This is a genomic window from Enterobacter cloacae complex sp. 2024EL-00214 (assembly GCF_043945575.1).
GTDB lineage: Bacteria > Pseudomonadota > Gammaproteobacteria > Enterobacterales > Enterobacteriaceae > Enterobacter > Enterobacter cloacae_P.
Genome location: NZ_JBIMRC010000001.1, coordinates 171502 through 229172, shown reverse-complemented (window position 1 = coordinate 229172; position 57671 = coordinate 171502). Strand labels below are relative to the sequence as shown.

Here is a 57671-nt window from a genome sequence, read left to right as displayed (position 1 = left end):
CAAAGAGACGGAAGCGGAGCTCTTTTTTATCCGGCATTTTGGCCTTACAAAAATAAGCGGGGTGAAGCGGGGCGCTGATACGGAAATATTCACGGCGCTGAACAAACCAGAGGTTAGTGGGAAGCGGCGTGACGAATGCAGGCAGACCCTGGTATTCGTTCAGTTCCAGTCGCGGCATCACAAACTCTACCTTTGCACCCTGGGTTTCAGCCATCACGGAAATGTTTTCTGCCCGCATCACCGCGCGGTTTTCATACTCCTGGCTCCCCAGGTCGATGACCATACGCTCCGACGAGACATCAAGGATCTTGCTGATAAACTGATTGGTCGACCAGGTGATGCGCAGCGGCACCTCGCCTTTTTGCAGATCGCGTAATACCCCTAATACAGCCAGCGGATTTTGCTTCAGGAACTGCTCACTGTAATTTCTCACGCCAGATGGCTCCTCAGATATATGACAGACTGTCTTTGCGTTATCGGCAGTCTGAAATGGAACTTAATACAAACCGGTGAGTTTTTTTTCATAATGGCGGTAATTTAAGTCGGTGAGATGAAACCGGTTTTCCGGTGGTGACCTATAATTAAGTTACCTGCGCGGAAGGTTTTCTGTGCATGGGTTAAACCTGCAAGAGGGCATTGCTATGGGTATCATCGCCTGGATTATCTTTGGTCTAATTGCTGGCGCTATCGCTAAACTTATCATGCCAGGGCGTGATGGCGGCGGCTTTATTTTGACCTGTGTCCTCGGGGTCGTTGGTGCGGTTGTTGGTGGCTGGCTGGCGACGATGTTTGGCATCGGAGGCAATATAAGTGGTTTTGATCTGCACAGTTTTCTGGTCGCCGTGGCAGGAGCCATTGTTGTACTGGGTGTGTTCAGACTGCTCAGACGGGCATAAGATTACTGAAAACGGCTCTCTCCTGAGGGCCGTTTTTTTGTGCGCATTACCCTCTCTGCTGTTTTTCGCCAGGGCTACTGTGCCACACTTTTCTCCGGTACCGCCCCGTGACTCGCTGCGGGCTGATTTTCAGACACCGTGTCACACGGCTTCTCTTTTGGACACACCAGATCCAGCATCTTCAGCGTCACGCCGTTACTCCAGCCAAAACCATCCTGCAGCGGGTACTCGCCACCACCACCCCCCGTACCAGTGGTAGACACATCATACTTCTCCACCAGTTTTTGCTCGCGGTCATAGGTGTGCTGAACATTTTTCAGGAAGCGCCACGTGACGTCCATCGCAACCTTGTTTTGTCCGTAGTTCTGTAACCCTTCCGTTGCAACCCATTGCAGCGGTGCCCAGCCATTTGGCGCATCCCATTGCTGGCCACTGGTGACGGTGGTCGTTGAAATCCCACCCGGTTTAAGCAGGTGTGAAGCGGCAGCCGATGCCACTTTATCAGCACGATCCTGCGCTGCTGCCTTCACGTAAAGCGGGAACAGGGCCGCGGCAGTGAGCTGATTGCGCACCTGTTTACGCCTGAGATCGTAATCGGCGTACCAGCCCTCTTTTTCATTCCACAGGTGGTTTTCAATTGCTTTCTGGCGCGCGGAGGCCAGCGCCTCATATTTGCCTGCACCAGCGGTATCGCCACTCTCCTTGCTTGCCCGCGCCAGCAGTTTTTCCATCTTAAACATCAGGGAGTTCAGATCTACCGGGACAATGCTGGTGGTGTGAATTGTACCAAGCTTGTGCGGATCGTCCATCCAGCGGGAGCTAAAGTCCCAGCCTGAAGCGGCGGCAGAACGCAGATCGCGGTAGATTTCCGTTGCCGGGCGGTCAGGATTGCTTTTAGCGGTCGTCACATCATCCAGCCAGGACTCCGGGCGTGGCGTATCGCGGTCATCCCAGTAACGGTTGAGGACTTCGCCGTCAGTCAGTTTTACCACCCGTTTGTTGGCCTGCCCCGGCTGTAGCGCATCAGCCCCCGCCATCCACCAGGCGTACTCTTTCTCCATCTGCGGACGGTATTTTTTCAGCGCATCGCTGTCGTGCGTGGCCAGCAACTCCACCATCAGGGAGAAAAACGGCGGCTGAGAGCGGCTCAGGTAGTAGCTACGGTTACCGTTGGGGATATGCCCCCAGGTATCAATTTCCCAGGCGAAATTGTCCACCATATCGCTGATTTTATCCCAGTGGCCACTTTCGGCCAGACCCAGCATGGTGAAATAACTGTCCCAGTAGTAAACCTCACGAAAACGGCCGCCGGGCACGACATACGGTTTCGGCAGCGGCAGGAGTGAATCCCATCTGGAGGCTTTCTCAGTGGTTCGGGTCAGAACGGGCCAGAGATCGTCAATGTGCGCACGTAAACTTTGTCCTGCCGGGGGAACGTATTTTTCCCCCTCTGCTGGCAGGGTAAAGTTCATTTCGACAAAGTGACGTAAGTCAAAGCCGGACTGGGTGTGTTGCATCCGGTAATCCGCCAGAATCATCATTGGATCGCTTTTCGGGATCGCATCGGCAAAGGTCTTTTGATCGGGAAAGAGTCTGGCGCTCTGCACATCATTAAAGAGAGGGCCGAGCAAAATATCGGGCGGGCTTTTCTGGGGCGCTGGCAGAGAGTCTGCATAACCCAATGTGGTAACACCGAGCAGCGCACCTCCCAATGCAAGGCGCAAAAGGGATGGGCGTAATGTACGAGGTCGTATCATTGGTTCGTCTCCTGTATTCGCTGAGCAGCGTGACCGCTGTTGTCAATCACCTGAAAACCTTAGACGAATATGTGTGGCTGCGCGTGTTTCATGTCCCATTTTGCGCACATCCGGACGATTTACCGTTTAAACCTCTTCTGACGCCGGGATCGATTCCCTGAGCGAGCCTGGGGCATGTCCGATGATCCGCTTAAACGCCCGGCTAAAGGCCGCCAGCGATCCGTACCCCAGACGCAATGCCACCGTTTCGATGGGCTGATTTTCGTGCCGAATGTACTGAATAGCCAGACGCATTCTCAGCTCGCTGAGATATTTTGCCGGGGTTGTCCCCGTAGCGGAAAGAAAACGCTCGGCGAATACGGAACGGGAGGTACCCGCTTCTTTTGCCAGGTCTGCCACGCTCCAGTTCAGCCCCGGCTGCTGGTGCATGGCGTAAATCGCCCGGCTCAGGCGCGGATCGCGCAGAACCTGTACCCAGCCGGTGGCTTTACCACACCCTGCCTCTACCCAGCCACGGACGATCAACGCGGCCACCACATCGGCCAGCCGGGCCAGGATCCCCGCGAACCCCACCTGACGCGTCATTGACTCTCGTTCCATCGCCGCCAGCAGGGGATGGATCTCCGGCCAGGTGGACATCAACCGGCTTACCATCATCACTTCCGGCATCGCTTTGATCAGCGGTTGCATGCCGCCCAGTTCGAAATCCATACATCCGCTGAAGATGATGGTGTGCTCGCTCTCCGGGCACGGCTCACAGGTAATCGCACAGACCGAGCTGCAGATAGGCTCGCTGGGAAATGCGCTGACCGGGGTGATTGTTGCCTGTTCGTCTGAGAGCAGGGCATGGGCGTTACCGTTGGGGATAAAGAGCGCGTCACCGCCGTTCAGGGCGAAGGTTGCGCCGCTTTCCATCCGCAGCAGGGCATTGCCGCGGCTGACAAAATGAAATTGTGCCTTACCGGCCGCCTGATGAAACGCCACGCCAAACGGCGCGCTGGCTTCAATCCGGCGGTATTTCACGCCCGACAGACGCATGCCGCGTAAAAGTTCGCTGATCAAATCGGGTGACTGAACGGTCATGAGCGCAACTCCGGACGAATAATCAATAAGTGGAGATTATATGTCATAGATCGTCCACGGGGAACACTCTATGCTTTTGCGACAGTTGTCACATTTTTATAACGGGAGAACAACAGATGAATTCATGTATCGCGGCGAGAGAGGCTATAGCGCCCGCAAAACCCGCCTGGCGAGCCGTCTATTCACTGGGGCTGGGGGTATTTGGTCTGATAACGGCAGAGTTCTTGCCCGCCAGTTTGCTGACGCCAATGGCGGCCAGCCTGGGCGTCACCGAAGGGATGGCCGGGCAGGCGGTGACCGCAACCGCACTGGTGGCGCTGGTCACCGGTTTGCTGATTACTTCTGCCACCAAAAGCATCGATCGCCGCTGGGTATTGATGTTTTTCTCGGTGCTGCAAATCATCTCCAGCCTGCTGGTGGCCTTTGCGCCAACGCTGCATGTTCTGCTGATGGGGCGTTTGCTGTTGGGTATCGCCATTGGGGGATTCTGGGCGATGTCGACCGCCACGGCGATGCGGCTGGTACCTGCCGATAAAGTGCCGAAAGCGCTGGCGGTGATCTTCTCCAGCGTGTCGATTGCGACAGTAGTGGCTGCCCCGCTGGGGAGCTATCTTGGCAGCCTGATCGGCTGGCGTAACGTCTTTATCCTCTGCATTCTGCCGAGCATGCTGGCGCTGCTGTGGCAGCTCTGGGTACTGCCATCCATGAAACCGGAGAGCAGCGGCAGCCTGGGAACGCTATTCCGCGTGCTGAGACGTCCGGGGATGATCGGCGGGATGCTGGCGACCATCCTGATCTTCAGCGGCCATTTTGCCTTCTTTACCTATCTGCGCCCGTTTCTGGAAACGGTCGGCCAGGCGAGCGTAGAGAGCATTTCGCTGATCCTGCTGGGCTTTGGTATTGCCAACTTTGTCGGGACATCCATTGCCGGGCATCTTCTGGCGCGCAACCTGCGCCTGACGCTGGCGCTGGTACCTTTCGCTATGGGTGTACTGGCGCTCATCATGGTGGCATTTGGTCATCTGGCGATGCTGGACGGGTTGCTCGTTGCGCTGTGGGGTTTTGCCTTTGGTCTGGTGCCGGTGGGCTGGTCAACCTGGCTTGCAACGACCGTTCCTGATGAAGCCGAAAGCGCGGGGGGATTGCTGGTGGCCTCTATCCAGCTGGCGATAAGTGCGGGTGCGGCAGGCGGCGGAGCCGTGTTTGACCTCAACGGTGCCAGCGGCGTGTTTGCCGGAAGCGGTTTACTGCTGGTTACCGCCATGGTGATTGTGCTGATGGGCGTCAGGGTTAAAGCGGAATAACACTGCATGTGTAAGCCCGGTAACCGTAGCGTCACCGGGCATAACGTGCCTTACACGCCTTTTTTATCCATCAGCACGGCGAGATCCACCAGACGGTTTGAGAACCCCCATTCGTTGTCATACCACGCCAGGATTTTGACCATATTGCCGCCGATCACCAGTGTGGAAAGCCCGTCGATAATGGAAGAACGCGGGTCACCCTGATAATCGCTGGAGACCAGTGGTTCATCGCTGTAGCCCAGAATGTCTTTCAGCGGCCCGCTTGCTGCTGCTTTACGGAACGCATCGTTGACCTCTTCGACGGTCACATTCCGGCTCAGTGTCACCGTCAGATCGACGATGGACACTACCGGAACCGGCACGCGCAGCGAGTATCCGGTCAGACGGCCATCCAGAGCCGGGATCACTTTCCCCAGCGCTTTTGCTGCCCCGCTGGAGTAAGGCACAATCGACAGCGCGGCCGCGCGGGCACCGCGCAGATCTTTCTCCGGCTGATCGTGCAGCGCCTGGCTGTTGGTGTAAGCATGCGTGGTGTTCATCAGCCCGTGTTCAATACCAAACTGCTGATGCAGTACCTGTGCCGCCGGAGCCAGCCCGTTGGTGGTACAACTCCCGTTACTCACCACCTGGTGCAGGGCCGGGTCGTACAGCTCATGGTTCACACCCATCACCACCGTCAGGTCGTCGTTTTTACCGGGGGCGGAGATAATGACCCGTTTCGCGCCACCGCGATGAATATGCACCGCTGCTTTATCACGTTCGGTGAAGAAACCCGTGGCTTCAATCACCACGTCTACCCCAACATCGCGCCACGGAATGTTGGCCGGATCGCGTTCGCTGAACACGACGATCCGCTGGCCGTCGACCTGCAACGCACCGTCTGCCGCTTCAACGGAAACCGGTAATGTACCGAGCAGGGAATCGTACTTGAGCAGATGGGCGAGGGTTTTGCTGTCCGTCAGATCGTTAATCGCCGCAATCTGAATGTCGGGGTTACCCAACGCGGCACGCAGAAAATTACGCCCGATCCTGCCGAAACCGTTAATACCGACCTTAACCATGATCAACTCCTTAGTATCTGTGATGTCTGGAGTGACTGTAGGCTTCAGGCGAAATGGCGTAAATGACAAAAAAGGATCAGATTACGCCATCTTGCGGCAGTGGAAGCGCTGGCGGTACTCTCCCGGCGTGAGGTGAAGCTGTTTCTCAAAGACGCGACGCAGGTTGATGCTGGTGCCAAATCCGCTTCTCCCGGCGATAAGCTCCAGCGAGTCATTTGTCTGTTCAAGAAGCTGTCTGGCAGCGGCAAGACGTGCTTCGGCTACGTAGCGCGCCGGAGAGGCTCCTGCGTCGCGGGTAAACACGCGGGTGAAATTTCGTGGGCTCATGGCGACTCTTTCCGCCAGATTTTCAACGCACAGGTCGGCGGTGAGGTTTTGCAGGATCCAGGCCTGTAATTCGCTAATGGGGCCGGAAGTCCCCGATTGCTGCAGGTTATAACGGCTGAACTGCAGCTGCCCGCCCGGGCGACGCAGATACATCACCATGTCCTGCGCCACGTCACGAGCGAGGGTAAAACCGTAGTCATCTTCAACCAGTGCCAGCGTCAGGTCAAACCCGGAACTGACACCGCCGGACGTCCAGATGGGGCCGTCCTGAATATAGAGTGGGCCACCTTCCACACGGATAGCCGGATACGTTTCCTGCATTGTCTCCAGAAGCCGCCAGTGCGTCGTGGCGCGACGTCCGTCGAGTAATCCGGTCTGTGCCAGCAGCATCGCGCCACCGCAGATGGAGGCAATACGCCGGGCGTGAGGGGCTGCAAGGTGTAGCCAGTCCACCACCGCGGTGCTCTCCAGCTCGTTCATGCCGCGTCCGGTAATGATAATGGTGTCGAGCGGCTCGCGTGGGTCCAGCTCCGGCAGGCGATAGTCCGCCAGCAAATTTAAGCCAGACTGCCCGTGGATCACCTGATGGGGCTGAGTGGTGGCAATGAGGATACGGTAGCAGGGATTGCTCAGGCCTTCCGGGTGCAGTCGGTTGGCCTGCATCAGAATGTCGGCGATACCGGCGGCTTCAAACAACATGCCGCCGTCAGGAACGATAATCAGGATTTTCTTCATGTCCTGAAAAGTACCTTTATCGCAAAATAAGTCAAGCTGCAGACTCTGTATTAACCAATGCCCTGGTAAAAGTACGTGTAAAAGGAAACTATGTAGTGAACGTTAAACAGAAGTAGGGCATTTGCGAACCGCTTTGCGGCGCGTAATGGAACCTTCTGTGGGTAAGAACACAGCAATGATATGGCTGAGAGAAAGAGGGGGGAGCTATAATGGCGGACCGAATCTGATTTAGTCACGCTTAATAGTTCATGCGCTGCGAGACACCTGATGAAAGCGCTTTTGCTATAATGTTGCCGTTATTTCGTGGTGCAAAATTAATATGCTTCAGCACTATCGGAAATTTCTTCACCATTAAAAGAAGATTCGAATGAAACCTATCTCGTGAATGCAACAAATATGATGTGCATAATATATTCATATTGTCATAAATAATTTAAATTCTACTAATTATGGTAGTGGTAATGCTATGTTTATTACGTTAATGCGATCCATTCTCTTTTTTGGATAATCTGTTTTAATTCATATAGTTGCTGTGTGTTTTGGTGGGCTAAATTGAACTTGGCACGCTATGTGTGGGTTTTTGGTAGGATTATTCCTATATTTTCATGAGTGACTCATAAAACACCAGGAAATTAGAAGGCAATATTGAAATGATGACGAGCTTATGTAAACTTGTGGGCTGATTGTTAAAATATGTCAGGATGAAGCAGGGCCTTATTCTGTAAGGCTTGTGCGGTAGCTATACCCTAAGAATAGTCACGCTGTGAAAATACCTGTCATATTCTAAACGATACTATTTAAGTCAAATATCATCTCCCCCCAATCTACTATCATCTAAATATCGCTACGGAAAAGCATATGAAAATGCGCGTATTGTTTTCACTCCTGTTTGTAATGGCGGTGGCGGGCTGTAAAGCGCCGCAGAAACCTGTGATAACCGACGATACGATCGTTACCAGCCAGGTCAATGGCGTCACGTTAACCCACCGTCATGTTGTTACCCCTCCGGCAGAATTTACCCAGGTTAATGAACCTTATCGTGCAATGTATCCGGCGTCATTGATGAGCCGTCCTGATTACGGCGGAAAGGCGATCAGCACGCTTGAGACCGGAAAAACCTACGTGGTTCTGGGTCAGGTTGAACACTACTGGATGGCGCTTGCGGATGAGGGTAGCGAACAACTGATTGGTTACGTCCCCATGCGTGCCGTGATCAAGGCCGATCAGTATGACGCGGCCGTGCGTAAACAAGCGCTTCGTCCAAAAGCGCGTAAGAAAACGACCTGCGTTGATGTGGATGGCAACAGTAAAGCCTGCAAAGACAACGCGAACGGGACCTGGATCCTGAACTAAACGGATTTCATGAGCGTATTTTTATGAATAATAAAAATTTTCACAGGATGTGGTTAGCATTTTACGCGGTGATTTTTGTTCTGGTCAGTGGTTGTACGTCCTCTTCACACAACGACCCCTCCCGCTACAATCTGCAGTTTCAGGCTCATCCGCAAATCAATGATTCCGCGCCGCTTAAAGTCAGAGTGTTGCTGCTGAAATCTGATGCGGATTTCATGTCCAGCGACTTCTATTCCCTGCAGAACAACGCGTCAACCACGCTTGGCGCGAATCTGCTTAACAGCGATGTCTTCTTCCTGATGCCGGGCCAGCTTTCGAAAACCCTGAGTGGGCAAAGCTCTCCCGACGCCCGCTATATCGGTGTGATGGCGGAATACCAGGCGCTGGATGGGAAAAAATGGCGCGTTTCACTCCCGCTGCCTGTTCCCGGCGAAAACCCTGTCTATCAGTTCTGGAAGTGGTCCGCAGATGAACTCCAGGCCAACGTCTTTCTGGACGTGAATGGCATCCGGGTCATCAGCCAGTAACGCGCTTCATAACAGGAAACACATCATCATGACGAAAGCAGAAAAGGTCGTCTGGACCGAAGGGATGTTTCTGCGTCCACACCATTTTCAGCGGACAGAGAGTTACCTGCTCAACCACGTTCGTGAGTGGGGGGCGCTGCAGCGCTCGTATCTGTGGGGCTTTCTCGACGTTGAACTCGACGAGGCGATGCTTCGTCAGGGTTGCATTGCGCTGAGCTACTGCAGCGGTTTGCTGCCTGACGGAACCTTTTTCCAGGTACGTAACGGGCGCAACGGCCCGGTACCGCTAAAAATCCCTGATAACCTCACCAATGAGAAAGTGGTGCTCGCGCTGCCGGTTCGCCGGGGTGAACGCGAAGAGGTTATCTTCAGCGAAGAGCAGGCCTCGCTCGCGCGTTTTATCGCCTTTGAACAAGAGGTGGAAGACGATAATGCCATGTCGGTGGGGGATGCTACGGTACAGTTTGGCCGTTTGCGCCTGACCCTGATGCTGGAAAAAGATCTGACAGCAGAGTGGACTGCTATCGGCGTGGCGTTTGTCACCGAGAAGCGCAACGACAATCATGTGCGGCTGGACAGCAGCTACATCCCTCCGATGCTGAATGCCAACAACAACCCGCTGCTCTATAGCATGATTAACGATCTGCACGGTTTACTGGTGCAGCGTAGTCAGCAGATTGGCGGTCGTCTGCGTCAGCCTGGCCGTTTTAACACCTCTGAGCTGATTGAATTTACACTGCTCTCGCTGGTGAATCGCCATCTGGGCGAAGTATCACATTTAAAAACTCTCCCGCTGCTCCACCCGGAAGCGCTCTGGCATCGCTGGCTACCGTTTGCCACCGAACTTGCTACCTGGACCTCTCAGCGTAGCGCAGAAAACGTGCTGCCAATTTATGACCATGATGATCTCGCGGGCTGCTTCAGCAAGTTGATGCTGATGCTGCGCCAGGGGCTGTCGCTGGTGATGGAAGACCATGCTATCCAGTTACCGCTTAACGAACGTTCTCATGGCCTGAACATCGCCACCGTCCCTGAGACCAGCATGGTACGTGAGTTTGGCTTTGTACTGGCGGTAAAAGCCAATGTGCCGGGCGATCACCTGCAAACCCATTTCCCTGCCCAGATGAAGGTGGCTCCGGTCTCCAGGATCCGCGATCTGGTTCAGCTGCAACTGCCGGGCATTATGCTGCGGGCTATGCCGGTCGCGCCACCGCAAATCCCCTGGCATGCGGGTTACAGCTATTTTGAGCTGGAGAAGGGCTGTGAACTGTGGCACGAGATGGACAAGTCCGGTGCTTTCGCTCTGCATCTTGCAGGGGAGTTCCCGGGTCTTGATATGGAGTTTTGGGCCATCCGTAGCCCGACAGAATAATAAAGCGAGCGCTAAATATGCAGGAACGACAGGATACCGGCAGTGATGCCGTGTTTACCGGGGCCAGTAGCAACAATCAGCTGGTGGCGGCCGCCAATCCGCTGCTCAACGCGATTCCGCAAATCCGTCACTCAGTATCACATGACGATCAGGTGGCGTTGCGCCAGCGCTTGATCGACGAAATTCGCCGTTTCGAAGTCCGTTGCCAACAGGCGGGACTGCCTTATGAAGTGATCGTCGGTGCCCGTTATTGTCTGTGTACGGCACTGGATGAAGCCGCTGCGCTTACCCCGTGGGGGAGCAGCGGCGTCTGGTCCAGTAGCGGGTTGCTGGTGACGTTTCACAACGAAACCTGGGGGGGAGAGAAGTTCTTCCAGCTGCTGGCGCGTCTGTCGCAGAACCCGCGTGAACATATTCTGTTGCTGGAGATGATCAACTACTGCCTGCTACTTGGATTCGAAGGGCGCTACCGGGTGCTGGATAACGGCCGCACCCAGCTTGAAACCATCAAGCAGCGGCTGTGGCAGATGATCCGTGGCGTGCGCGGCAGCTATCCGCCGCCGCTCTCACCACACCCGGAAGACCGGCCTGTGCTACGTAAACTGTGGCGTCCGATGGTGCCGCTGTGGGCCTGTGCCACGCTGGTCGGTTTCATTGCCTGCCTGTTCTATATCGTTCTTAACTGGCGTCTCGGTGACAACACCAATCCGGTGCTGGCGAAGATTTACCAGTCCCAGCTCCCGGAAACCTCAGTTCAGCAACCGACACGGCAATTGCCCGCTGTGCTGAATCTGCGCGGCTTCCTGAAACCTGAAATTGATGCTGGCCTGGTGGCGGTGAAGGACGAAGCAGATCGCAGCGTAGTGATCCTGAAAGGCGACGGCCTGTTCGCTTCCGCCTCTACGGTGGTGCGCGATCGCTATGAGCCGGTGATCAACCGCATTGCCCAGGCGATGAATAACGTCAGCGGCAAAATTCTGGTGGTTGGCTACAGCGACAACGTGCCCATTCGCAGCGCGCGTTTTGCCTCTAACTATGAGCTCTCTCTGGAACGTGCCCGGTCTGTGCAAAAACAGCTGCAGGGAAGCCTCTCCCAACCTGAGCGCGTGAAAGCGGAGGGGCGAGGCGAGATTAATCCTGTGGTACCGAACAATACGCCTGAAAACCGCGCCCGTAACCGCCGTGTGGAAATTACTCTGCTGGTGTCGCCTGAGAATACGCAGGCTGAGCTGAACGGATTGCCGCAAGGAAACTAAGGAATGCTGACTACTCTTCTTTCCATTCTGACCAATCGCATTCTGTGGAGCTTCCTGGGCGTAACGGCGCTTGCGGCGGTGATCTGGATGATTGGTCCATTGCTGTCCATCGTAGACACCCGACCGCTCGAATCTGAACAGAACCGGGTTATCAGTATCGCGGTGGTCTATTTGATCTGGGCACAGAGCCATATTCTGCCGCGGCTGTATAACGCCTGGCTGAACCGTAAGCTGATGGACCGGCTGAATGAGAATACGGCCCACCAGGAAGCTGCAGATCCACAGAAGCGACTGAACAGCGAGGAGCAGATCCTCGCCGGACGTTTTGATGAAGCCGCTCAGATGCTGAAAAAAGCGCACTTCAGCAAAGCAGGGCATGGCGCACAGTGGACGCAGCGCTTCAGCACGCAGTATCTGTACCAGCTGCCCTGGTATGTGATCATTGGCGCGCCAGGCTCCGGTAAAACGACCGCACTGGCCAATTCCGGGCTGCAATTCCCGCTGGCAGACCGTTTTGGTAAAACCGCATTGCGGGGCATTGGCGGCACGCGTAACTGCGACTGGTGGTTTACTAACGAAGCTGTGCTGCTGGATACCGCAGGCCGCTACACCACACAGGAAAGCGAGCAGGTTCAGGACGCCGGTGAATGGCTTGAGTTCATTGGCTTGCTGCGTAAGTATCGCCGCCGCCAGCCGATCAACGGTGTCATTATCACCATCAGTATTTCCGATCTGTTGACCCAATCCGCAGAAGCTTCCCGCCAGCAGGCGGTGAATCTGCGTCAGCGTCTTTCTGAGCTGCACGAACAACTGGGGATCCGCTTCCCGGTGTACGTCATGGTGACCAAAGCTGACCTGCTTAAAGGCTTCCGCGCCTGGTTTGCTGATTACGACAAAGCGCAACGCGACCAGATCTGGGGCTTTACGCTGCCGTGGGAGCAGACCAAACACGCTGATTATGATCTGATGGGCAACTTCCAGCAGGAGTTTTCGCTGTTACAGCAACGTCTGGATGCAGGTCTGCCGGAAACCATGCTGAAAGAGCATGATGCCAAAACCCGTGCGGAAGCGTATCTCTTCCCCCAAGAGTTCGCCGCACTGCGTCCGCTGCTGGCGGACTACCTGAGCACGGTCTTCGCCCGTTCTAACTTTGAAACGGAGTTTTCGCCGCGCGGGATCTACTTCGCCAGCGGTACCCAGGAGGGCATGCCCTTCGACCGTGTGATGGGCGAACTGAATCGCGCCTTGTCGCTGCCTGAAGGTGGAGATAACGAGAACTGGGATTCAGTCAGTAAGGAGGCACCGATCCCGGGGGCGAAAGGTCAGAGCTTCTTTATCAAGGATCTGCTGCAAAACGTTATTTTCCAGGAAGCCGGGATCGCCGGCGAAAACCGCTGGTGGGAACTGCGGAACCGCGCCGTGATGTGGTCTGGCTATGCGGCGCTACTGGCACTGCTGGTGATCCTCGGCGGGCTGTGGCTGACCAGCTACACCAAAAATAAAGCCTATCTGGAAGAGGTTGATGCAAAAGTACCGCAGCTGGAGCAGCAGGGCAAAGCGTTACAAAATCAGCCTCAGCGCGATCTGTTTACCCTCCTGCCGTTGCTCAACAGTCTGGTGGATTTACCGAAAAGCACCGCCTTTGATGTTAACAACCCGTCCGTCTCTCGTCGTATGGGGCTGTACCGTGGGGATGACGTCAGCGATGCCTCGCAGTCGCTGTACCAGAAAGCGCTGGATCAAATGCTGTTGCCCGCCGTCGCGATGCACGTCACGACCTGGCTGCGTAACGATAACGGCAGCGATGTGGAATACAGCTACGAAGCGCTGAAAGCCTATCAGATGCTCTATCAGCCAAAGCACTACGACGGCAAATTCCTGCACTCGTGGGTGATGCTCAACCTGCAGCGAAACCTGCCGCAAAACGTCACCCAGTCGCAGCTTCAACAGCTGGCATGGCACCTGACGCAGTTGCTGGAACCGCAAATTCAGTCTTCACCTTATGCCCAGGACGACACACTGGTCACTCGTGAAAGAGCGCTCATCAACCAGCAACCGCTTTCCACCCGCGTGTATGGTCGCCTGAAGCGCCTGCTTGAGCATGATGAAAATCTGAAACCGGTATCGCTTTCTGACCTCGGCGGCCCGCAGAGTGAGCTGGTATTTTCACGCAAAAGCGGCAAACCGCTGAGCGAAGGCGTACCCGGGCTCTATACCCCGGACGGTTACTGGAAAAGCTTCAACGGCCAGATCGACAGTGTGACCTCCGCACTGCACGAAGATGATGTCTGGGTTCTGGGGAGTACCTCATCCCGGGAAGATAAACAGCAGATTGATAACGCCGTGCGTCAGCTCTACATGCGCGACTTTATCGCTAACTGGGATCGCTTCCTCGCTGACATTCAGCTCAACAACAGTGCCGATCTCTCGCAGCGCATCAATACCGCGCGCCTGCTCTCCGGCGCAAACTCGCCGCTGCGCCGCCTGGTGCAGAACCTGAGCCAGGTGCTGACGCTATCGCGTAATACGCCAGCACCAGCTGACGCCGGAAAAGCGGAAGAGCAGAGCAACCGTGCAACCCGCACGTTGCAGGCGCTGTTCAGCAACAATGACGCAGCACCAACGCAGGGGGCTGTGGTAACCCAGGTTCCTGAGCAACTGGTGACCGATCACTATGCGCCAATGATTGAGCTGGCACAGCCGCTGGAGAAGGGTGGCAAGACCATCGTATTTGATGATTTTCTCAAGCAGGTTGATGAGCTTTACCGCTATCTGACCGCCGTACAGGACGCCGCCAACAGCGGTATGCCTGCCCCGGGTGGTGAAGCAATTAGCCGCCTGCAGGCCAGCGCCGGCCGTCTGCCCGGTGGGCTACAAACCATGTTCAGCAACATGGCCGTCGGGGCCAGCAGTGATACCCAGCGCCGCGACCTGGAAAACGTTCGCAAGCGGATTAACGTTGAAGTGGGTGGTTTCTGCCGTCAGGCGATTGCTGGTCGTTATCCACTGGTGCGCAGCGCCAGTACCGAAGTCACACCTGACGATCTCGCACGGATGTTTGCGCCGGGCACCGGGCTGATGGATACCTTTTTCCGCGACAACCTGACCAACAAAGTCGATACCACTCAGGCGAACTGGCGCTTTATGCCTGGCATCGACGGTAAAACGCTGCCGGGAAGTGAAGGGCTGCTACGGCCGTTTCAGCAGGCGCAGTCTGTCCGGGATGCCTTTTTTGCCAACGGAGCCACCACGCCATCTTTCAAAGTGACGGTGCGCACCGTGCGGATGGATAACGCCATTCTGAACCTGACGCTGGACGTGGACGGGCAGTTGCTGCGCTATAGCCACGGCCCGCAGGCAGTACAGATTATGAACTGGCCGGGACCAGGCGGTACTAACCAGGTGCGTATGCAACTGGGACTGGCCAACGGCAGCACGGCAACACTGGTGACGAATGGATCCTGGGCGCTGAACCGCTTTTTCGATAAAGCGAGCACCAGCCCGGGCGCGGGGAGTCTGAGCCGTCAGGCCACCTTCAGCGTTGACGGACATCAGGTCACGCTGGAGTTTGCGCCAAACAGTATCCGCAACCCGTTCCAGCTTCCCCGTTTCTCATGCCCATAACCGCAAGGACAGCCGTATGACGAATACCCCTGCGATGAACCGTTATAGCTGGTATGGCAAATTACCCAGCGCCGGTGACTTTTTGCAGCGTCGCTTTCCTGACACCTTACAGCGTCAGTGGTCACACTGGTTTCAGGTTGGCCTGCTGGCCTGGCAACAGGAAGAGCAGCGCAGCGGCGAACGCCAGTTTAATAAAGCCCCGGTCTGGAATTTTGTCGTCCCGCCGATGCTGGGCAGCCAGATGATCCAGATGGGTTGTCTGTTACCCGGACGTGACAGCGTTGGCCGACAATACCCGGTGTGCATTCAACTGAGCTTCACCCCGGCCGAATGGTCGTCACGCCTGCTCGGCCAGGCCGAAAGCTGGTACCAGCAGATTGGCCGCGTGGGATTGCACGCGGTGCGCAACAGTTTCTCCGCCCCACAGCTTGATGACGTATTGATGACCATTCCGGCACCGCAGCCTGTAGAGCCGCAGATGCGCTCCGATATTCTGGACGTGATTGGTTATGAAGAGGACGGCCAGACCACGCTGGGATGGCCGCAGGCGGCAGAGTGCTTTGATCCGCTTCGCCAGACCAGCTTCTGGTGGACAAACCGCTGCGACGGATACCCCCTTTACACCCACGTTCACAGCGGAAACTTTACCGGACAGCTTTTTACGCTGCTGTTCGATCCGGCAGGCGGTGCCCGCCCGGGCCGTCACGGTCTTTATCCGCCGATGTTTGAATAAGCAGGGACTCCATGAATATTGATGAATTTCTCGCGCCGATCAGTGCCGAAAACCCCTGCGGCGAAAACCTGGAATACGACGCCGATTTTCAGGCGATGGGGCAAGCCAGCCTGGGCAAAGCTGAGCAACAGTTCGGTGACACCATTATTCCTGCGGAACCTGCTGACTGGAATACGGTAGAAAAACATGCCACCAGCCTGCTGGGCCGCACCAAAGATCTCCGCGTGATGCTGGCACTCACCCATGCCTGGACACGGCGTCGCGGGCTACCGGGTTACGCGGATGGGCTGTTGCTGGTACAGGAAGCGCTGTCGCGTTATTGGGAGCGACTTTATCCGCTACTGGAAGAGTATGGCGAAACCGATCCGTTCTACCGCATTAACGCGCTTGCGGGGCTGAGCGATAAATCTGACCTGACCCTTGCCGTGCGCAATGCCTCGTTGTTGCGTTCGAACGGCGATGAGATCTCGCTACGTGATGCGCAGGCACTGCTTGACGGCAGTAAAACCGAATGCCCGGATTATCCCGGTGGTCGCCCAAGGCTGATTGATGAGCTGGCTCGCGGCGACCAGCCCGGTACCGCAGCGGTCATTGTGATGAATGAACGGTTGCGGGCCATACGCGAGCTGCTCACCGGATATCTCGGTGAAAGTGGCGTACCGGAGATGGAACAGCTACTGAAAACAGTCGGGCTGGTTGCCAGCGCCTGTCAGGTGACGGATATCAGCAAGCTATTGCCGACCCGAGAGGCGCAGGCCGAACAAACTACAGCGTCTGTCACCGCCGTACCAGCCGTACAGCAAGCGACAGACTGGCGCAGCGTGCAGGTGACCAGCCGCGCCGATGCGCAGCTGATGCTGGAGAAAGCGAAGCAATATTTTGCGCAGTACGAACCAAGCCACCCCGCACCGCTGATGATTGAACGGGTGCAGCGGCTGTCTGAACTCAACTTTATGGACATTATTCGCGACCTCGCGCCAGACGGCGTTAACCAACTGGAAAACATCTTTGGACGCCGCGAATGACGCGTCCAGGCATTATGACGACAGGCATGGCGTCTGCCGTTTTACCTTCACCGCGCATCTTTGATGGAGAACATCATGGCAATGAGTAACAGTGGGCAGAAATTCATCGCACGTAACCGTGCTCCCCGCGTGCAAATCGAGTACGACGTAGAGATCTACGGTGCAGAACGTAAAATTCAGCTGCCGTTTGTGATGGGCGTTATGGCCGATCTGGTCGGTAAACCGGTGGAAAATCTGCCGGCCGTCGATGAGCGCAAATTCCTTGAAATCGACATTGATAACTTCGACGAACGCATGAAAGCGCTGAAACCGCGCGTGGCATTCCAGGTGGATAACACGCTGACCGGCGAAGGCAAACTCAACGTCGATCTGACCTTTGACAGCATGGACGACTTCCTGCCGGATGCGGTGGCTCGCAAGGTTGAGCCGTTGAACAAGCTGCTGGAAGCGCGCACTCAGCTTTCCAACCTGCTGACCTACATGGACGGTAAAAATGGGGCGGAAGAGCTGATTGCGAAAATTCTGCAGGATCCCACGCTGCTCAAATCCCTGAGCCAGTTGCCAAAAAATGACGAAAGCGCGAAAGGTAGCGAGGAATAATCGATGAGCAACCAGACTCAACAACATGAGCAGCAGGCGGACCTGGCGTTCAGCCAGGACGAATTCAGTGCGCTGCTGAATAAAGAGTTCCGCCCGAAAACCGATCAGGCGCGTTCCGCCGTGGAAAGCGCGGTAAAAACGCTGGCGCAACAGGCGCTGGAAAATACCGTCACTTTCTCCAACGATACCTACCGCACTATTCAAAATCTGATTGCCGGTATCGATGAGCAGCTGTCACAGCAGGTGAATCAGATTATTCATCACGATGAGTTTCAGACGCTGGAAAGTGCGTGGCGTGGCCTGAGCTATCTGGTGAATAACACGGAAACCGACGAGATGCTGAAGATCCGCTTTATGAGCATCTCTAAACAAGAGCTGGGCCGCACCCTGAAACGCTACAAGGGTGTGGGCTGGGACCAGAGCCCGATCTTCAAGAAAATCTACGAGCAGGAGTACGGTCAGTTCGGTGGTGAACCGTTTGGCTGCATCGTCGGCGACTACTACTTCGACCACAGCCCGCAGGACGTTGAGCTGCTGGGTGAAATGGCACGCATCGGCTCTGCGGCGCACTGTCCGTTCATTACCGGTACCGCGCCGGGCGTGATGCAGATGGAATCCTGGCAGGAGCTGGCGAACCCGCGCGACCTGACCAAAATCTTCCAGAACACCGAATATGCTGCCTGGCGTTCACTGCGTGAATCCGAAGATGCGCGCTATCTGGGTCTGGTGATGCCGCGCTTCCTCTCGCGTTTGCCGTACGGCATTCGTACCAACCCGGTCGACAGCTTTGACTTTGAAGAGCAGACCGACGGCGCGAACCACAACAGCTATTCCTGGGCGAACGCCGCTTATGCGATGGCGGCCAACATCAACCGCTCCTTCAAAGAGTACGGCTGGTGTACCTCCATTCGCGGTGTGGAGTCCGGCGGGGCGGTTGAAAACCTGCCGTGCCACACCTTCCCGAGCGATGACGGTGGCGTGGACATGAAATGTCCGACCGAAATTGCCATCAGCGACCGCCGCGAAGCCGAGCTGGCGAAAAACGGCTTTATGCCGCTGGTTCACCGTAAAAACTCTGACTTTGCCGCTTTCATCGGCGCGCAGTCTTTGCAAAAACCGGCCGAGTACCACGATCCGGATGCGACCGCCAATGCCCGTCTGGCATCACGCCTTCCGTATCTGTTCGCCTGCTGCCGTTTTGCCCACTACCTCAAGTGCATCGTGCGCGACAAAATCGGCTCCTTCCGCGAGCGTGAAGAGATGGAGCGCTGGCTGAACGACTGGGTAATGAACTACGTGGACGGTGACCCGGCCAACTCCTCCCAGGAGACCAAGTCCCGTAAACCGCTGGCGGCTGCGGAAGTGCAGGTGCAGGAAATTGAAGACAACCCGGGCTACTACGCCGCGAAGTTCTTCCTGCGTCCGCACTACCAGCTGGAAGGTCTGACCGTCTCCCTGCGCCTGGTTTCTAAACTGCCATCGCTGAAGACGAAAGACGCATGATGATTACTGCCGGCCCGTAGGGCCGGCAAAGTAGTGTGTATGTCGCAAATTCATTAAAAGTATCCATCGACATTCATTAACCTCAGGGAGATCCTAAATTGGGAGCGAGTTCGCCAAAAGAAATTGCCGATGGTATGTTGAAAATGTTCAACACGCGCAAACAAAGTGGTCCTGAAATATTCGCCCGGAGCGCGGTCGGTGGTTTTATGTCAATCCCGGAAGACCTGTGGATGCTGACGAAAGACTTCCTGGATTCAGATCACCGGTGGCGAAATGAAACCGATAAAATTAGGCTATTGTCACTTATCAAAAAAGGGCTTACGTCAGAAGATGTTCGGCGGTTAATAAATACAGTCATTAAACGTTATCTGTCTGGATTATCTGAAGAGCAATCTAAGTCGCTCCTCCTGAAAATAGGTGGGGCGCAAGTAGGTGGTATAGCTTTTAAAATGGTTTTCGTAAACGAGTTAATTACGTTATTCGTTTCAAAAATTGTACCGCGTTTTCTTGTTTCTGCTGGGTTTACAGGGGTATTAAGTGTGGGGGCTTCAATTTCGCGCTCAGTCTATACTTCATATGATCTGTTAGAGTTAAACAAAGATATTTACAACGAGTTGCGTGGCGCGGGTGATTTAGATTTATTATATTTCCTTGTAGAAGATAGTGTTAAACCATTTATTGAGGCTGTAAATTTCCAGCAGAGCCATGGCGCTATAGACGAAGATATTTTTAATCGATTTTTAACAGGAGTTACTCGTGTCTGAAAAGATCGTCAGGTATTTCTTTGTCTATCTCATGCTTATAGTATCGTTTATGCTTTTCTTTGCGACGCTTGGCTATTATGTTTTTGTGTTTGATTGGGATGTAAGTTTTTTTGAGATAACGATAAATGCAGCTTTGTTGGTGTTGATTATAGCTGCATCTATCGCTATTTATTATTTTGCTGAGAAAGTTAAATCAAGGATTTAACTTTCTCCAGAATTTTAGCGAGAGATAAAATGCCAGAAGAACGACAATTAGAAAAAGTGTTTTTCCAAAAAGGAAACCAGCGGACGCGGTAGTAATTGTCTCTAGTGACAACACATGCCATGCCGACTGGAAAAGATCTACGGTAGTGAAAAATGCGATAATCAGAAATACGATTGCAAGTATTAGTAATAGTATTTTCTTCATTTTATTGCCTTAGATGAATGAAAGATGATTGAAATTATTCTAGATGATGCAATCAATGATTGTCTAGCGCTTAGTTACAGTGATGAGTAACTAACCATAATTTAGGACGGTTGTAATTACAGCCATTCTGAACAGTCTGTACGAGTATGATTTCGTCAGACTAGAGGCAGAGGTAAAATATGGACGGTTTTATTCAGCCCCATGCTTTCCTGTTTGCCATATAAGGGCTTTTTCGAAAGCAATATTGTTCATTCACGAAGAGTAGATATTATGGCTATTGATATGTTTCTGAAGGTCGAGGGTGTTACGGGCGAATCTAAAGATTCTAACCACACCGGCTGGACTGATATTACCTCCTTCTCCTGGGGCGCGTCCCAGCCAGGTAATATGAGTGTCGGTGGTGGTGGCGGTGCCGGTAAAGTTAACTTTAACGACCTGCACATTAACGCACTGATCGACAAATCTACCACAGCAATTCTGAAGCACTGCGCGAGCGGTAAACACCTGACCAAAGTTGAACTGTCAGTTTGTAAAGCAGGCGGCCAGCAGGTTGAATATACCCGCATCACGCTGGAAGATGTTCTGGTGACCTCCGTCCAGTATACCGGTGCAGACAACGGCGATACCGTTGGTGTGACCTATGCATTCCAGGCTGCGAAAGTGAAACAGCAGTACTGGGAGCAGACGACTGCCGGTGGTAAAGGTGCTGAAAGCAGCGCTGGCTGGAATATCAAAGAGAACAAAGAAGCATAATAGTAGTGGGCCCGAAAGGGCTCACTTTATTGAGTCTCTTATCAAGGAGAAACAAGATGTCTCATATGCGTCCTGCTTTTGGTGCCGCCTGGAACCGATTCAGAGAAGTGAACGTTAACGTAGAACAGGTTGGCAAGTTACTGGGTGGAAAAGTTCAGCATAATATTGATGCCGGTATTTTTAAAAATGCCTGCCCCATTCGTATGAGCTACGTTTTAAATTATTGCGGCATTCCTGTTCCTTCTAATAGTAAATATGCGACAGTGACCGGAAACGACAAAAAGCGATATATGTTCCGTGTCAAAGATATGATTGCATTTCTACCCACGGTACTGGGCAATGCAGATATGTCAGTTTCTTCTCCTTCTCCAGCACAATTTACGGGAAAGCAAGGCATTATCATCTTTACCGGACATGGCTGGAGTGATGCAACCGGGCATGTAACACTCTGGAATGGAAATATTTGCTCTGATGATTGCCATTTCCTTGGTTCTCCGGGTAATGGTTCGTTTATTCCTACCAACGCAACATTCTGGAGCCTGAAATGAAACGTTTATTACTGCTCGTATTAGCTTTAAATGCCTCTGTTGTTTATGCCCAAACACTGCCTGATGTCAGTGCATTTTCTCAGCAACAAATTTTTGAAAACTGGGTGCAAAATCGATGCGTCGGTAAGATTGCGGACAGTAAAAGCCTGAAAGATGATGCAGAGGCCAGCGCCGCCGCATGGCTCGAAGCAAGTAATCTGCCAGCAGAGAATTTTGAAAAAGCTGACAAGGTGATTGTTTCCTTACTTAAAGAGAAGGTAGGCGGAACCGAACCGGGTAATTATCAGGTATTAAAGTGCAGCTTAATCGCTAATAGCGATGCAATTCGTTCGCTCAAAAACCCAAAATAGAAAAAATGGTAGCGTCCCCAAACGCCGCCGTTCTCGCCCCGAGAGCGGCAGCGTTTGAGCGCTAATCATACCAGCAGGAATACGCCATGCGATTCACGATTATTTCTACGAAACCCGGTCATCAGCCGCCACAGAGTAGCTGCGATTTCTATGCCCCGGGGGGCACTATTGGTCGCGGTACGGATAACAATCTGGTGCTGCCGGACAACGACCGTACCATCTCGCGTCTGCAGGCCATTATCCACGTTGACGCACAGGGCGAATGCCGCGTCACCAACCGTGGCAGCGTCACCCGCGTGGTATTGAACGATATTCCGCTGGAGCGAGGGCGTCAGGTTGAGCTGCAGGATGGGGATATTCTCGGTATTGATGACTACCGCCTCGAAGTGACCGACCTTATCCACGACACTCAGCCAGTCAGCCGCATGGCGGCCAGTATGCAACAGCAGGCCCGTCCGACAGTGGCACCTGCGTCCGCTGTAGAACCGAGGACGGTGAACGCGCCACCTCGCGCGAAAAGTGAACCTACCGCGGTGCCGACGGAAATCTGGGACAGCCTGATGCAGGAGTTTTCCATCTCCGACAGCATCTCCAGCAACCGGACGAAGCCGCAGCCTGCGACATCACACGATCCGTTCTCTCAGCCTGCCGCGCCGGAACGTAATGCCGAAGATCCGCTGGCGCTCTTTAACGATAGCGACCTGAAGCTTGAACGTAAGAATGTCGATCCTGATGCGTTGTTTAACGACGAAGCCTTGTTCAGGAATGAAAGCATTTTTGACGACGTTACCCCCTCAACGCTGGTGCCGCCAGATGAGGATACGCCCTCCCTGCCAAAAGAAGAGGCGACGGATGAACTCGATCCGCTGGCCCTGTTTGGTGGTTCGGCCAGCGCACCAGCGGCACGCAGTGATGACCCGCTTGGTCTGATGGGCGGTGCGCCATTAACTCATCCGGATGAAATTATTGCCGATCAACCGGTAGCAGAGCAGGAAGAACAGGTGCCTGCAGAATCTGCCCTGTTTGCACCTGAACCTCAGGAAACTCCGCATGCTGTAGATGAAGAACCCGTGCGTCCGGATTACGCCGGGTTCACCCTGCCAACGCCGCAGGCCGTTGTACGCAGCAATGCGCAAACCCCGAAAGGCCGTCTGCGTATCGACCCGGTAAAAAATGCAGCGTCCCCATCGGCGACCGCACATAGTGGAGATAAGGGGGAGGTGCTTCAGGGTGAACTGCTGGAAGCATTGCTTGAAGGTATGGGGCTGAGCGAAATGCAGCCTGTGCCGCAGTTTAACCGTGAAAATATGCGCCAGCTCGGCCAGATTCTGGGCATGTTCTCTCAGGGCACCGTGGCGCTGCTCTCTTCGCGTTCCATTCTCAAACGCGGTGTAAAAGCCGATATGACGATGGTGCTCGATGATGCGAACAACCCGTTCAAGTTGTTGCCAACCGGTAAAACGGTATTGATTCAGATGTTCGGTACCCCGATGCCGGGCTTTATGCCACCCACAAAATCCGTACGTGATGCGCTTATCGATCTGCAGGCGCACCAGCTGGGGATGATCTCCGGCATTCGCGCCATTATTGCCGCAATGCTGCAATCCTTTAACCCGGAACAACTCGAAGAGCAGGCGAAGCAAAATGGCATGACATCGCGTCTGGCGCTGCCGGGCAGCCGAAAGGCCGCGCTGTGGGACTATTTTGTGCGCAGCTACGGTGAGACGGCAGGTGAGATTGAGGACGACTTCCATACCCTGTTTGGTGAAGCTTTCCTTCATGCCTATGACATGGAGGTTAATCAGTACAAAGACTCACAGAGCGGATCGGAAGAAAAATGAATATCGCAACGGCTTCTCTCTCCCGCCAGGGGACGCGCGCCAGCAACCAGGATCAGACGGGAGAAACCATAGGGGAACGTTCGGCCTGCTTTGTCGTCTGTGACGGCATCGCTGGCCTGCCGGGTGGCGAGGTGGCTGCTGAGCTGGCCCGCAACAGCATTATTTCCCGATTCGATGGTGACAAACACCTCAATGCGCAGCATATCCGCGATTATGTGCAAACGGCGAATCGCACGATCCTTAATGAACAACAGGTCGTCCAGGAACATCACCGGATGGGCACCACGCTGGTCAGCCTGTTCATCGACAGGGATTACGGTCTGGCCTATTGGGCGCATGCCGGGGATAGCCGCCTGTACCTGTTTCGCCGAGGCTGGCTGTGGCACGTGACCACCGACCACAGTCTGGTTCAACAGATGAAAGATGCCGGGCACCAGACTGAAAACCTGAACAGTAACCTGCTGTATCTGGCGCTGGGTATTGAGAACGGGGGGCCGGAAGCGAGCTACAGTGACGTGGTTCAGGTCGAAGACGGCGATGCTTTTTTACTCTGCACCGACGGATTCTGGCATGGCGTCAGCGAAGAGCAGATGAAGCAGTCACTGCACATGGTCAATACGCCGCAAGAGTGGCTGACGTTAATGAACCAAATCATTCAAAAGAATGGCGAACAGGAGGGGAATGCTCAGGATAACTATACCGCCGTGGCGGTGTGGATGGGCAGCCCTCAGGACACCACTTTGCTGCATACGCTCTCTGACGCGGCACAATTTCTTCCCTGCGGAACTGATTAGACACACAAGGACTGATATGAAACTTTGGCTATCGGGTTTGGCACTTCTGGCGGTGGCGTCCACCGCTCAGGCTGAAAATTTCCGCATTGTGCAGTCACCTGCGCAGAAGCTGGATATCTGGATCGACGGTATTAAAGACAACACGCCACAGAGCTGGTGTAAGTCTGAGGTTACGCTGCGTATCGTGGCGAACGGCAACAAAAACGTGTCTGTGCTCGAAAATTTTGTGCCACGTCTTGGCTCACTGCTGGAACACCAGTGCAGCAAGCTGAATAAACTCAGCTGGACGCTCAACGATCCCACTGGCGTGACGCTTGCACAGGGTACCGCCGGTAAAGCGCAGGACTGGGCGCTGGTGGTGAAACAGCAGCAGGCTACGGCAGCCAACACCGCCACCAGCACTGCACTATTACCGCCTGAGCAAAACCCTGAATCACACACGGTGGCAGCAGACCGTACACCGTGGCAGGAGTTTACCCTTCTGGATGGTTGCCATCTGCGCACCTTCTGGGAGGGCGGTTCTTCTGAACCTGCGATATTTATTCCGGACTCTGACACCACCCGCTGTGGAAATGGCAGTTGGCTGAGCGGTCACACGGTTATCTCGCAATCCCGCAGTGGGGCGCAGAAAGAGATGGCGGTGACGTACATTCACGGTTTCCCGGTGATGGGATTAAATAAAAGTGCCGATCCGGAAAATGCGCTGATCACCACTGTCAATAAAGAACGCATGGTGTTCAGCACCAGGAATAGCGATCAGAGCTGGATGATCCTGCCTTACGACAGCACCCTGAATGGCTGGAAAAGTAACGGTACGGTGGCGGTAGAAATCTCTCGTGAGACGGCCAGCGACGACGCAAAACTGCAGGCGCGCATTGCCGCGGTGAAACAGGTCTGGAGTGCCTGGGTTGCTCCCGGTACCCCTCTTAATATTGTCCTGATTGACACGCTTCGCCCTCAACTGCGCGAGCCGGCAGTGGGCACCTGGCGCGCGGCAAATTAAGGAATGGCTATGAACACGCTCTATCAACACCTGGCCGGTGAGTCGCTCAGTGACGCACTGCAGCGCATTGAAGCCGGGATCAAAGCCCGACCGGCGGACGCCGATCTCCGCGCCGCGTTTGTGCAGTTTTTAACACTCAGCGGTAACTGGACGCGGGCTCTGACCCAGCTGAAAAGCTGGCTGGCACTTAAACCCCAGGCAAAACCGACCGTGACGCTGCTGGAACAGTCCATTGAGGGCGAGCTGCAGCGTGCCCGGGTTTTCGCAGGGCAGGCTCGTCCGTCCATGCCGGAGGCGCAGTGGCCGTGGTTAACCCTGCTTGCCGATGCGCTCATGGAGAGCGGAGAGCGCGCTCAGGCGTTGCGTCTGGCTGCGCTGGAGCAGGCATCAGCGAATGCCGGCCAGCGGGTGTTCGAAAACGAAGAGACGCAGGCATTTGAGTGGCTGATGGACGGTGATGCCCGTCTGGGACCGGTGTGTGAAACCCTCGTCAATGGCCGTTATTTCTGGCTGCCGTTTAGCGCTATCGAAGCGATCCATTTCCAGGCTCCTGCCAGTGTGACCGACCTGGTCTGGCGTCATTCGCTGGTACGTCTGACTGACGGTACGGAGCAGGTCTGTCAGATCCCTGCACGCTATCCCTTTGCTGATGATGCTTCAGACGCCGTCAGGCTTGGGCGCACCACAGAGTGGTTACCGCTCGACAGCGAAGGCACGCTTTACGAAGGCATGGGGCAGAAGGCCTGGCTCAGCGAGCAAAGCGAAAGCCCGCTGCTGTCGCTGAGTCTCGTGACGTTTGCAACGGATGGAGCACATGAGTAATCCCGCTGGCGAAGGCGACCTGCTACGCAGTGGCTGGCAAGCCCGCAACAGACAGGAAAAAGTGGGGGCGCGCGACAAAATGCAGCCTTCACTGCTGGATCGCCTCACCGATAACGACCCGGAAAAAAAACGTGAGGCGGCCAACAGCAATCTGATTACCCACGCGGCGCTGCGCCGCAGCGTGCTGCGGGATTTACAGTGGCTGTTTAACACCATTAACCATGACGCGTCCTGTGACCTGGGTGCGTTGCCGCAGGTGAAACGCTCTGTGGTGAATTTTGGCGTTGCCCCGCTGGCGGGGAAGAGAATGTCAGATATCGAATGGCACGACCTTCAGCGCAAACTCACCGAGGCCATCATTAATTTCGAACCCCGTATTTTGCCCCAGGGGCTGCAGGTTCGCTGCGTGTCTGATACCTCCTCGCTGGATCTGCATAACGTTCTGTCCATCGAGATAAAAGGGCGTTTGTGGTGTGTACCGTACCCGCTGGAGTTTCTGTTTCGCACGGATGTTGATCTGGAAAACGGTCATTTTGAACTCAAAGATGCGGGGTAATCATGGAAAGTAAACTGCTCGAATATTACAACCGTGAGCTGGCCTATCTGCGCGAGATGGGGGCCGAGTTTGCCGAACGTTACCCCAAAGTTGCCGGGCGGTTGGGGATGCGTGGCATCGACGTGGCGGATCCGTACATCGAGCGACTGATGGAGGGGTTTGCCTTCCTCACCTCCCGCGTGCAGATGAAAATGGACGCGGAGTTTCCGCGCTTCTCCCAGCGGATGCTGGAGATGATCGCGCCTAACTACCTTGCACCGACACCCTCAATGGCGATTGCTGAAATCCAGCCCGACAGTAGCCGGGGCGATCTGAGCAATGGCTTCATTGTGCCGCGCGGTACCATGATGGACAGCCTGGCGCTGAAAAAAACCGGCGTGACCTGCAGCTATACCACGGCGCACGAAGTTAACCTACTCCCGCTGAAAATTGAAAAGGTCGAACTGGGCGGTGTACCTGCCGATCTGCCGCTGGCGCAGCTCGGTCTGAGCCAGCGGGGTATCAACAGCGCTTTGCGGATCCGTATCGCCTGCGATGGCCCGCAAAACCTCGGGCACCTTGATTTTGACCGTCTGGAGTTTTTCCTCAGCGGCCCGGACATTGAGGCACTGAAACTGCTGGAACTGGTGATGGAGCACCACGTGGGCATTGTCTGCCAGACCGTGAGCGGACAACCACAACGTCAGATGCTGGCGTCTGATTCGCTGCGTCAGGAGGGCTTTGCGCCGAACCAGGCGCTGCTTCCGGACGACCTGCGCAACTTTGACGGCTACCGTCTGCTCCAGGAGTATTTTGCCTTTCCGGCACGTTTTCGTTTCATCAGCCTGAGCGGTCTGGGCAAGCTCATCCAGCGCTGTGAAAGCGAAAAAGCATTCGATATGTTCATTCTTCTGGATAAGACCGATGAACAGCTGGAGCGTGTTGTGGATGCCAGCCATCTGGCGCTGCACTGTACCCCGGTGATCAACCTGTTCCCGAAGGTTGCGGCGCGCCAGAAGCTGAATGAAGGCCAGCATGAATACCACCTGGTGGTGGATAATATTCGCCCCCTGGATTATGAAATTTACGCGGTCAACAACATCTATGCCAGTGCCGATGGTCAGCGCGACGACCAGACGTTTCGTCCGTTCTGGAGCTCCTGGAGCGGGGATGCGGGCAACTACGGTGCCTATTTTTCACTGCGCCGCGAACAGCGCGTACTTTCGGAGCATGCGCTGAGATATGGCACGCGCACTGGCTATATCGGTTCGGAAGTTTTTGTCTCGCTGGTGGATGAGCAACATGCGCCGTGGCAGGACAACCTGCGCTACATTTCCGCTGACGTGCTGTGTACCAGCCGCGACTTGCCCCTGATGCTGCAGCAGGAGCTTGGGCAATTCATCATGGCCGACTCGATGCCAGTGAAATCCCTGACTCTGCGTAAAGGTCCGACGCCACCGCGTCCGGCACTGGCCGAAGGATTCAGCACCTGGCGGCTCATTAGCCAGCTGCAGATGAACTATCTCAGCCTGATGGACAGCGAAAATGAAGAGGGGGCTGCGGCGCTGCGTCAGCTGTTAGGACTGTATGCCAGCCTGGCAGAAACGCCCGTTGCACGTCAGGTCGATGGCGTTCGCCACTGCGTGCTGGAGCCGGTTCACCGACGCGTCCCCGAGCCTGGCCCGGTCGTATTTGCCCGTGGAATTGGCATTACCCTGACGGTGGATGAGCGTGCATTTTCCGGTGCCAGCCCCTGGCTTTTCGGTAGCGTGCTGGAACGTCTGTTTGCTCGCCTGGTGTCGATCAACAGCTTTACGGAGTTTACCCTGAACAGCCAGCAGCGCGGCGAGATTGGCTACTGGGCACCGAGAATGGGTAAAAGGGCACTGATATGAGCGATGTTGCCACCGCGCCACTGCGCGTGCATCGTCTGACGCCACTGCCGGATATGTTCTGGCGTGGCGTTCGCGAGACGCCGTGGCGCTACGATCTGTTTCAGCTGTTAAGACGTATCGATGCTCTGGGCGGAGAGCGCTACCCGCTGGGGCGTGCGCCGTTGCCCAGATTTGAACCGTTGCGTATCGGCCAGCAGCCGTCGATGAGTTTTGCTCCCTCGACGGTTACGCAGGTCCGTCAGCGTGAAGAGAACGGGCTGCACGAGGTGTCGATTCTGAGCTTCGGCCTGTTTGGCCCTAACGGCCCGCTGCCGGTACACATGACTGAGTACGCCCGCGAGCGTATTCATCATCATCAGGACAACAGCCTGAGCGCGTTTGCTGACCTGTTCCATCACCGCCTGACCTTGCTGTTTTACCGCGCCTGGGCGGATGCGCAGCCCGCTGTCTCGCTTGACCGTGCTGATAACAAACGCTTCGAAGGCTATCTGGCATCGCTGATCGGCATGGGGCAACCGGGCCAGATGGATAAAGGCAGCCTGAGCGCACACGCACGCTTTACTCATGCCGGGCACCTGACCCGCCACGGACGCGATCCTGAAGGGCTGGAGAAGATCCTGCGTGATTACTTTAAAGCCCCCGTGACGCTGGTCGCGAATGTACCGCAGTGGATGCCGTTGACGCGGCGTGAGCAGGCACAGCTGGGTGAAGGCCGCCGCCTGCCGCGTATGGGGGAGTCCGCCTTTCTCGGCGTTGCGGTACGCGACGTGCAACATAAATTTCGGATCGAGATTGGCCCGCTGAGCGCAGAAGAGTACAACCGTTTTCTGCCGGGAGAAGCCTGGGTCACCGAGCTACGCGACTGGGTACGCCAGTACGCCGGTCTGGAATTTGAATGGGAAACGCGCGTGATATTGCGCGCTGACGCGGTGCAGGGGGCCGCGCTCGGCAACGGTGGCCGACTGGGGTACAACACCTGGCTGGGGATCCAGCCTCAACCAGTGCCACGTGGCGATCTGGTTTATCGCGCAGAGCGATAATTTTTCTAACGCATTGTTATCAACGGAACCGAACATGTCAGAAATAAGCCGTGCCGTGCTTTTCGGCAAACTGGATACGCTGTTATTTACCTCTCTGGAAAGCGCCACTGCATTCTGTAAGCTGCGGGGCAACCCGTATGTTGAGCTGGTGCACTGGCTGCACCAGCTGATGCAGCAGCAGGATGGCGATCTGCAGCAGGTGATACGCCACTTTGCTCTCGATGAACAGCAACTGACGCGGGATATCGTTGCGGCGCTGGATGCGCTGCCGCGGGGAGCCAGTTCAGTCTCTGATCTTTCCGAACATATCGACAGCGCCGTGGAGCGCGCCTGGGTCTATGGTTCCCTGAAGTTTGGCGTCAGCCGCATTCGCGGTGGGCATTTGCTGATCGGTATTCTCAAAACCTGGAATCTGGCCAACGTACTGAAAAGCATCTCCGCGCAGTTCACCCGTCTGAACGTTGAGGTGCTGATTGAGCAGTTTGAGACGATTTGTGCCAACAGCAAAGAGACGCAGCAGGCTGCCGCTGCCGTCGATGCACCTGCAGGAACGGTACCGGCCGCGCAGGGGACGCTGGCCCAGTATGGTCAGGATCTGACGGCTCGCGCCCGTGAAGGTAAGATCGACCCGGTTGTCGGACGTGATGAAGAGATCCGCCAGATGGTCGATATTCTGATGCGCCGCCGCCAGAACAACCCATTGCTGACCGGGGAAGCCGGGGTAGGGAAAACGGCGGTGGTGGAAGGGCTGGCGCTGCGTATCGTCGAAGGTGATGTACCTGAGCCGCTCCAGAATATTCAGCTGTGGTTACTGGATATTGGCATGTTGCAGGCTGGTGCGGGGATGAAAGGCGAGTTTGAAGCCCGTCTCCAGGCCTTAATCAATGAAGTGCAATCCAGCGCCACGCCGATCATTCTGTTTATTGATGAAATCCACACCCTGATCGGTGCGGGTGGCCAGCAGGGAACCGGCGACGCCGCTAACCTGCTGAAGCCTGCCCTGGCGCGCGGACAGCTGCGCACCATTGGTGCCACGACCTGGGCCGAATACAAAAAGTACATTGAAAAAGATCCGGCGCTGACCCGCCGCTTCCAGACGGTGCAGGTGCATGAGCCGGACGAGGTCAAAGCCGTTCTGATGCTGCGCAGTACCGTGTCGCCGCTGGAGACACACCATCAGGTATTACTGCTCGATGAAGCGGTTAGCGCTGCGGTGAAGCTTTCGCATCGCTACATTCCGGCACGTCAGTTGCCGGATAAAGCCGTTGCCCTGCTGGATACCGCCTGCGCCCGTGTGGCAGTCAGCCAGAGCGCGCCACCCGCACAGCTGGAAGATTGCCTGCGTCACCTTGCCGCCCTTGATGTTGAAATCGAGATTGCCGGACGCGAAGCGCGCGTGGGGGCAGGTGAGCCACAGCGCGTGGCCGCGTTAACCGCTGAGCGCAGCGCGTATGAAGCGACGCGCGATGCCCTGGCCCGACGCTGGGAAGAGGAACGTAGCCTGGTCGGCGAAATCATCCGTCTGCGCGCCGCGCTGTTTGACGCGGGTGACGATGACACAACCGAACTGCGCAGCCAGCTTGCCGGGCTGCAGCAAGCGCTGAATACCGTTCAGGGCGACGAACCGCTGCTGTTCGCGGCGGTAGATGAAAATGTGGTGGCCGCCGTTGTTTCTGACTGGACGGGTATTCCGCTGGGGCGGATGGTGAAAAACGAGATCGACGCGGTGCTGAACCTGGCCGATACGCTGAATCAGCGGGTTATCGGGCAGCGCCATGGCCTGGATCTGATTGCCCGTCGGGTGAAAACCTCGCGGGCGAAGCTTGACGATCCCAACAAGCCGGTTGGTGTGTTTATGCTGTGCGGACCGTCTGGCGTCGGGAAAACAGAAACCGCGCTGGCGCTGGCGGAGTCACTTTACGGCGGCGAGCAGAACGTCATCACCATCAACATGAGTGAATTCCAGGAAGCGCATACCGTCTCCACCTTAAAAGGTGCGCCTCCGGGATACGTAGGTTATGGTGAAGGTGGCGTGTTAACCGAGGCCGTGCGCCGCCGTCCTTACAGCGTGGTGCTGCTGGACGAAATTGAAAAAGCGCACCCTGATGTACATGAAATTTTCTTCCAGGTTTTCGACAAGGGCTGGATGGAGGATGGCGAAGGACGTCACATTGATTTCCGCAACACCATTATTATTCTGACCTCCAACGTCGGCACCGAGCTTATCAGCGCCATGTGTGCCGATCCGGCGCTGGTCCCCGAGCCGGACGCGCTGAGCGGTGCACTGCGTCAGCCGCTGCTTCAGGTGTTCCCGCCTGCGCTGCTGGGGCGTTTGCTGGTGGTGCCGTATTATCCGCTGAGTGACGAGATGCTGGGGCAGATTGTTCGCCTGCAGCTCAAACGCATTCAGCGTCGCCTGGAAGAGAATCACAACATTATTTCGGAGTTTGACGACAGCGTGGTGGAACAGATTGTTCAGCGCTGCACCGAGGTGGAATCAGGTGGTCGTATGGTGGATGCGATCCTGACGAACACCCTGCTGCCTCAGATGAGCCAGATTTTACTTACCGCCAGCCGCAGTGACGAGCAGTACCGACGTCTGCATATCACCTGCGAGCAGGGCGAGTTTCACTGTCAGTTTGCCGCGTAATAATCATCAAGAGAACTGTAAAAGATGACGGATAATGATAACAATCGGACTGTCCCAAACGCGCTCCCGGTCGGGTATCGCTTCAATGAGTTTGAAATCAAAGAGGTGATTGGCGGCGGTGGATTTGGCATCGTCTACCGCGCCTGGGATCACCAGCTCGAACGCACGATCGCTATCAAAGAGTTTATGCCTTCTTCGCTTGCCGTGCGTGGCGATGATATGACGCTGGTGTTGCGCAGCGAGCGCTTCGGCAAAGCATTTTCCGCTGGCCTGAACAGCTTCATTCAGGAGGCGCGTCTGCTGGCGCGTTTCAACCATCCGAACCTGTTGCACGTGCTGCGTTTCTGGGTGCAAAACGATACGGCTTACATGGGCACGCTGTTCTACAGCGGCACCACGCTTTCACGTCTGCGCGAAGAGAAGCCGGAATTGATTAACGAGACGTGGATCCGTCGCATGCTGCCAATGCTGTTTGGCGCGATTAAGACGATCCACGACGAAGGCTATCTGCACCGCGATATCTCTCTGGATAACATTCAAATCCAGGACAACGGCCTGCCGGTGCTACTTGATTTTGGCTCGGCGCGTCGCACCATCGGTAATCTCTCAGACGAGACAGAGACCATGCTGCGCCCGGGCTTTGCCCCCATCGAGCAATACACCGACGACAACGAAAGCGAGCAGGGACCGTGGACGGACATTTACGCCCTCGGTGCCGTGTTGCGTACTCTGATTGTGGGCTCTCCGCCACCGGTCAGCGTGGTACGCTCGATTCAGGACACCTGTAAACCGCTGGTGGAACTGATGCCGCAGGGGTATTCCATCCCGTTGTTGCAGGCCATCGACCGTGCGCTGGCGCTGCATATGGAAGACCGACCACAGTCTATTGATGAGTTCGCTGCCCTGATTGAGATGCCTGTTGCAGGCATTGACGATGTGTTGACGGCCAAAAAGCCGGGCACGATGCTGGTGCCGGTGGAAGACGAGGTACCTGCTTCAGCGCTGGACTGGCGACGCTACAAAATCCCGGCGATGATTGCCGCAGGCGTGCTGGTTGGGGTTGTGACGGGGGCAGTATTGTTTGGCGGTGGCGGGCACGATGTGCCAGACCAGACGGCGCAGACACCTGCAGAGACTCGCCCGGCTGAAGCTGCCGTGCAAACGCCGGAAACGAAATCGCAAGTCGCTCAGGCGAGCGAGCAGGCTACACCGTCTGCCACGGTGGAACAAAGCCCTCCGCCGGTTGAAGCAAGCCCGATAGCGCTGGTTTATATCCGTATGCTCGACGGCGAGACGCTGAAGGTGAATGATGAGCCAAAAGCGCTGCGTCCGGCAACCAATGGCTACGCGTCGCTTAAGCTGCCAGCGGGCGAGTTTAAAATTGAGCTGGAGGGAAGCGGCAAGGCGCGTACCCAGACTCTGGATATTGCGAAGCCGGGAACCTGGCTGGTGAACCCGTAAATAAGGCGAACAGGGACTGGTAACAAGGACGGAGCGAATGTACAACATCAAATTTGTCTATCTGTTTAGCGAGAATGTCTCGCCAGCGTTATTTGCGAAGATCATGCGCCCGTCCGTTGCCGAGCAGTGGGTTATGTCGGTACCGGACAATTCACTACGCTCGCTGTTCACGCGCTACGATTTACTTCATTCCATTACCGGCGCGAATCCTTATCAGTCAGGGCGCGATACGCGCAAGTTGATTGTGCAGGATCTCGATATGGGCAGGATCGTTGCGATTGACGAGAGTTTTCGCAACTGGTCATCGGTAACGGAAATCTTTTATATCAATACAAAAGGGCGGTTGCAGGCCGCCTCGCTCACCGGACTGGGCTGGTACCCGGTAAGCACTATTGTCGATCGTTACGAAACGATGGTGCGAACCTATGGTTCCCGTCCTGCACCAACGGAGTTGCCAGCACAGGTGGTGAAATCCAAAGCGGCGCAGGTACCCGACCAGCCGACGCCGGGAAAAGAGGGCAAAACCTATGCCTCTCAGCTTCAGAATATGACCAAAGCCGAACGCTGGCAGGCACGTAAAGATTTGATTGCGAAGGGCAGTAATAGCCTCTACCCGGATGCGCAGATCGCGGCTAAACGATTAGCGGTGAATAATATTGCGGTGGAGAAGGCAAAGCTTGCTGAAAATGTTTATAAGACCGTAAACCCGCTGGAAACGACGCCGGGCGTGCCGGAGGGGTGGAAGGATATTAGTAATGATGCGGGGGCGCTGAAGAAGTTTGGCCTGGAAAAAGAGATGCTTTTTGATCGCGCCGATGCGCCTGATTTCCTGGCTCGCGTTTATCAGCCTGACCCAAATGTGTTTGGAAGTGATATTAATCCAACGTTAGTGTTTAGAGGTTCAAGAGAACCGGGAATTCCTTCTTTAAGTGAATATGCTTCCGCGATTTGGAATAAAACTGATTTACCTTCTGTTAAAAATGGAGCTGACTGGGCGAATAACTTTATGCAGGCTGTAGGTGGTGATTCCCCCTATTATCGAAACGCCGTAGGTTTGGGGAAAAAATTGTCCATGACAACGCAAAATATCGATGTGGCTGGGCACTCACTGGGAGGGGGGCTCGCATCTGCAACATCTATGGCCAGCGGTAAAGCAGGATGGACTTTTAATGCCGCTGGGTTAAACAGCAGTACCGTAGCAAAATATGGTGGGACCATACTTGGAAGCGCGGATAACATTCAGGCTTATCGGGTTGAGGGTGAACTGCTCACCAAAGTTCAGGAAGTAAATCTTTGGGAAGATTATAAAACTGTGAAAGGATACACCCCGGCGTTACTTCTTAAAGAAGAAATATCGGCTTTAAGCCCTAATGCCGCGGGGATAGCGCATGATCTTCCTGGCGGTACTGGAAACGAACTTGATCGCCATGGTATCAACCAGGCAATTGATTGTATTGAGAAGCAAAAGAATGAGGATATTTCAATCATCGGGGGCCGCTTGTGAAAATGCTATTAGCAGTAGCGCTATGTGTACCATTCTTGATTCTGGGATGTAAGCAAAATATGGAATTAAATCCGAAAGATTATTTTTCCGGGCAGCAACTTGTGCTGGCGGAGGTAATTGCAAAAGGCGATGAACAGTCAGTCCAAAAACTTGTAACACATACGGATCTTAATAAACCCGGTAAACATGAAATGACGCTACTCTTTTGGGCGTTAGGCAATGCCATGAATGAAAAGAAAACTGCGGAACAGCTAAATATTGTAACCACCCTGGTTAAGGCAGGAGCCGATCCACTTCAACCTCGTTCTAACGGTAAATATAGTCCTGCTGAATTTGTGCTGAACGCCGATAGTGGCGTATGGATTAAAGCCCTTCTTGATGGAGGGCTATCTCCAGATGCAAAAGATAAAACATTTGATAAGCCAATTATTTTTCAGTCGATAAAAGCCAAAAACACTGAAACATTAAAAGTGATGCTCGATTATGGCGCAAACGTAAATACAGTTAACTCGCTGGGTAGCACATTATTATTCGAAGCGTTTGACTATCATTCATATGATCATGTCTTTCTTCTGTTAGAACGCGGGGCCAACCCGGAGATTAGGGCCGATAATGGCTGGACGATGGTGAATCAATTAAAAAGGATGTTAAATTCACCTGGGAAAAGTAGCGATGAGTATGAGTTGTTAACAAAAATAAAAAATGCAGTAATTAAACATGGCGGGAAGTGGCCACCAGAGGCGGTCAAAAGAGGGATTGAATGAATATAACCGCGAAAAATAAAATATTCTATTTCTGGGGCGTCATGGATGTCATTGGTATTGTATTTTATTTAATTGGCCCATACCACTTGCTTCAGTCATGGTGGGATTCTACTGGCGGGAATTTTGGTGTCATCATCTTTATGCTGATAGCAGGAGGGGTAAACGGTTTATTGACGGGGCTTTTTTACCTCGTTTACCTTCTGTGGCCGGTTTCATTATGCTTTTCTGCCTGGTTTTTTTTCACAACGCACCGATATGCCGTCCGGTTTGCTCTGGCGCAGGAAGTACTGCGCCTGCTCACCATGAGTTGTTCGGTGACCTTGTTCCCGATGATTATAGTCGGTCTGGGAATTAGTGTTATCCCTCTCAATATCACGCTGTTCGTTTTTTCTGAAATAGTAAAAATTGGTTCGCTCATATTTGTAATGAAAAAATATTCTGCCGCGAATATCAAGTCTGACTCAGAATAGTTATTATCATCGTACGTTTATTGCCGTAATTATCTACATCGCATAAGCCATATGGATTAACGATTATGCTCAACCGAATTACCGTCCAGCTCCCGGTCGAGGGGCTACTTTTCTGGAAACTCTCCGGCCGCGAGGCGATGTCCGAGTCGTTCGCCCTGACGCTGACGCTACTTGGCACGGATGCGCGCATTGACCGCAGCAAACTGCTGGGTCAGCCAGTCACGGTAACCATCCCGACGCAAAACCTGCTCACCTCCCGCTATATTAACGGGAAGATCACGCGCGTGGCCGTCAGCGCTATTGAGCTGACCGGAACCCGTTACGCGGTGTATCAGCTGACGGTGGAGCCGGATCTGTGGCCGATGAAGCGCGACCGTAACCTGCGTATCTTCCAGGGGCAGACGGTGCCGCAGATTGTGAAAACCCTGCTGGGTGAGCATCAGGTCAACATGGAAGACAAGCTCACCGGCAGCTACCGGGTGTGGGACTACTGCGTGCAGTATCAGGAGTCGAGCCTGGACTTTATCAGCCGTCTGATGGAGCTGGAAGGGATTGCCTGGCACTTCAGCCATGAAGCCGACAAACACACCCTGGTCCTGACCGATGCCGCCACGCAGCATCAGCCGTTCAGCGGCTACGAGGTGATCCCTTATCACCAGACGCCGTCAGGCGGCAGTACCGACGAAGAAGGTATCGGCCAGTGGGCGCTGGAGGACAGCGTCACACCGGGGATTTACAGCCTTGATGACTATGACTTCCGCAAGCCAAACGCGTGGCTGTTCCAGGCGCAGCAGAACCCGGCGTCGCCGAAACCGGGCAGTATTGATGTGTACGACTGGCCGGGGCGCTTTGTTGAGCAGGGACATGCGGAGTTCTACGCCCGTATCCGCCAGGAGCGCTGGCAGGTTGAGCATCAGCAAATTCAGGCCACGGCGACGGCGGCGGGGATTGCGCCAGGGCATACATTCACATTAACCAACGCGCCGTTCTTCAGCGACAACGGCGAGTATCTTGTAACTGCCGCGGGTTATCACTTCGAGGAAAACCGCTACGCGAGCGGCGAGGGTGAAAGCATTCACCGTACCGATTTCACGGTCATTCCGTCGGCAGTGGTATACCGTCCGGCACAGTCCACGGCATGGCCACGCACCTACGGCCCACAGACCGCGAAAGTCGTCGGGCCGCAGGGGGAAAGCATCTGGACGGACAAATATGGCCGCGTGAAGGTGAAATTTCACTGGGACCGCCTGGCGAAGGGCGATGATACCAGTTCCTGTTGGGTACGTGTTTCCAGCGCCTGGGCGGGCCAGGGTTATGGTGGTGTGCAGATCCCGCGTGTCGGCGATGAAGTGGTCGTGGACTTTATCAACGGCGACCCGGATAGACCAATCATCACAGGCCGCGTGTACAACGAAGCAAGCATGCCGCCGTGGGCGCTGCCTGCTGCGGCCACGCAGATGGGCTTCTTTAGCCGCAGCAAGGATGGGCATAAAGATAATGCCAATGCTCTACGTTTTGAGGATAAGGCTGGGCAAGAGCAAATCTGGATCCATGCTGAAAAAAATATGGATACCGAGATTGAGCACAGCGAGACACATGACGTCGGGGTCGATCGTAAAAAAACCATCGGTCAGGATGAACACGTGATGGTTAAGCGCAACCGCCACGTTAATGTGGGGGGAAATTCAACCAGCAATACGGGTAACCAGCACAAAATCAATGTGGGTAAAAACCAGACTGTATTGACTATGGATAAAGAGGGAAATGCTCTTCTGGAAGCGACAACCTCCATTAAGTTGAAGGTGAATGATAACTATATTCTTATCACACCATCGACCATCGAAATTATCGTTTCCGAAGGTATACTGAAGGCGGAAAGTATTACTGAAGCGTCATTCAAAGGGACAGAGATGACGAAACTAGGGGGGGGAATAAATGCCGAGCTGAAAGCTAACGATACGATCAATATCAGCGGCACTAATCTGACGGATGTTAAAGGCGCTGTCGTTAAAATTAACAGCTAATTTTCAGTGGAAGGATAGTAATAATGGGACAGCCTGCCGCCAGAGCGACCATAGATACCAGTGCACATACGGGGCCAATACAGTCAGGAAGTCCCGACGTAATCATCGGCGGTTTTCCAGCTGCCCGAAAGGGCGATACGTTATCTTGTTCAAGCCACGGAAGTGGCGTCATTGTTGGTGGCTCCAGCACGGTCTTCGTTAACGGTATGCCTCTCGTACGTAAAGGAGACAAGACGCAGTGTAATGCCAGCGGCTCGCCTGCACCTGCCGCACAGAAAACAGCTGCACCACAGTACTGGGGCGGCACGCTGGCGAAAGATGCCGGTGAAGATGGAATGATGCACGGTGATCATTATGATGCTCGCGTTCTGGGTGCCTATGCCAGCCTGGAGGATAAGAACCTCAACGGTGATGTTGATACCGCTTCGGCTGGCTTTGCGTTCTCAGATATTACCGTCGGCAATATGAAAAGTAAGGATTTAATGCGTGCGGAGATGCGTAATAAGCTCGCCGTCGCCAACGCTACTGGTTCTGTGTATGGTGGTGGTAATAATATTTATGGCCTGAATGCTAATGCTACTGCGACAGGTGTGCAGTACGGCGGCTCTGCCGCCGCTGGTAAGGAAGGGACACTGTATGGCGGTATTGCAGGGGATGTCACCATCGGCACGGCTGAAGCCAAAGCCGTGGGTGAAGTGTATACCGGCAACAATGGGCGATACGGATTCACGGCTGATGCTGGCGCGGAAGCGAAAGGGATAAAAGGCGAAGCATCTGGTAATCTTGACATCCTGGGTATCGTTTCCGGGGAAGCAAAAATTGACGGTAGCTTAGGGTCTGCAGGTGGTTCTATCGGCGGAAGTGCTTTCTGGGATACGACTGACTATTCAGCCAATGTAAGGTTGACGGGAGGTGCTGCGGCGCTAGTGGGTTTGAAAGGCGATGCGAGTTTAAAAGTGGCGTTCAAACCTATCCTGGATTTCTTTGACTATTTATATGGTGATGATGAGCAAACTTCATCTTCTGCTCCGGTAGATAGTGGGGATGGTGCAATTATTACCGGGTGTGTTACTGTTTTGATTGGTGATTAAAGGTTGCATGGGGATGAGTACGTAATGAAATGGATTGGTTTTACGCTATTTGTAATTATCACGCTGATTTATATCTGGAATGGGAAAGATCTGTACACAAAAAAAGAGTGGCGTGGTTTAGGATTGAAGTTTATCTCAGTGCTAATCGGCTCGTTTGTGTTGGTTTTCATTCTTGTTGGGGTGTCAAAATTCATACCATTAATTACTAAGGAAACAGCGCGAGCGTTAACTGTCCTTATACCTGCTTCGTTCATTACGATATTATTTTCAAAGTTTTTCGTCGTTATGCTAAGTGCCATCTTCGATATCATTATACGTTTTCATGAGCGTTATAATACTGCTGCGAACTACACAAGATTATCATCACTGTTCAACAAATATGGGCCAAAACTGCGTATGCTGGTAAAATGTCTGGCATCGTTTGGCTGTATCCTTATGTTCTACGGTATTTGGTTTGGCAGTACAGTCTGAGTTGAAGAGGTTTTATGAACACCGACAATAATTATGTTTTTCCAGTAGCGTCAACCAAAAGTAACGAAGACATTGAGGCGAACTACTGGAAGTGCCTGTACACCTCAACTGATAAAAAAATGCTTCAGTACTGGGTGGTTTTGCCAAAGCGCGTCAAACCTGCTGATCTGACTCCTCGACATATTGCCGAAGTTGGTTTGACTAATCTTGGACGCTACCTAACGAGCGATGCGCAGCCCTATATGGAAGTATGGGCCGCTTATGAACGCTGTCAGTGGGAGATGAATCCTGCGGATTGGTTGTTTAACAAGCTGGATTTGATGGGCGAGAAAGTGCTGAACCAGCGCTTAATTGCACATCCTTCCGGTAGTGGCCTGTTTGCAGATGTATTGACCCTCAAAACGCACTCTTCCGGCGATGAGGTGATTTCACGCTATACCGTACAGAAGGATTACAATCCGGAAGAGGGCGGCGGAAACTATTTCCTGATTAAAGCGGCCTGTGCGGCGCGTGATTATCCGGCACTGGCGAACGATATTCACTTTACGGTGGTGAACTGGGATTTACTGCATCGTAGCAATCTGGCTCTGGCCGAACTACTGAAGACTGTGAACCTCAGCGCTAAAAACAGCAGCAGCTTTAAAGTGCCGGAATCCTGGCAGGTGAAGCCCCTGACAGAAACGCGCCTGGTGGTCGAGCATACGTTTGATGGTATTAACTACGGTGTTATTAATCTTTGCTTTTACTCGCAGGAGATGCTGTTTACCGCGCAGGATGTTTTTAGCGTCTCAACAAAACGATTTCACGATCATGAACCTGCCGTCACGCTGGCTACTGAAGCCCTGAGCACTGTTCCCAACGAATTTAATCCCTCCTTAGGTGAAACACTTTCTACCTGCCGGGGTGAAATTGTTAGCACTGAGGAAAAAATGCGCGCCATATACCAGTGTTATATTTTCGGTGTGGGAAACATCTGGTGCTATGCAGAACTGGTGGGCAAACACTGTAATCATCGTGATTATCACTTCGAGGCCAATAAACGCTGCCTCGAAATTATCCTTTCAACATTTCATGTTGAAAGAGCCTGAGTCATTAACTGGCATTTAAAAAATCACGTGGGAGCGTGGGGTTTTATTTCGATGCCAGTCGTTGAACTCGATAGTAAATAGTACATTTGCCACAGGACTTTTTTACTTGTGGCTCTTTATCAGATTAGCATCTTCTCTCCTCTTCCGCACAACACTCACTACGCCTGAGCTCAATAGTTTGTAATATATTATTAGCAATAAACTATTACGGGAAAAGACTATATTTTGCTGAACGGATAGACAACTTCTTTTTCCACTAACGTAAGGAAACGGGAGAGACTGCGGTGCTGGTGGGTTGAAGGGGGCTATGGGATACTCAGTCACGGAATGATAAGTTTTTACTAATGATGTTGCATTATGGGTGTTGAAAAATACATTCTTTCCTCATCTGGTTAAAAGGTCAGGAAAAAGAGAGTCGGATAATTTTTGGAAATGTCTCTACACTGTCCCTGAAAAAGAGATGTTGCATTTACGGAATAAAAATTATGCTCAACCGAATTACCGTCCAGCTCCCGGTCGAGGGGCTACTTTTCTGGAAACTCTCCGGCCGCGAGGCGATGTCCGAGTCGTTCGCCCTGACGCTGACGCTACTTGGCACGGATGCGCGCATTGACCGCAGCAAACTGCTGGGTCAGCCGGTCACGGTAACCATCCCGACGCAAAACCTGCTCACCTCCCGCTATATCAACGGGAAGATCACGCGCGTGGCCGTCAGCGCTATTGAGCTGACCGGAACCCGTTACGCGGTGTATCAGCTGACGGTGGAGCCGGATCTGTGGCCGATGAAGCGCGACCGTAACCTGCGTATCTTCCAGGGGCAGACGGTGCCGCAGATTGTGAAAACCCTGCTGGGTGAGCATCAGGTCAACATGGAAGACAAGCTCACCGGCAGCTACCGGGTGTGGGACTACTGCGTGCAGTATCAGGAGTCGAGCCTGGACTTTATCAGCCGTCTGATGGAGCTGGAAGGGATTGCCTGGCACTTCAGCCATGAAGCCGACAAACACACCCTGGTCCTGACCGATGCCGCCACGCAGCATCAGCCGTTCAGCGGCTACGAGGTGATCCCTTATCACCAGACGCCGTCAGGCGGCAGTACCGACGAAGAAGGTATCGGCCAGTGGGCGCTGGAGGACAGCGTCACGCCGGGGATTTACAGCCTTGATGACTATGACTTCCGCAAGCCAAACGCGTGGCTGTTCCAGGCGCAGCAGAACCCGGCGTCGCCGAAACCGGGCAGTATTGATGTGTACGACTGGCCGGGGCGCTTTGTTGAGCAGGGACATGCGGAGTTCTACGCCCGTATCCGCCAGGAGCGCTGGCAGGTTGAGCATCAGCAAATTCAGGCCACGGCGACGGCGGCGGGGATTGCACCAGGGCATACATTCACATTAACCAACGCGCCGTTCTTCAGCGACAACGGCGATTACCTGATCACGGCGGCCGGGTATCACTTCGAAGAGAACCGCTATGCGAGCGGCGAGGGTGAAACTATTCACCGTACCGACTTCAGCGTTATCCCGTCGTCTGTATCGTTCCGTCCGGCACAGTCCACGGCATGGCCACGCACCTACGGCCCACAGACCGCGAAAGTCGTCGGGCCGCAGGGGGAAAGCATCTGGACGGACAAATATGGCCGCGTGAAGGTGAAATTTCACTGGGACCGTCTGGCGAAGGGCGATGATACCAGTTCCTGTTGGGTACGTGTTTCCAGCGCCTGGGCGGGCCAGGGTTATGGTGGTGTGCAGATCCCGCGTGTCGGCGATGAAGTGGTCGTGGACTTTATCAACGGCGACCCGGATAGACCAATCATCACAGGCCGCGTGTACAACGAAGCAAGCATGCCGCCGTGGGCGCTGCCTGCAGCGGCCACACAGATGGGCTTTATGAGCCGCACGAAAGATGGTTCTGTCGACAACGCCAACGCCCTGCGTTTTGAGGACAAGGCGGGCGCGGAGCAGGTGTGGATCCAGGCTGAACGCAATATGGATACCAGCGTTAAAAATGATGAAACGCACAGCGTCGGCGGCGAGCGCAGTCATTATGTGAAGAAAAATGAGCTGCACCGCGTGGAAGCAAATCAGATCCAGGCCGTGAAAGGCGGTACTGAGATCCTCACCGGCAAAGGCAAGCTGGATGCGGCGGTCGAACAATATGTGCTTGCCTCTGGCACGAAACTGCGGCTGGTCTCGGGGGAAAGCGCGATTGAACTTAATGCTAACGGCAAAATTAACCTGATTGGAAAAGAGTTTAACTTCTTTGTTGAGGGGGATGGTCATATCACCACGGGCGGCAAGCTACACCTGAATACCTCTGGCACCCAGCCCGGCACGACGGCACCGGGAGCGGGGCATAAAGGAGATATTGATGCGGCGGTGCAGGCGAAATTCTCATCGGGAGAGGGTGAATAGCCCGATGAATTTATCCTGCGTACGCAAAAGTGATAGCAGTACGATCCCCTTAAAGGGAAAACGTTGCACGGCCCCACAGGTAAAATAATTGGCTCAGCGTATAGAACAGTCCGGTCAGTGGTCTAAATAAACATTTCGCCAGCTAAAAGGCCAGCATGGATTGGCCTCTTTTGTTTCTCACAATATTAATCATCCCGAGTTCACTTATGAAATACACCCTCCAGGAAGGTTCCTTTTCCCTGTTCCCTGCTGCCTGGCAGGATAACAGCATGAACATTATTCGTGATGACGAAAGCGGCTTATCCGTCGTCGTCAGTCGCGGTGCTATCCCGGATGGCAGCGACTATGAGAAAGAGTTTCACCGCCAGTGGGATTTATTGCGACCTCAGATGGGCGAAATTACCCAAAGCGAATTCCACCGCGTAAATGCAGGGCCGAAAAGCAACATTGACGGCATAGAAGTGGAGACCGCCTTCGACCGTAACGGCCAGCGCCTGTGGCAAAAACAACTTGCCGTACAAACGCCAGGCAAACCGGTATTAATGATATTTACCCTCTCTGCGCTACGGGCATTTACCGAAGAAGACGGGGTGCGCTGGAGCGCGCTTAAGCAAAGTTTGACGCTAAACGACAACCGGAATGTGTAAGGCATGAGCGATAACAACGCGGCCCGTCAGGGCGACGAGATTATTCACTCCAGCATTTTTGCGGATATCACCAGCATTGTGGCAGAAGGTGCCGCCTATGCGGTGATCGGTGCGGCCGTTGGTGCAGCGGCCACCGTGGCCGCGCCGTTGCTGGGGGCAGGAGCCGCTGCTGCAGGCGTTGCGGCGATTGGATCCAGCTGTCTGTTGAGTGGGATTATCGGTGGCGTGCTGGCAAATGTGGCGGGAATAACGGATGACATCAGCAACGCGGCTGAAGGTTTAGGCAATGCGCTTTTCCCTCCATCACCCGCGGGTAAAATTACCTCGGGGTCCGATAACGTGCTGACCAACACGCTTCCTGCCGCGCGTGCGGCCGGGATGCTGACGCCTGCCGATACCCCGTCACCTGAGCCGCAGTCTCCAGGCAGTTTTGCCGATTACGCGGGCATGTTGCTCTCCGCCGCCGGGCAGTTTGGTAGCGAAATGTGGCAGCCGAGCGTAGCCTCTGCGGCATCGGGTACTTCACCGCTGGAGCAGGATAAGGTGGCGTGCGAAAAGCACTCCGGACCGCAATATCTGGCGGAAGGTTCTAAGAGCGTCTTTATTAACGGCCAGCCTGCAGTGCGTGCGAAAGACCGTACCACCTGTGAAGCAACCGTTTCTGACGATGTTTCCCCGAATGTGATCATCGGTGGTGAGACGCTGACGGTTCGCGATATCAAAAGCGGTAAGACGCCTGGTCTTGCGCTGGGGATGATTGCACTCTCTTTGCTGCGTGGGCGACCAGGCAAAATATTAAAGAATATGCCCTGTGCGCTGGCTGCCGCGGGGGGCGGCATGTTGGCCGATATGGCCGTCAATGCTGTATTTGGTTCCTCGCACCCGGTGCATGCCGCGACCGGCGTGAAGGTGCTGAATGATGACGATGAACTCGATTTCTCACTGCCGGGGCGCTTCCCACTTCGCTGGCAGCGCAGCTATAACAGCCTGACCACGCGTGAAGGGCTGTTTGGTTTAGGCTGGGCGACCACCTTTGATAGTTATCTCGCCCTGGAAGAGAACAACGCGACCTGGTTCGATGAAACCGGACGCGAACTGAGCTTTGAGCTGCCGCCAGTCGATCGCGCGTTTTACAGTATCAGCGAAGGTATCATTATCCGCCGTAACGACAGCGGCGATGTAGCGATTGCCGATGACGACGGTGCGGTGTGGCGTCTGTACAAACCTACTCGTGCTAACCCTTCCGTGCTGCGTCTGGCTTCCCTCAGCGATGAGTATGGCAACGCACTGCTGACGGAGTGGGACGAATACGGCAGGCTGGTCAATCTTCACGACGAACCGAGGACGATAGACCTGACGCTGCGCTATGAAAATGAACGCTTCCCGCAGCGTGTGACGTCAGCCAGCCAATTTGACGGCAGCCGCAGTTGGCCATTAATGCAGTGGCGCTATGATGCGCGCGGTCAACTGGCGAGCGCGACAGATGCCTCTGGCGTGATAACCCGCGAGTATCGCTATAACGACAAGGGGTTGATGGTCTGGCATCGTTTACCGGGTGGGCTGGAAAGCGAATATCGCTGGCAAAAATTTGATCACTGGCGGGTGGTGGAAAACCGTACCAGCACGGGCGATGGTTGCCGCTTTACTTACGATTTAGACGCCGGGCTGACGACAGTCGAACACTACGATGGCCAGACGCGACTGCACTACTGGAATGTGCAGAGTCTGATCGTCTGCTACGTTGATGAACGCGGTGAAAACTGGCGCTACGAGTGGGACGAAAATGAGCTCCTCACGCGCCGCATCGATCCGCTCGGGAATGCCGTCACGTTCGTCTATGACGAGATGGGTAATCGGGTACAGGAGATCGACGCCGAAGGCAATGCCCGTACGACAACCTGGCTGGAGCATCGCGCGTTGCCTGCGGCCATCATTGAAGCGGATGGCAGCGCCACCCGTTTCTGGTATGACGAACATCACGGCTTAAAGCGCGTGGTCGACCCGCTGGGGCAGACCACGCAGTTGCGCCGGGATGAGTTTGGTCAGGTCGTTGAGGAGGTTGATGCTGCCGGAAACAGTCGTTATCAGGAATACAATGAGGCAGGACAGGTTGTACGCGCGACAGACTGTTCAGGACGCATCACCCGCTACCGCTATCATCCGCTGGGCTGGCTGACGGCTGAAACTGGCGCTGATGGCGAAGAGACGCGTTATCGCTACGACGCTGCCGGGCGTCCGGTACAGCTTGAGCGCCCGGAGGGCTGGTCAGAATCATTGACGTGGAACGAACGCGGCCTCCCGGTTCTGCACCAGGGGGCCGACGGTAAAGAGAGTGCATTCAGATATGATGCTGCCGGTCGGTTAACCGCCACACGCAATACGCAGGGTGAAGAAGTTCGCCGCCGCTGGGACAGCCGCGGGCGGCTGGTGGCGCTGGAAAATGAAAACGGTGAAGCGTATCAGTTCCGTTGGGGGGCAGACTCGCTGCTGCTGGAAGAGGTGGGGCTGGATGGCGTGGCTTCGCAGTATCGCTATGATGCCTGCGGACGCACGGTAGCACGTACCTTCGCTGCCGATCATCCGCAGGCCATCACCCACGCCTTCGCCTGGAGCGCAAGCGGCCAGCTTGTTGCCCGTACCACGCCGGAAGGACTGACCCGCTATCATTACACATCGTCAGGGCTACTGAGCCGGATCGGGCTGCATCCTGCGCTTTCAGCCAGCGTATGGAGCAATGAAGCAGAGCAGGAGCTGGCGTTCGAGTATGACGCGTTGGGCCGTGTTACGCGCGAACAGGGTGAGTATGGTGAGCTCGCATGGCAGTATGATGCCCTCGGCAACCGCACCTCGGTAACGCTACCCGACGGCCGCGAGCTGAAACAGTTTTACTACGGCAGCGGGCATCTGCTCGGCATTGCCCTCGATAAACTGTCGGTATCCGACTTTACCCGCGATGAACTGCACCGGGAAACCAGCCGAACTCAGGGGCTGCTGACCACCCGCAGCGAATATGACCGACTTGGCCGCCTGCATCGTCGGGATGTCTTTACCGGCAATGCCCAGCGCCCGTCGCCAAGACGCTGGTCGCGGCGCTGGGACTACGACTACCGCAATAACCTGGTGCGTGAAGAGCGTGACGATAACCCCTTCAGCTGGTATCGCTGGCAATACGACAGCGCCGGGCGGTTGCTCGTTCAGGATGGCACGCTTCCCGGGCAGGAACAGTGGCGCTGGGATGCAGCGGGTAACCCGTTAGAAGGCATTGGGGAGAAGATCACCCATAACCGCGTAACGCAGCTGAACGGCATTCGCTGGCGCTACGACATCCACGGCCGCACCGTGGAGAAGGATAACGGCCAGACGCGCTGGCAGTATCGCTATGACGGTGAACATCGCCTGACGGAGGTCATCAGCCAGCCGCGGGACCGCAACAAACCGCAGACCGTGGTCAACTTCCGTTACGATCCGCTTGGCCGACGCATTAGCAAAACGCGACGCCAGATCCTCGGCGGACAACCTACAGGTAAGCCGGTTACAACCCAATTCGTCTGGGAAGGGTTCCGCCTGCTGCAGGAAGTTCACGATGATGTTCCGCTGACCTACGTCTACAGCGATCAGGACAGCTATGATCCGCTGGCGCGTATTGATGGCGTTGATGCGCCGGAGATCTTCTGGTTCCACTGCCAGCCCAACGGCACACCGGAACGGATGACGGATGTCGAAGGACAGGTGCGCTGGGAGGGAGTGAACAGCGCATGGGGCAAGCTGCTGCGGGAAAGTGAGACGCAGCTATCAGGATATTCTCAGAACCTGCGAATGCAGGGGCAATATCTGGATCGAGAAACAGGGCTGCACTACAATCTGTTCCGGTATTATGACCCCGACAGTGGGCGGTTTACGCAGCAGGACCCGATAGGGCTGGCGGGTGGGATAAACTTATATAAATATACTGTTAATCCACTTACCTGGATCGATCCTCTAGGTTTAGCTGGTTGTACTTTAACAAAATCGAAGTCAAAAAATTACGAATATGTTCTGAAATTAAAACGCTCTGAATATCCTGCAACGTTTGGTCACATTTCAGATGCTATTAAATTAGGACACGCAAGAGTTGTGACAATCCAACGTGGCTCTGCTAAAACTAATAGGAAAACGAGTCTAAAAAATATCAAAACTAAGCCAGGTTATGATCGCGATGAATGGCCTATGGCGATGTTTAAAGAAGGCGGTGATGGGGCTAGTGTGAGATATATCGATCCTAGCGATAACCGTGGTGCAGGTTCAAGCATTGGTAATGTTTTATCAGAACTGCCTGATGGAACAAGAATAAAAGTTGAGGTAATATAATGAGTGACAAAAATATACAAACAGTTGACCTGCTGATTTCGCATAGTCAGATATTGTTACGATCCCGAGACTATGATGAAAAATTGAGTCAGTGGGGGCAAGGTAATATTTCTCAAGGCGCTGTTATTCATAAGGATTATGTTATCTTCGATCCGTTGCCAGAGGACGCGTTTGGAGCCAACGTCAATATCAAAGTAGAGAATGTGTTCAAACTAGATGAAAATGCTCAACGCCGCATTGTTGTTCCATTTTTTGTGACCGACAAACATAAGTTGCAAGTCGCTTCTGCAACTGAGAAATTTGATTTAAATTTGGATTTATGCGGTGAAATTTATTCACTTTATTATGAGATTTGCGAAGGAGATGAAATTTATTATAATTTCTCCCTTGTACCGTCAAAAGGTGCTGTTGATGCTAAATTTTTGTTAGACGATCCTTGGGGGGGGGTTAAAGATCATCATCTCAAAGAAGGTGTTTTTTAAATTTAATACTAGCCAAACTAAACTTGCTAATAATTAGTTAGTTTATTTAGAGAGATTGATTTTTTTATTTCTATCCTACTTGCAGAAAAAATCCACGCCAAAGCGTGGATTTTTCATACATGCAAAACAAATCAAACGTTAAACAGGAAGTTCATGATGTCGCCATCTTTAACGACATAATCTTTCCCTTCCGCACGCATCTTGCCTGCTTCTTTCGCGCCTTGTTCACCCTTGTAGGTGATGAAGTCTTCAAACGCGATAGTCTGCGCACGGATGAAGCCTTTCTCGAAGTCGGTGTGGATTTTACCCGCCGCCTGTGGCGCTGTTGCGCCAACAGGGATGGTCCATGCGCGCACTTCTTTTACACCTGCGGTGAAGTAGGTCTGCAGGTTCAGCAGCTCGTAGCCTGCGCGGATCACGCGGTTCAGACCAGGCTCTTCCAGACCCAGCTCGGCCATGAACTCTTCACGGTCAGCGTCGTCCAGCTCTGCGATATCAGATTCAACGGCGGCGCAAACGGCCACAACCACAGAACCTTCAGCCGCAGCGATTTCACGTACTTTGTCCAGGTACGGGTTGTTCTCAAAACCGTCTTCGTTGACGTTGGCGATGTACATGGTTGGCTTCAGGGTCAGGAAGCTCAGGTATTTGATTGCCGCTTTGTCTTCTTCGGTCAGGTTTTTCAGCGCGCGCAGCATGCCTGCGTTTTCCAGCTGCGGCAGACATTTTTCCAGCGCGGCCAGTTCTGCTTTCGCGTCTTTGTCACCACCTTTGGCTTTCTTCTGTACGCGGTGAATAGCGCGTTCACAGGTGTCCAGGTCAGACAGCGCCAGTTCGGTGTTGATTACGTCGATATCGTCAGCCGGATCCACTTTGTTGTTTACGTGGATAATGTTGTCGTTCTCGAAGCAACGCACAACGTGACCGATAGCTTCGGTTTCACGGATGTTGGTCAGGAACTGGTTACCCAGACCTTCCCCTTTGGACGCGCCTTTAACCAGGCCCGCGATATCCACGAATTCCATTGTGGTAGGCAGAATGCGCTGCGGCTTAACGATTTCCGCGAGCTGGTCCAGACGCGGATCGGGCATAGGTACAACACCGGTGTTCGGCTCAATGGTACAGAACGGGAAGTTTGCCGCTTCAATACCTGCTTTGGTGAGCGCGTTGAACAGGGTGGATTTGCCAACGTTTGGCAGACCGACGATACCGCATTTGAATCCCATTTCTAAATCACCTTAATGTCTTGATAATCAATCCGTTAGTGATAACCGATTGAAGAAAAGTAAATAACTACGCCCATTATACACGTAACCCGCAGGCCGCGCGGTAAAAAAGCCGTATTGCGTGGATTATTGCGCTTTGAAGGCATGTAAGCGGTTTGTTGCTTTGGTTAAGCCTTCTTTCAGCCAGATTTCGGTGCAACGTGTCGCTTCGTCTACCGCCTCGTCAATTAATTTCTGTTCAGAAACCGGAGGTTTACCCAGCACAAAACCGACAACTTTGTTTTTATCGCCCGGATGGCCGATTCCTACGCGCAAACGGTGGAAATTAGGGTTATTGCCCAGTTTGCTGATGATGTCTTTCAGACCGTTGTGACCGCCATGACCACCACCCAGCTTGAACTTTGCAACGCCAGGAGGCAGGTCAAGCTCATCGTGGGCAACCAGAATTTCATCCGGGTTGATGCGATAAAACGTCGCCATTGCCGCAACGGCTTTACCGCTCAGGTTCATGAACGTGGTTGGCACCAGCAGACGCACATCGGCACCGGCAAGGTTGATACGTGAGGTATACCCGTAGAATTTCGGTTCTTCACGCAGGGGAGCACGTAACCGTTCGGCCAGCAGGTCAACGTACCAGGCACCGGCATTATGGCGAGTGGCAGCATATTCAGCGCCCGGGTTGGCTAGACCGACAATCAGTTTAATCGTCACGATTCAATTCCTAATGGGTTCCAGATCTGGCGCGTAGTTTACTGTCTGGCGAGCCGCTTGACAAAATTCTGCAACCGGAACGGCAAAATACGAATAATTACTGAGTTGAACCATTAGAATTTCAATCTGTTCAGTTGCTTATTTGTAAACTTTTGTTCCAGCGTTGCCCATTATTGTGATCATTCACGCAACTCATAAAAGCAGTGTTGTCTATACTTTACACACAAGGATCAGGGGCTTTTCCCCTTACAACCCAAAGTTCCGGAGGTGACATATGAAACGCAGAAACGCTTCGTTACTCGGTAACGTGCTGATGGGGTTGGGGCTGTTCGTGATGGTAGCCGGTGTGGGGTATTCTATTTTAAACCAATTGCCGCAGCTTGACCTTCCACAATACTTCGCGCATGGCGCGGTACTGAGCATCTTTGTGGGGGCGGTATTGTGGCTCGCAGGGGCGCGCGTGAGCGGCCATGAGCAGGTCAGTGACAGATACTGGTGGGTGCGCCACTTTGATAAACGTTGCCGCCGTGACCAGCATAAGCACAGCTAGTGCGTTAACATAAAGAACACCGAAACGGCTCCAGATGGAGTCGTTTTTTTTTTGCATGATGGGTTGACCCTCACGTAACGTAAGGCTCCAGAGTTGCATCACTGGCAAAGAAAAGGAGCAGCTATGTTGATTCAGGTAGGGGAACTGGCAAAACGTGCCGGGATCACCGTGCGAACGTTGCATCACTACGAGCAAACAGGGGTATTGCTCCCTTCGGCCAGAAGTGCGGCAGGTTACCGGCTCTATAATCTGGCGGATGTGCAGCGTCTGCTTATGATTCAGGCGCTGGCAAAAGCAGGGCTGGAACTTGCTGAAATCAGGGATTTTCTGGAGCAGGAGTCACTCCCGTTAGCCGGATTGCTCGATGCACAAATCAGCTTGCTGGAAAAGCAGTTGCGCAGCATTGACACGCTACGCGACAGACTTGTTGATTTACGTGCCGGGCTTTCCACCGGTGAGGCTCCCGATCTGGAATCCTGGCTACAGACTCTGGAGTTCATGAATATGTACGATCGCTGGTTTAGTAAAGAGGAATTACAGCAGTTGCCATTTGCTGTGCAAAAAGATGCGCTGGCGGCCATCTGGTCAGGGCTGGTTACGGAGGTGAAAACCCTGCAGGAACTGAGCGTTGAGGTTTCTGACCCGCGAGCGATGGATCTGGCTACGCGCTGGATGGTGCGTCTGGAGCAGGATACGGCAGGCAAGCCGGAATTTCTCACTCGTCTGAACGAGATGCACTGTGCTGAGCCCCAGATGCGGGAACAGACGGGGATCACCGCGGAGATGACCGATTACATTACGCGGGCGTTTGCGGAATCAAAACTCATCATCTGGCAGAACTATCTGTCACCGGAGGAGATGGCCTTTACCCGGGCACACTATTTTGACCGCATGCTGGAGTGGCCGCCGCTGGTGGCGAAACTGCACCAGGCGCAGCGCGAAGATCTGGATCCAACGTCTGATGCAGCGCAACATCTTGCTGAAAACTGGCTGGCATTGTTCCAGTCATATGCGGGAACGAACCCTGAAACACAGCAGAAATTTCGCACCGCCATGCAGCAGGAGCCACATCTGATGAAGGGAACGTGGATGACGCCTGCCGTGCTTGGGTGGCTACAGCAGGCGATAGGCGTGATGATGCAGAGGCGTTTCTCTGCATCAGGCCAATCACAGGTCGGCTAACGCGGCGTCGCGGTTCGGATAAAAGGTCAGGCGGCCAGGGATCGGCTGCACACCCGCGCGTGCCATCGTGCGCAGCGGCTGAAACTCCAGGTTACTCACCCGCAGCTCACAGCCTTCTGGCAGGCGCTTAACAAAGCGCTGGAAGGCATCCAGCCCGCCGGCATCCAGCACCGGTACTGCATCCCACTTCAGCACCACAATGCGTTTACCCGCGATACGGGACTCCAGATCGCTAAACAGACCTTCGGCAGCAGCAAAGAACAGCGGGCCTATCACGCGCAGCACCAGCACATCGTCCGGCACCTCAACGTTAACCGGAGAAAGGCGAGTCATCTTTGCAATGCGGCGCATAAATAGCAGCGATGCCAGCACGATGCCTACGCTGATGGCGATAACCATGTCGAACAGGACGGTCAGCGACATACAGATGAGCATAACGATGATGTCGTCTTTCGGCGCGCGACGCAGAAGATTAACCACCTTATGCGCTTCACTCATGTTCCAGGCGACCATCAGCAGCAAAGCCGCCATTGCGGAGAGCGGGAGCCACGAGAGCAGAGGCGCAAGAATAAGCAGAGCAAGGATCACCAGTACGGAGTGGATCACCGCTGACACAGGGGACGTTGCCCCCGCACGCACGTTTGCCGCAGAACGGGCAATCGCCGCCGTTGCCGTGATGCCACCGAAGAACGGTGCAATGAGGTTACCTAAACCCTGGCCGACCAGTTCGCTGTTCGCTTTATGTTTGGTGCCGGTCATGCCGTCCAGTACCACGGCGCAGAGCAGGGATTCAATCGCCCCCAGCATCGCCATAGAGAACGCGGCAGGAAGCAGGGCACGCAGTGAATCCCAGCTCAACGTAAAGCTGGAGCCGGGCATATCCCACGGCAGAACCAGCTGCGGCAACAGCTGTGGAATGCCGCTGCCCTGTGATCCATCTGCCAGAATATAGTGGAACTGCGAGCCAATGGTGGCCACATGCCCGCCGAGTAAATTAACAATAGCCATCACCGCGCAGCCCAGCAGAAGTGCGGGCAGGTGACCTGGCAGGCGAATGCCTAAACGGGGCCAGACGATAAGCGTCCCCAGCGTAACAATACCGATGGCGGCATCGCCCAGGTTGGCGGTTGGCAGCGCCATAACCAGCGCCCCGACTTTTTGCAGGTAGTGCTCAGGGACGTGGGTTATCTGCAGGCCCAGGAAATCTTTGATTTGCATCGTCCCGATGGTGATACCGATACCGGATGTGAACCCCAGCGTCACGGAAAGGGGGATATATTCAATCAACCGGCCAAAGCGGGCCAGACCGAACAAAATTAAAAAGACGCCGGACATCAGCGTAGCAACCAGCAGGCCTGCCAGACCAAATTGCTGGGATACAGGATAGAGGATCACCACAAAGGCGGCCGTCGGGCCGGACACGCTGAAGCGAGAACCGCCCGTCAGCGCAATCACAATCCCGGCGACGGCCGAGGTATACAGGCCGTACTGCGGCGCAACGCCGCTGCCAATCGCCAGTGCCATCGCCAGCGGGATGGCGATAATACCGACGGTGATCCCGGCAATAAGGTCACGGACAAAACGTGACGAGGTGTATTTCTCTTTCCAGCAAGCGTCGATGAGGGCGCGAAAGGGCAGAACATGTGAGGAAGCTATATTTTTCACAATTATCTATTATCCGTGTGCGCATCATCTGTCATGTGAATGGCAGGTGAAGGAGGCATTAGTCATACAAATAAATACCAGAGACAAAAAAACCCGCCGCAGCGGGTTTTTTGGCCGTGTTCGATCAGTGCTCGAACATTGCAGAGATGGATTCTTCGTTGCTGATACGACGAATCGCTTCGGCCAGCATCCCGGACAGGGTTAACGTACGTACGTTTGGCAGTGCTTTGATCTCATCACTCAGCGGGATGGTATCGCACACTACCACTTCGTCGATAACGGAGTTACGGAGATTATTCACCGCGTTGCCGGAGAAGATCGGGTGAGTCGCGTAAGCGAACACGCGCTTGGCACCACGTTCTTTCAGCGCTTCGGCTGCTTTACACAGCGTACCGCCGGTATCGATCATGTCGTCAACCAGCACGCAGTCGCGGCCAGCCACGTCACCGATGATGTGCATCACCTGAGAAACGTTAGCACGCGGACGGCGTTTGTCGATGATGGCCATGTCGGTATCGTTCAGCAGCTTAGCAATAGCACGTGCACGTACTACGCCGCCGATGTCCGGAGAAACCACAATTGGGTTGTCCAGGTTCAGCTGCAGCATATCTTCCAGCAGGATTGGACTGCCAAATACGTTATCAACCGGAACGTCGAAGAAGCCCTGGATCTGCTCTGCGTGCAGGTCAACGGTCAGAACGCGGTCAACACCGACGCTGGACAGGAAGTCAGCGACAACTTTGGCCGTGATAGGCACACGCGCGGAACGAACGCGACGGTCCTGACGAGCATAGCCAAAGTAAGGGATAACAGCAGTGATACGGCCTGCGGAAGCACGACGCAGCGCATCGACCATAACAACCAATTCCATCAGGTTGTCGTTTGTTGGAGCACAGGTGGACTGGATGATGAAAATATCACCACCGCGTACATTTTCGTTAATTTGTACGCTGACTTCGCCGTCGCTAAAGCGACCTACGGCGGCGTCGCCGAGGGAAGTGTACAGGCGGTTGGCAATACGTTGTGCTAGTTCCGGGGTGGCGTTACCAGCAAAAAGCTTCATATCAGGCACGAGAAGAACCTCAGGCATGCGTCCAGTGGTGGATAACCTTCGCCAAAAACTGTGCGGGCCAGGCGAAAACTATCCAGGCGGTGTATTAATGAGCGCGATGCAACGTCTGGAACAGGGTGACGTTGTCACCGAAACTCAGTCTGCGCCAGAATGGCGTGCTGTAGTGGGGAGGTGTTCATCCCGCGTGCTACAAAACCATGCAGCCAAACCGGCGCTTGCTCAAGCACCTGACGAGCGGCGGATTCGGTGTCAAATTCAGCAAAGACACAGGCCCCTGTACCAGTCAGGCGCGACGGCGCGTATTCTAACAGCCAGGAAAGCACCGCATCAACCTCGCGAAAACGTTTTCTTGCGATATCCTCGCAATCGTTGCTGAATTCACAATTTAATAACGTTTCTATTGACCGCACCGGAGTATTTCGTGGCAGGTCAGGATCTTTGAAGATAACCGGGGTCGGAATGCTGACACCCGGGTGGGCAACCAGATACCATTTTTCCGGCGGTTCAACCGGGGAGAGGATTTCGCCAATCCCTTCCGCGAAAGCGGCATGGCCGCGCACAAACACCGGCACATCAGCACCCAGCGTTAACCCTAAGGCCGCCAGCTCGTCTTTCGACAACCCGCAGCCCCAGAGATGGTTCAGTGCAACCAGCACGGTGGCCGCGTTCGACGAACCACCACCCAGACCACCGCCCATCGGCAGACGCTTCTCAATGCGGATATCCGCGCCGCTCCCCGCAGGTAACCGACCCGTGTCGGCTGCCGCTTTCATCAGCAGTCGCGCGGCGCGAACGATCAGATTGTCTTCGTGCGCGACACCTTCAACGGGCGTCAGCAGGCAAATCTGGCCGTCATCGCGCAGCTCAATGGAGATGGTGTCGCCATAATCGACAAACTGAAATAGCGTCTGCAGGGTGTGGTAACCGTCAGCACGCTGCCCGGTGATGTATAAAAACAGGTTCAGTTTTGCAGGAGAGGGCCAGTGGGTCATCATTTAACGATCCAGTTGTCCATTTTCAGCTTGATGCGCTGGCTGCCCTGCGTCAGCTCCATATTGGATGGCAGCGACGGTTTACTGTTGCTGTCATAGGCGTTGTACACCACTTTCCAGGTTTTGCCGTTCTGGGCGTAGTTCACCTGGCTCAGACGGTACTGATCGTCGAGGGTGTAGTCGGTCGCCTCACCCGGCAGGCCAAGGATCCACTGGCGCAAACTGTTCAGCGGGATTGGCATACCGGTCAGCTTGCCAATCATCTCTTCGGCATCGGTGGCCGTGTAGTGCTGGCCTTTGTTATCGGTTACCTGCGCTTCACCTGGTTTGGCGACAAGCTCCAGCTCGGTGCTGCCCAGCGGGTTTAACAGCAGCAGACGGTAGTTGTCCTGACCTGTTTGCTGCCAGAAGAATCGCGCATACACTTTTTGCTCGTCAGACAGATAAGCAAAGGCACCACGGGTCTGATACTGACTTAAATTGCGCACATCTTGCTGGTGCTGACGCCACTGCGGCGAGTCAGGACTTTTACCTGGACCTTTGGGTGGGGTGATTGAACACGCGGTCAGAACCAGCGCCGCCAGAGGCAGCAGGCGAATCAGTCGGGTCATAATGATGACAAATCCTTGAGATACGTTGCAGTTATAACTGTTAATGCTAGCGTTGAAGGGTGCCACCGTCTACGTTCAAATTATCTCAAAGCGTTGTATAACCTATTACTCCGAAAGGGTGCAGTCTCTTTTATTGATCTCGCGCATCCTGTATGATGCATCTTGCTAACCTTATTAACGCTGGTACTACTCCCGCTCAACATGACCCTATTAGCACTCGGTATTAACCACAAAACAGCCCCGGTTTCGCTGCGAGAACGCGTAACGTTTTCGCCGGATACGCTCGACCTGGCGCTGGATAGCCTGCTTGCACAGCCGATGGTGCAGGGCGGCGTGGTACTC

At 54.4% G+C, this 57671-nt stretch carries 50 protein-coding genes (2 of these 50 only partly in view); 39 read left to right on the top strand and 11 right to left on the bottom strand.

Annotation, left to right across the window (positions count from 1 at the left end; genetic code table 11):
* Window positions 1-433, bottom strand: partial view of a flagellar brake protein gene (locus ACHHZ6_RS01050; protein WP_182271752.1) — the 5' portion only. Its footprint begins 299 nt before the window's first position; only the first 433 of its 732 coding nucleotides appear in the window; the start codon lies at window positions 431-433; the stop codon falls past the left edge of the window.
* A gap of 208 nt (window positions 434-641) precedes the next feature.
* Here ACHHZ6_RS01050 and ACHHZ6_RS01045 point away from each other — a divergent pair, with 208 nt between their 5' ends.
* Window positions 642-896, top strand: coding sequence for a GlsB/YeaQ/YmgE family stress response membrane protein (locus ACHHZ6_RS01045; protein WP_182271751.1), 255 nt, complete (start codon window positions 642-644; stop codon window positions 894-896).
* A gap of 74 nt (window positions 897-970) precedes the next feature.
* Here the strand turns inward: ACHHZ6_RS01045 and ACHHZ6_RS01040 are convergent, their stop codons facing one another.
* Together ACHHZ6_RS01040 and ACHHZ6_RS01035 are read right to left on the bottom strand one after the other, a co-directional pair.
* The gene (locus ACHHZ6_RS01040) at window positions 971-2653 is read right to left on the bottom strand and encodes an alpha,alpha-trehalase (protein WP_395121590.1); all 1683 of its coding nucleotides are present in this window, start codon (window positions 2651-2653) and stop codon (window positions 971-973) included.
* 126 nt (window positions 2654-2779) lie between these two features.
* Window positions 2780-3736, bottom strand: coding sequence for an AraC family transcriptional regulator (locus ACHHZ6_RS01035; protein ID WP_182919901.1), 957 nt, complete (start codon window positions 3734-3736; stop codon window positions 2780-2782).
* Between the two features lie 116 nt (window positions 3737-3852).
* On the opposite strand from ACHHZ6_RS01035, the gene ACHHZ6_RS01030 reads away from it, so the two are divergent.
* Complete coding sequence (locus ACHHZ6_RS01030; RefSeq protein ID WP_395121588.1) at window positions 3853-5040, top strand: MFS transporter; 1188 nt, start codon at window positions 3853-3855, stop codon at window positions 5038-5040.
* A 50-nt stretch (window positions 5041-5090) separates the two neighbouring features.
* On the opposite strand, the gene gap is transcribed toward ACHHZ6_RS01030, so the two are convergent.
* Window positions 5091-6101 carry a type I glyceraldehyde-3-phosphate dehydrogenase gene (gap, locus tag ACHHZ6_RS01025; RefSeq protein WP_196390091.1) on the bottom strand — a complete coding sequence of 337 codons (1011 nt, stop codon included), beginning with the start codon at window positions 6099-6101 and terminating at the stop codon, window positions 5091-5093.
* A gap of 81 nt (window positions 6102-6182) precedes the next feature.
* Window positions 6183-7163, bottom strand: coding sequence for a GlxA family transcriptional regulator (locus tag ACHHZ6_RS01020; RefSeq protein WP_196390090.1), 981 nt, complete (start codon window positions 7161-7163; stop codon window positions 6183-6185).
* 858 nt (window positions 7164-8021) lie between these two features.
* Between ACHHZ6_RS01020 and ACHHZ6_RS01015 the strand changes: the two genes are divergently transcribed.
* The 34 genes from ACHHZ6_RS01015 (at window position 8022) to comJ (ending at window position 49320) form a co-directional block, all read left to right on the top strand.
* Window positions 8022-8516 (top strand): SH3 domain-containing protein, encoded by a 495-nt coding sequence (locus ACHHZ6_RS01015; RefSeq protein ID WP_182271746.1) that lies wholly within the window; start codon window positions 8022-8024, stop codon window positions 8514-8516.
* A gap of 23 nt (window positions 8517-8539) precedes the next feature.
* Window positions 8540-9043: a type VI secretion system lipoprotein TssJ gene (gene tssJ, locus ACHHZ6_RS01010; protein ID WP_182271745.1), complete on the top strand. Its 504-nt coding sequence runs from the start codon at window positions 8540-8542 to the stop codon at window positions 9041-9043.
* A gap of 28 nt (window positions 9044-9071) precedes the next feature.
* Window positions 9072-10415, top strand: coding sequence for a type VI secretion system baseplate subunit TssK (gene tssK, locus ACHHZ6_RS01005; RefSeq protein ID WP_395121585.1), 1344 nt, complete (start codon window positions 9072-9074; stop codon window positions 10413-10415).
* A gap of 17 nt (window positions 10416-10432) precedes the next feature.
* The gene (locus ACHHZ6_RS01000) at window positions 10433-11671 is read left to right on the top strand and encodes a DotU family type VI secretion system protein (protein ID WP_182919906.1); all 1239 of its coding nucleotides are present in this window, start codon (window positions 10433-10435) and stop codon (window positions 11669-11671) included.
* A gap of 3 nt (window positions 11672-11674) precedes the next feature.
* Complete coding sequence (tssM, locus tag ACHHZ6_RS00995; RefSeq protein WP_395121583.1) at window positions 11675-15295, top strand: type VI secretion system membrane subunit TssM; 3621 nt, start codon at window positions 11675-11677, stop codon at window positions 15293-15295.
* A gap of 16 nt (window positions 15296-15311) precedes the next feature.
* A complete protein-coding gene (gene tagF / locus ACHHZ6_RS00990; RefSeq protein WP_196390087.1) occupies window positions 15312-16028 on the top strand; it encodes a type VI secretion system-associated protein TagF in 717 nt (238 codons plus the stop codon).
* An 11-nt stretch (window positions 16029-16039) separates the two neighbouring features.
* Window positions 16040-17053: a type VI secretion system protein TssA gene (tssA, locus tag ACHHZ6_RS00985; protein ID WP_182271740.1), complete on the top strand. Its 1014-nt coding sequence runs from the start codon at window positions 16040-16042 to the stop codon at window positions 17051-17053.
* 75 nt (window positions 17054-17128) lie between these two features.
* Window positions 17129-17653, top strand: coding sequence for a type VI secretion system contractile sheath small subunit (gene tssB, locus ACHHZ6_RS00980; RefSeq protein WP_008502644.1), 525 nt, complete (start codon window positions 17129-17131; stop codon window positions 17651-17653).
* A 3-nt stretch (window positions 17654-17656) separates the two neighbouring features.
* Window positions 17657-19156: a type VI secretion system contractile sheath large subunit gene (gene tssC / locus ACHHZ6_RS00975; protein ID WP_182271739.1), complete on the top strand. Its 1500-nt coding sequence runs from the start codon at window positions 17657-17659 to the stop codon at window positions 19154-19156.
* Window positions 19157-19254: 98 nt separating this feature from the next.
* On the top strand, window positions 19255-19920 hold the full coding sequence (locus ACHHZ6_RS00970; protein WP_395121579.1) for a hypothetical protein: 666 nt from the start codon (window positions 19255-19257) through the stop codon (window positions 19918-19920).
* Window positions 19913-20125, top strand: a complete 213-nt coding sequence (locus ACHHZ6_RS00965; RefSeq protein ID WP_395121577.1) for a hypothetical protein — start codon at window positions 19913-19915, stop codon at window positions 20123-20125. Before ACHHZ6_RS00970 ends, ACHHZ6_RS00965 begins: the two co-directional genes overlap by 8 nt.
* Window positions 20126-20599: 474 nt before the next feature.
* A complete protein-coding gene (locus ACHHZ6_RS00960) occupies window positions 20600-21082 on the top strand; it encodes a type VI secretion system tube protein Hcp (protein WP_182919910.1) in 483 nt (160 codons plus the stop codon).
* A 56-nt stretch (window positions 21083-21138) separates the two neighbouring features.
* Window positions 21139-21630, top strand: coding sequence for a type VI secretion system amidase effector protein Tae4 (locus ACHHZ6_RS00955; protein WP_395121576.1), 492 nt, complete (start codon window positions 21139-21141; stop codon window positions 21628-21630).
* Complete coding sequence (locus tag ACHHZ6_RS00950; protein WP_182919912.1) at window positions 21627-21980, top strand: T6SS amidase immunity protein Tai4 family protein; 354 nt, start codon at window positions 21627-21629, stop codon at window positions 21978-21980. The genes ACHHZ6_RS00955 and ACHHZ6_RS00950 overlap by 4 nt, the downstream gene beginning before the upstream one ends.
* An 86-nt stretch (window positions 21981-22066) precedes the next feature.
* Entirely contained in the window at window positions 22067-23821 is a 1755-nt protein-coding gene (tagH, locus tag ACHHZ6_RS00945; protein WP_395121573.1) for a type VI secretion system-associated FHA domain protein TagH, read from the top strand.
* The gene (locus ACHHZ6_RS00940; RefSeq protein ID WP_395121572.1) at window positions 23818-24615 is read left to right on the top strand and encodes a PP2C family protein-serine/threonine phosphatase; all 798 of its coding nucleotides are present in this window, start codon (window positions 23818-23820) and stop codon (window positions 24613-24615) included. Before tagH ends, ACHHZ6_RS00940 begins: the two co-directional genes overlap by 4 nt.
* Window positions 24616-24631: 16 nt before the next feature.
* Window positions 24632-25618 carry a hypothetical protein gene (locus tag ACHHZ6_RS00935; RefSeq protein WP_395121570.1) on the top strand — a complete coding sequence of 329 codons (987 nt, stop codon included), beginning with the start codon at window positions 24632-24634 and terminating at the stop codon, window positions 25616-25618.
* Window positions 25619-25627: 9 nt separating this feature from the next.
* Entirely contained in the window at window positions 25628-26440 is an 813-nt protein-coding gene (locus ACHHZ6_RS00930; protein WP_182919915.1) for a type VI secretion system accessory protein TagJ, read from the top strand.
* Window positions 26433-26996 carry a type VI secretion system baseplate subunit TssE gene (gene tssE / locus ACHHZ6_RS00925; RefSeq protein ID WP_182271730.1) on the top strand — a complete coding sequence of 188 codons (564 nt, stop codon included), beginning with the start codon at window positions 26433-26435 and terminating at the stop codon, window positions 26994-26996. The genes ACHHZ6_RS00930 and tssE overlap by 8 nt, the downstream gene beginning before the upstream one ends.
* A gap of 2 nt (window positions 26997-26998) precedes the next feature.
* A complete protein-coding gene (gene tssF, locus ACHHZ6_RS00920; protein ID WP_182919916.1) occupies window positions 26999-28870 on the top strand; it encodes a type VI secretion system baseplate subunit TssF in 1872 nt (623 codons plus the stop codon).
* Window positions 28867-29910, top strand: coding sequence for a type VI secretion system baseplate subunit TssG (gene tssG / locus ACHHZ6_RS00915; RefSeq protein ID WP_196390080.1), 1044 nt, complete (start codon window positions 28867-28869; stop codon window positions 29908-29910). The genes tssF and tssG overlap by 4 nt, the downstream gene beginning before the upstream one ends.
* Window positions 29911-29944: 34 nt before the next feature.
* Window positions 29945-32560 carry a type VI secretion system ATPase TssH gene (tssH, locus tag ACHHZ6_RS00910; protein ID WP_395121566.1) on the top strand — a complete coding sequence of 872 codons (2616 nt, stop codon included), beginning with the start codon at window positions 29945-29947 and terminating at the stop codon, window positions 32558-32560.
* Window positions 32561-32584: 24 nt separating this feature from the next.
* Complete coding sequence (locus tag ACHHZ6_RS00905; RefSeq protein WP_395121563.1) at window positions 32585-34021, top strand: serine/threonine protein kinase; 1437 nt, start codon at window positions 32585-32587, stop codon at window positions 34019-34021.
* 37 nt (window positions 34022-34058) lie between these two features.
* Window positions 34059-35525 carry a phospholipase gene (locus ACHHZ6_RS00900; protein ID WP_395121561.1) on the top strand — a complete coding sequence of 489 codons (1467 nt, stop codon included), beginning with the start codon at window positions 34059-34061 and terminating at the stop codon, window positions 35523-35525.
* Between the two features lie 2 nt (window positions 35526-35527).
* Window positions 35528-36289, top strand: a complete 762-nt coding sequence (locus ACHHZ6_RS00895; protein ID WP_395121669.1) for an ankyrin repeat domain-containing protein — start codon at window positions 35528-35530, stop codon at window positions 36287-36289.
* Window positions 36286-36759 carry a hypothetical protein gene (locus ACHHZ6_RS00890; protein WP_182271724.1) on the top strand — a complete coding sequence of 158 codons (474 nt, stop codon included), beginning with the start codon at window positions 36286-36288 and terminating at the stop codon, window positions 36757-36759. The genes ACHHZ6_RS00895 and ACHHZ6_RS00890 overlap by 4 nt, the downstream gene beginning before the upstream one ends.
* A gap of 65 nt (window positions 36760-36824) precedes the next feature.
* Window positions 36825-38783 carry a type VI secretion system Vgr family protein gene (locus ACHHZ6_RS00885; protein ID WP_395121559.1) on the top strand — a complete coding sequence of 653 codons (1959 nt, stop codon included), beginning with the start codon at window positions 36825-36827 and terminating at the stop codon, window positions 38781-38783.
* Window positions 38784-38806: 23 nt separating this feature from the next.
* Window positions 38807-39874, top strand: a complete 1068-nt coding sequence (locus tag ACHHZ6_RS00880; RefSeq protein WP_395121557.1) for a PAAR domain-containing protein — start codon at window positions 38807-38809, stop codon at window positions 39872-39874.
* Between the two features lie 24 nt (window positions 39875-39898).
* Window positions 39899-40345, top strand: coding sequence for a hypothetical protein (locus ACHHZ6_RS00875; RefSeq protein WP_182919924.1), 447 nt, complete (start codon window positions 39899-39901; stop codon window positions 40343-40345).
* A 14-nt stretch (window positions 40346-40359) separates the two neighbouring features.
* Window positions 40360-41433, top strand: a complete 1074-nt coding sequence (locus tag ACHHZ6_RS00870; protein ID WP_395121555.1) for a hypothetical protein — start codon at window positions 40360-40362, stop codon at window positions 41431-41433.
* A gap of 485 nt (window positions 41434-41918) precedes the next feature.
* Window positions 41919-43844: a type VI secretion system Vgr family protein gene (locus tag ACHHZ6_RS00865; RefSeq protein WP_182919922.1), complete on the top strand. Its 1926-nt coding sequence runs from the start codon at window positions 41919-41921 to the stop codon at window positions 43842-43844.
* Between the two features lie 206 nt (window positions 43845-44050).
* Window positions 44051-44491, top strand: a complete 441-nt coding sequence (locus ACHHZ6_RS00860) for a DcrB-related protein (protein WP_182271722.1) — start codon at window positions 44051-44053, stop codon at window positions 44489-44491.
* A gap of 3 nt (window positions 44492-44494) precedes the next feature.
* Complete coding sequence (locus ACHHZ6_RS00855; protein WP_395121552.1) at window positions 44495-48838, top strand: RHS repeat-associated core domain-containing protein; 4344 nt, start codon at window positions 44495-44497, stop codon at window positions 48836-48838.
* Complete coding sequence (gene comJ / locus ACHHZ6_RS00850) at window positions 48838-49320, top strand: competence protein ComJ (RefSeq protein WP_395121551.1); 483 nt, start codon at window positions 48838-48840, stop codon at window positions 49318-49320. The genes ACHHZ6_RS00855 and comJ overlap by 1 nt, the downstream gene beginning before the upstream one ends.
* Before the next feature lie 131 nt (window positions 49321-49451).
* On the opposite strand, the gene ychF is transcribed toward comJ, so the two are convergent.
* Together ychF and pth are read right to left on the bottom strand one after the other, a co-directional pair.
* Window positions 49452-50546 (bottom strand): redox-regulated ATPase YchF, encoded by a 1095-nt coding sequence (ychF, locus tag ACHHZ6_RS00845; RefSeq protein WP_182271720.1) that lies wholly within the window; start codon window positions 50544-50546, stop codon window positions 49452-49454.
* A 126-nt stretch (window positions 50547-50672) separates the two neighbouring features.
* Window positions 50673-51257, bottom strand: a complete 585-nt coding sequence (pth, locus tag ACHHZ6_RS00840) for an aminoacyl-tRNA hydrolase (protein ID WP_182271719.1) — start codon at window positions 51255-51257, stop codon at window positions 50673-50675.
* A 274-nt stretch (window positions 51258-51531) separates the two neighbouring features.
* On the opposite strand from pth, the gene ychH reads away from it, so the two are divergent.
* Window positions 51532-51807, top strand: coding sequence for a stress-induced protein YchH (ychH, locus tag ACHHZ6_RS00835; RefSeq protein WP_182271718.1), 276 nt, complete (start codon window positions 51532-51534; stop codon window positions 51805-51807).
* Window positions 51808-51930: 123 nt separating this feature from the next.
* Window positions 51931-52989 carry a MerR family transcriptional regulator gene (locus ACHHZ6_RS00830; RefSeq protein ID WP_395121548.1) on the top strand — a complete coding sequence of 353 codons (1059 nt, stop codon included), beginning with the start codon at window positions 51931-51933 and terminating at the stop codon, window positions 52987-52989.
* On the opposite strand, the gene dauA is transcribed toward ACHHZ6_RS00830, so the two are convergent.
* From dauA to lolB, 4 genes are all read right to left on the bottom strand, one after another.
* A complete protein-coding gene (gene dauA / locus ACHHZ6_RS00825; protein WP_395121546.1) occupies window positions 52975-54654 on the bottom strand; it encodes a C4-dicarboxylic acid transporter DauA in 1680 nt (559 codons plus the stop codon). The genes ACHHZ6_RS00830 and dauA overlap by 15 nt on opposite strands.
* A 124-nt stretch (window positions 54655-54778) precedes the next feature.
* Window positions 54779-55726 carry a ribose-phosphate diphosphokinase gene (gene prs / locus ACHHZ6_RS00820; RefSeq protein ID WP_003856663.1) on the bottom strand — a complete coding sequence of 316 codons (948 nt, stop codon included), beginning with the start codon at window positions 55724-55726 and terminating at the stop codon, window positions 54779-54781.
* 125 nt (window positions 55727-55851) lie between these two features.
* Window positions 55852-56721, bottom strand: coding sequence for a 4-(cytidine 5'-diphospho)-2-C-methyl-D-erythritol kinase (ispE, locus tag ACHHZ6_RS00815; RefSeq protein WP_182271715.1), 870 nt, complete (start codon window positions 56719-56721; stop codon window positions 55852-55854).
* Window positions 56718-57329 (bottom strand): lipoprotein insertase outer membrane protein LolB, encoded by a 612-nt coding sequence (gene lolB, locus ACHHZ6_RS00810; RefSeq protein WP_182271714.1) that lies wholly within the window; start codon window positions 57327-57329, stop codon window positions 56718-56720. Before lolB ends, ispE begins: the two co-directional genes overlap by 4 nt.
* Before the next feature lie 201 nt (window positions 57330-57530).
* Here lolB and hemA point away from each other — a divergent pair, with 201 nt between their 5' ends.
* A protein-coding gene (gene hemA, locus ACHHZ6_RS00805; RefSeq protein ID WP_182274527.1) for a glutamyl-tRNA reductase crosses the window boundary here: on the top strand, window positions 57531-57671 show its start. 1116 nt of this gene lie beyond the right edge of the window; 141 of the gene's 1257 nt are visible here — the first part of the coding sequence; the start codon lies at window positions 57531-57533; the stop codon falls past the right edge of the window.

Excerpts from the sequence above, each read along its gene's own strand:
- tssH (WP_395121566.1), top strand. The coding sequence starts at position 29,945 with ATGTCAGAAATAAGCCGTGCCGTGCTTTTCGGCAAACTGGATACGCTG.
- ACHHZ6_RS00860 (WP_182271722.1), top strand. The coding sequence starts at position 44,051 with ATGAAATACACCCTCCAGGAAGGTTCCTTTTCCCTGTTCCCTGCTGCC.
- ACHHZ6_RS00900 (WP_395121561.1), top strand. The coding sequence starts at position 34,059 with ATGTACAACATCAAATTTGTCTATCTGTTTAGCGAGAATGTCTCGCCA.
- ACHHZ6_RS00890 (WP_182271724.1), top strand. The coding sequence starts at position 36,286 with ATGAATATAACCGCGAAAAATAAAATATTCTATTTCTGGGGCGTCATG.
- tssK (WP_395121585.1), top strand. The coding sequence starts at position 9,072 with ATGACGAAAGCAGAAAAGGTCGTCTGGACCGAAGGGATGTTTCTGCGT.
- ychH (WP_182271718.1), top strand. The coding sequence starts at position 51,532 with ATGAAACGCAGAAACGCTTCGTTACTCGGTAACGTGCTGATGGGGTTG.
- ACHHZ6_RS01035 (WP_182919901.1), bottom strand. The coding sequence starts at position 3,736 with ATGACCGTTCAGTCACCCGATTTGATCAGCGAACTTTTACGCGGCATG.
- ACHHZ6_RS00955 (WP_395121576.1), top strand. The coding sequence starts at position 21,139 with ATGTCTCATATGCGTCCTGCTTTTGGTGCCGCCTGGAACCGATTCAGA.
- ACHHZ6_RS01015 (WP_182271746.1), top strand. The coding sequence starts at position 8,022 with ATGAAAATGCGCGTATTGTTTTCACTCCTGTTTGTAATGGCGGTGGCG.
- ACHHZ6_RS01040 (WP_395121590.1), bottom strand. The coding sequence starts at position 2,653 with ATGATACGACCTCGTACATTACGCCCATCCCTTTTGCGCCTTGCATTG.
- ACHHZ6_RS00935 (WP_395121570.1), top strand. The coding sequence starts at position 24,632 with ATGAAACTTTGGCTATCGGGTTTGGCACTTCTGGCGGTGGCGTCCACC.
- tssA (WP_182271740.1), top strand. The coding sequence starts at position 16,040 with ATGAATATTGATGAATTTCTCGCGCCGATCAGTGCCGAAAACCCCTGC.
- lolB (WP_182271714.1), bottom strand. The coding sequence starts at position 57,329 with ATGACCCGACTGATTCGCCTGCTGCCTCTGGCGGCGCTGGTTCTGACC.
- tssE (WP_182271730.1), top strand. The coding sequence starts at position 26,433 with ATGAGTAATCCCGCTGGCGAAGGCGACCTGCTACGCAGTGGCTGGCAA.
- ACHHZ6_RS01045 (WP_182271751.1), top strand. The coding sequence starts at position 642 with ATGGGTATCATCGCCTGGATTATCTTTGGTCTAATTGCTGGCGCTATC.
- ACHHZ6_RS00875 (WP_182919924.1), top strand. The coding sequence starts at position 39,899 with ATGAAATGGATTGGTTTTACGCTATTTGTAATTATCACGCTGATTTAT.
- ACHHZ6_RS00830 (WP_395121548.1), top strand. The coding sequence starts at position 51,931 with ATGTTGATTCAGGTAGGGGAACTGGCAAAACGTGCCGGGATCACCGTG.
- tssF (WP_182919916.1), top strand. The coding sequence starts at position 26,999 with ATGGAAAGTAAACTGCTCGAATATTACAACCGTGAGCTGGCCTATCTG.
- ACHHZ6_RS00880 (WP_395121557.1), top strand. The coding sequence starts at position 38,807 with ATGGGACAGCCTGCCGCCAGAGCGACCATAGATACCAGTGCACATACG.
- ychF (WP_182271720.1), bottom strand. The coding sequence starts at position 50,546 with ATGGGATTCAAATGCGGTATCGTCGGTCTGCCAAACGTTGGCAAATCC.
- tssB (WP_008502644.1), top strand. The coding sequence starts at position 17,129 with ATGGCAATGAGTAACAGTGGGCAGAAATTCATCGCACGTAACCGTGCT.
- ACHHZ6_RS00855 (WP_395121552.1), top strand. The coding sequence starts at position 44,495 with ATGAGCGATAACAACGCGGCCCGTCAGGGCGACGAGATTATTCACTCC.
- ACHHZ6_RS00885 (WP_395121559.1), top strand. The coding sequence starts at position 36,825 with ATGCTCAACCGAATTACCGTCCAGCTCCCGGTCGAGGGGCTACTTTTC.
- tssG (WP_196390080.1), top strand. The coding sequence starts at position 28,867 with ATGAGCGATGTTGCCACCGCGCCACTGCGCGTGCATCGTCTGACGCCA.
- ACHHZ6_RS01020 (WP_196390090.1), bottom strand. The coding sequence starts at position 7,163 with ATGAAGAAAATCCTGATTATCGTTCCTGACGGCGGCATGTTGTTTGAA.
- ACHHZ6_RS01000 (WP_182919906.1), top strand. The coding sequence starts at position 10,433 with ATGCAGGAACGACAGGATACCGGCAGTGATGCCGTGTTTACCGGGGCC.
- ACHHZ6_RS00940 (WP_395121572.1), top strand. The coding sequence starts at position 23,818 with ATGAATATCGCAACGGCTTCTCTCTCCCGCCAGGGGACGCGCGCCAGC.
- ACHHZ6_RS00960 (WP_182919910.1), top strand. The coding sequence starts at position 20,600 with ATGGCTATTGATATGTTTCTGAAGGTCGAGGGTGTTACGGGCGAATCT.
- ACHHZ6_RS00865 (WP_182919922.1), top strand. The coding sequence starts at position 41,919 with ATGCTCAACCGAATTACCGTCCAGCTCCCGGTCGAGGGGCTACTTTTC.
- ACHHZ6_RS00950 (WP_182919912.1), top strand. The coding sequence starts at position 21,627 with ATGAAACGTTTATTACTGCTCGTATTAGCTTTAAATGCCTCTGTTGTT.
- ACHHZ6_RS00930 (WP_182919915.1), top strand. The coding sequence starts at position 25,628 with ATGAACACGCTCTATCAACACCTGGCCGGTGAGTCGCTCAGTGACGCA.
- tagF (WP_196390087.1), top strand. The coding sequence starts at position 15,312 with ATGACGAATACCCCTGCGATGAACCGTTATAGCTGGTATGGCAAATTA.
- tssJ (WP_182271745.1), top strand. The coding sequence starts at position 8,540 with ATGAATAATAAAAATTTTCACAGGATGTGGTTAGCATTTTACGCGGTG.
- ACHHZ6_RS00905 (WP_395121563.1), top strand. The coding sequence starts at position 32,585 with ATGACGGATAATGATAACAATCGGACTGTCCCAAACGCGCTCCCGGTC.
- ACHHZ6_RS01030 (WP_395121588.1), top strand. The coding sequence starts at position 3,853 with ATGAATTCATGTATCGCGGCGAGAGAGGCTATAGCGCCCGCAAAACCC.
- tagH (WP_395121573.1), top strand. The coding sequence starts at position 22,067 with ATGCGATTCACGATTATTTCTACGAAACCCGGTCATCAGCCGCCACAG.
- tssC (WP_182271739.1), top strand. The coding sequence starts at position 17,657 with ATGAGCAACCAGACTCAACAACATGAGCAGCAGGCGGACCTGGCGTTC.
- ACHHZ6_RS00870 (WP_395121555.1), top strand. The coding sequence starts at position 40,360 with ATGAACACCGACAATAATTATGTTTTTCCAGTAGCGTCAACCAAAAGT.
- comJ (WP_395121551.1), top strand. The coding sequence starts at position 48,838 with ATGAGTGACAAAAATATACAAACAGTTGACCTGCTGATTTCGCATAGT.
- ACHHZ6_RS00895 (WP_395121669.1), top strand. The coding sequence starts at position 35,528 with ATGCTATTAGCAGTAGCGCTATGTGTACCATTCTTGATTCTGGGATGT.
- tssM (WP_395121583.1), top strand. The coding sequence starts at position 11,675 with ATGCTGACTACTCTTCTTTCCATTCTGACCAATCGCATTCTGTGGAGC.
- gap (WP_196390091.1), bottom strand. The coding sequence starts at position 6,101 with ATGGTTAAGGTCGGTATTAACGGTTTCGGCAGGATCGGGCGTAATTTT.
- ispE (WP_182271715.1), bottom strand. The coding sequence starts at position 56,721 with ATGATGACCCACTGGCCCTCTCCTGCAAAACTGAACCTGTTTTTATAC.